Source organism: Aeromonas sp. 2HA2 (assembly GCF_029237345.1).
Classification (GTDB): domain Bacteria; phylum Pseudomonadota; class Gammaproteobacteria; order Enterobacterales; family Aeromonadaceae; genus Aeromonas; species Aeromonas salmonicida.
In genome coordinates, this window is the sequence record NZ_JAACGB010000011.1 from 56,240 (window position 1) to 113,910 (window position 57,671).

The following is a 57,671-nucleotide window of genomic DNA, read 5'->3' on the forward strand; positions in this document are numbered from 1 at the left end:
CAATTTCCTCGGTATTCAGCGTCTTGCGCTTCAAGCGGTTGCTCATGGAGAAACCGCAGTAGGAGCAGTCGTTGGCACAGAGGTTCGACAGATAGAGGGGCACATAGAAGCCGATGGTGTTGCCAAAACGCTGGCGGGTGAGGCGCTCGGCCTCAGCCGCCATCTGCGGCAAAAACGCCTCGGCGGCTGGCGAGATAAGCGCCATAAAGTCCTGCAAACTGCGGCGCGGATTGGTCAACGCCCGCTCCACATCCCGGGTGGTCTTGGCGCGGATCTGCATGCCGATATCATCCCACTCCAGCTCGCGCCAGCGATCGGCAAAACCAACCCCCCTCCCGGCCTCCCCCTTGGGAGGGGGAGGAGCGCAGGGCTCGCCCCATTCAAGCGCCGGGTCAGCCTCTTCCCTCACCCCCAGCCCCTCTCCCAATCGGAGCCGGGCGCATACAGACGCCACATCTTGCCCCATGCCCTGAGTCATAGCGCCTCCAGAAAGTCGGTGAGCGGGCTGGAGGCGCTGGCTTGCAGGCCGCGCGCGCCGAGGCCCGCCTCATAGGCGCTGCGACCAGCCTCACAGGCCAGCGCGAAGGCGCGGCCCATGGCGACCGGATCCCGACTCACGGCGATGGCGGTGTTCACCAGCACGGCGTCGGCGCCCAGCTCAAAGGCGGCGGCGGCGTGACTCGGCGCACCTATCCCCGCATCCACCACTACGGGCACCCGCGCCTGTTCGATGATGATGGCGAGGAAATCCCGGGTCACCAGCCCCTGATTGGAGCCGATGGGGGCTCCGAGCGGCATGACGGCGGCGCAGCCCACCTCTTCCAGCCGCTTGCAGAGCACGGGATCGGCCCCGCAGTAAGGCAGCACCACGAAACCCTCTTTCACCAGCTGTTCGGCGGCCTTGAGGGTCTCTATGGGATCGGGCAGCAAGTACTTGGGATCGGGGTGGATCTCCAGCTTCAACCAGTTTGTACCGAGCGCCTCCCGGGCCAGATGGGCGGCAAACACCGCCTCGGCGGCCGTCTTGGCGCCCGAGGTGTTGGGCAGCAGCTTGACCCCGAGTGCCAGCAGCGGAGTGAGGATATCGTCGTGGCGCTTGCCGGGTTCGAGGCGCTTGATGGCCATGGTCACCAGCCGGGAGCCGCTTGCTTCGATGGCGGCCGCCATCAGATCCGGGCGGGCAAACTTGCCGGTGCCGGTAAAGAGGCGGGACGAAAATTCATGGTCGGCTATGGTCAGCATCTCAGCCTCCGGCGATGGCAGTGAAAAGGTGGAGTTCATCCCCGTCATTGAGTCGGGTATCTGGCCAACGGCTGCGGGGCAGCACGGCGCCGTTGAGGGCCACCGCCACCCCCTGCGGGGCAACCTCGCGGGCCGCCAGCAGCTCGGCCACGCAGATCTGGCTATCCGGGCTGGTCGTCAGCACCAGCTCGCTGTCGTTCAATCTGATCTTCATTGCGCATCCTCCATGGGATTGGCAAAGGTAGAGGCGCCGCACACGGAACAGGCGGGATCGGGGGACAACCCCAGGGTCTGCCACTCGTGGGTCAGGGCATCGAAACGGCGCAGGGTGCCCGCCACCGGACTGGGCTTGCCCAGCAGCAGACGCAAGGCTTCCAGCGCCTGCAAGGCGCCCATCACCCCCACCAATGGGCCTGCAACGCCGCTGCTCTGGCAGCTCTCCGTGATGCGGGTATCCAGCGGATAGAGGCAGGCGTAGCAGGCGTGCTCGGGGGCGGTTCGCACCATCAGCTGACCCTGCCAGCCGACGGCGGCGGCCGAGATCCAGGGCTTGTGCTGAGCCACACAGACGGCGTTGATGGCGTGGCGACTGGCCAGGTTGTCGCAGCAGTCGACAACCAGATCCACCTCGGCCACGAAGGCGGGCAGGCTCTGCTCATCGAGCCGCTGATTGATGGCGATAAGCTCCACATGGGGGTTGTGGGCCGCCAGCCGCTCCCGGGCCAGCTCGGCCTTGGAGTGATTGACCGCATCAGCATCGAACAGGATCTGGCGCGGCAGGTTGCTGGAATCCACCACGTCGCCGTCGGCGAGCCACAAGGTGCCCACCCCGGCTCCGGCCAGATAGAGCGCCAGCGGCGAGCCGAGCCCGCCGAGGCCGACGATCAGCACGGATGCCTCTTTCAGCCTCGCCTGCCCCGCCTCGCCGATTTCGCTCAGCATCAGTTGCCTGCCGTAGCGCAGGTATTCCGCATCAGAGAGCATGATCGGCCTCCTGCTGCGTGATGGCCTGATGAATAAGCGCCGAGCAGGGCTCATCCCCCGATCCCACGGCCGCCAGCAGCCGCTCGGTCGCCCCCTGCCAGTCATCGCTTGCCGTGATCGCCGACACCAGGGCAATGCTGCCCACCCCGCTTGCCAGCACCGCCGCAATGCGATCCTCGCCGATGCCGCCGATGGCGACCGTCGGCCAGTCGCACATGAGTACACGATAGCGTTGCAGTCGCACCAGCCCCTGCGGGCGGGACGGCATCTGCTTGGTGTTGGTGGGGAATATATGACCCAGGGCTATATAGGACGGAGCCAGTTCGCGGGCCCGCATCAGCTCGAAGTAGCCGTGGGTGGAGATGCCGAGGCGCAGGCCGGCGGCCTGGATGGCGGCGAGATCCGCCGTCTCCATGTCCTCCTGTCCCAGATGCACGCCATAGGCACCGGCGACTATGGCCTGCTGCCAGTAGTCGTTGATAAAGAGCCGCGCACCAAAGCGGCGACCCAGCGCTACCGCCTCGGCAATGGCTGGTGCCACCTGGGCGGCGGGCAGGTTCTTGATGCGCAGCTGGAGGGTCTTGACCCCGGCTCCCAGCAGACGCCTGAGCCACTTGACCGAATCCACCACAGGATAGAGGCCGAGCCGATGTTCGGTTTGGGCGAAGGGGCCATCCGGCAGGCGAGCCTCGCTGGCGGGATAGAGACCAAAGCGGCGATCGAGATTCGACCCCGCCAATACGGCGCGGGGGAAGTGGGCAAGATCCGCTGGCCAGCCGAGATGAGCGATGGGGCCTGGACCGGCCCCCACCCCTTGCGCCCCAGCCAACCCCTGTTGCAGGTAGGCACGCGCCAGCGTGATGGCGTCATCGACCGGGTGATCCTGCGCCACCACGGCGGCGATGGCGCTGGCATAACAGCAGCCGGTGCCGTGGCCGTGGCGGGTGTCGATACGCGGCGCTCCCAGCCAGAACTCGCGCTGCTCGTCCTGGTAGTAATCGAGGCAGAGCTCTTCGCTCCACCCCAGATGCCCGCCCTTGACCAGCACGGCGCGGGCGCCCAGTTCACGCAATCGCGCCGCCCCCGCCCGCACCAGCTCAGGGCTGCTGGCGGGAATGCCAGTCAGCGCCTCCAGCTCGGGGCCGTTGGGGGTGATAAGCGACAGCCTTGGCAGCAGATGTTCACGCACCGCCGCCAGCATGTTGGCTTCTGCCATGGGGGTGCCAGTGCTGGCGATGGCGACCGGGTCGTAGACCACAAAGGGCGCAGTCAGGGTGTCGAGCCGCCGGGCCAATACCTCCACATGGAGCCGGGTCGGCAGCAGGCCTATCTTGATGGCCGCCGGGGGCAAGTCGACGCCGAGGGCGTCGATCTGGGCGGTGAAAGTCTGCATCAGCACGGGATCGACCATCTTCACCGCCACCGAGTTCTGGGCCGTGATGGCGGTGATGACAGAGCAACCGTGCACGCCGAGATCGTGCAAGGTATGCAGATCGGCCTGAATGCCGGCACCGCCCCCGGAATCTGAACCGGCTATTGTCCAGACGATGGGTCGGCTGTTCATGCCTCCTCCCGCGCCGGTTTGAGGGCCGCCGCCTGATGGTAGAGTTCGCTCCCCTTCTCCTTGAAGGTTTCTGCCATCTGCGCCATGCCGCTCTCAACCTCGGCCACTACCCGCTCCTGCTGGCCATCCATGCCCACCAGTTTCACCTCGACCGCCTCCAGACTGGCCGCGTAGTCGCGCACGTCCTGGGTGATCTTCATGGAGCAGAACTTGGGGCCGCACATGGAGCAGAAGTGCGCCACCTTGCCGGACTCCTGGGGCAGGGTCTCGTCGTGGTAGGCGCGGGCGGTTTCGGGATCCAGCGCCAGATTGAACTGATCCTCCCAGCGGAACTCGAAGCGCGCCTTGGACATGGCGTTGTCGCGGATCTGGGCACCCGGGTGACCCTTGGCCAAGTCAGCGGCATGGGCGGCGATCTTGTAGGTGATGAGGCCCTGCTTCACGTCCTCCTTGTTGGGCAGCCCCAGGTGCTCCTTGGGGGTGACGTAGCAGAGCATGGCGCAGCCGTACCAGCCGATCATGGCGGCGCCTATGCCGGAGGTGAAGTGATCGTAACCGGGAGCTATGTCGGTGGTGAGCGGGCCCAGGGTATAGAAAGGCGCCTCGTGACAATGCTCCAGCTGCTCCGTCATGTTGCGCTCTATCATGTGCATGGGCACATGGCCCGGCCCCTCTATCATCACCTGGACGTCGTACTCCCAGGCGATCTTGGTGAGCTCGCCCAGGGTGCGCAGCTCGGCAAACTGGGCCTCGTCGTTGGCGTCATAGACAGAGCCGGGACGCAGACCGTCTCCAAGCGACAGGGCCACGTCATAGGCGGCGCACAGCTCGCAGATCTCGCGAAAATACTGGTAGAGGAAGTTCTCCTTGTGGTGCGACAGGCACCACTTGGCCATGATGCTGCCGCCGCGGGAGACGATACCGGTGAGGCGCTTGGCGGTCATGGGCACGTAGCGCAGCAAGACGCCGGCGTGAATGGTGAAGTAATCCACCCCCTGCTCGGCCTGTTCGAGCAGGGTATCGCGAAACAGCTCCCAGGTGAGGTCTTCGGCGATACCGTTGGTTTTTTCCAGCGCCTGATAGATGGGCACAGTGCCGATGGGGACAGGGCTGTTGCGCAGGATCCACTCGCGGGTCTCGTGGATGTTGCGACCGGTGGAGAGATCCATGACGGTGTCGGCGCCCCAGCGGGTGGACCACACCAGCTTCTCCACCTCCTCTTCGATGCTGGAGCTGACCGCCGAGTTGCCTATGTTGGCGTTGATCTTCACCAGGAAGTTGCGGCCTATGATCATGGGCTCGGTTTCCGGGTGGTTGATGTTGTTGGGAATGATGGCGCGGCCAGCGGCCACCTCATCGCGCACGAATTCGGGGGTGATGTTCTCGGGCAGGCGGGCACCGAAACCCTGACCCGGATGCTGGCGCAGCAGCAGTTCGGAGCGCACCCGCTCGCGGCCCATGTTCTCGCGGATGGCGATAAATTCCATCTCGGGGGTGACCAGCCCCTGACGGGCATAGTGCAGCTGGGTTACACGGCGGCCCGACTTGGCGCGACGTGGCTTGGGCAAGTTATCGAAGCGCAGGTGATCCAGCCCCTCATCGGCGAGACGCTCCTGGGTGAAGGCGGAGCTGAGATCATCGAGCTCTTCGGTGTCACCGCGCTCCCGCACCCAGCTTTCCCGCAGGCGCGGCAGACCGAGACGCACATCGATGACCGCATGCTCATCACCGTAGGCACCCGAGGTGTCGTAGACGGGGACAGGCTCGTTGGCTTCGAACTGCGGGTTATCCTTGTTGCCCCCCACCAGGGTGTCGGCCAGGGCAATTTCACGCAGCCCAACCCGGATATCGGGGCGAGAACCTTCGATAAAGATGCGGCTGGAGTTGGGATGGGCCATCCCCTTGAGATTGTCGATAAAACGCTGGGCACTGGCACGCTGCTCGCGGCGGCCGACGGGGACTAACTTGGCATTTTCCGGCACGGAAGTTTTTGAGGTAGACATAGCAAAACTCACATTAACTGATTGAAGTTATGGGTGTTTGCTTGTCTGGAGTTCGAGGAGAAGTGATGAACCTGTGGGTGAGGTTTGCATTCAAGAGGGAGCAAAACTGAAGCCTTGGCTTCCTCCTGCGCATCTTCTGTACTCCCCCTGATGGACAAGGCGACAGAACAGAATGGCAGGCTCCCTCTTGTGCGCACAGGCTTGCCGGTCGGATCACTCCTCTCGGCGAGCGGGGAAGCTTGTTCCTCCCCGGCGCGGCAACCCACTGGTTACCCTTGTTTCCCTTCGCAGGTGCTAGCCTGATCAGGTTCCACGGATCCCGAATTAACGGTCTCAGCCTTGCGTCGTTCGACGGTTGGCACTCCGACAAGATGGCGCCAGTATAAGTGGGGAAATGGAAAGCACAAGCCTTTAACAAGACCGACCAGTGCAAACAACAACCGGGCCATGGGCCCGGTTCTCTTACTGCAACACACTGCCATTATTGGTTGGCAGCAGGGGTCACGCTGAGGCTGACATTGTTGAAGCCAAGCCCGGAGAGCTCTTGTGCATCGAGCGGGATCTCCAGTCTCAGACCCTGACCGGCACCCAGGTTGCGCGCACGGCTCGAGTGGCTGGCGGCAGCGACCGGCACGGGAGCGCCGATTTCGATGTTGCCGGCAAACTGGCTCTCGGCACTGAAATCACCTGTGATCCCGGCCCGAACCGGGCGCAGCACCCTGGCCAGGTTATTCTGCATGGTAGGCAGACCGTTCTGCTGTATGGTCCAGTTCCAATCCCACCACTTCACTTCACCCGGGATATAACGCTTGTCCCACTGGTAGCGGATACTGCTGGCCTTGTCCTTGTATGGCCCTATGACGAAGGTGTGGTTCCAGTTCGGGCGGTTGTCCGGATGGGTATACCAGGCGTTGCCGCCCCAGCGCAGGAAACCGCTCAGGGTCAGGTCATAGCTGACATCGGCCTTGAACTCGTAGGGGTAGGAGATATCGGCTTTGTAGAGCTCTATCTTCACCGGGATCTTGGAGTGGGCCGGCACTGTCGGGCGCACGGACTGGGACAAAGAGGTGGTGGTCGAGCCCCCGTTCTGGGAGGCCCAGGACTGGTTGGCAGCAATCTCGATGGAGAGCTCGGTTTCCCCCACCAGCGGCCACTTGAACTTGTTCTTGGTGGTCACCTTCTCGCTCAGGCCATAGGTGTTGGTCTTGGACCAGTTGGTGGCGGTGTCGTAGCGCAGGGTGACGTCATAACCGGATTGAGGGGTGTCGCTGTCGTTGATAGCCCACCCCACCACCGTCTTGACCAGTTGGCGGTCGGACTGGGTCACATCGCCATGCTTGAAACTGTCAGGATCCAGGTTGTAGGCAAAATTGCTCACCTTGATGGAGGTCTTGTCACCACAGCGATAACCGTCGCAGCCACCGTCATTGTTGCCACGGATCACCCAGCCATCGCCATCACGGGTCACATCCATGTCTTCGCCGACATATTGACTGTGATTTCCCCCTACCCAGGCATAACCGAGATAATGGGCCAGATAACTGGTTGGTTTGATGAAATTCGCACTGTCATGTACCAGCCGCCATTGCACATCTACTTCATCACCATCTGGAATATCCAGGGCAGACAGAGTCGGTATTTCCCCGGTTGCAGGATTGGTCGGATAACACCAGGTATTGGAGGCTGAGCCTGGTTTTATTTCACCATTATATCCCGGCCCCATAATGACCCAGCCGTTGGCGAGTCCGCTTATTTGCCATTGTCCCATCATGCCGACAATATTGCTTTTGACGCTCTGCGCCTCTTCTCGATTGACGGGACGATACTTGTCACCACAGACCTCTTGCCCCAATGAAAACAGGCGAAGCTGGTCTGGATAGACGGGCTCTGCCGCTTGCGCCTGTGCCATCAGCAGGCCGGATATGATTAATGACAAGCCAGTTATTTTTAGTTTTTTCATAGCAACCCCAATATATTAAACACTGACATGCATTCACCCGATTTATATATCAACGGGCAGCATGTGAGTATGACAGTACCAGTCGCATTAATTTCATTATGCGATCAAGCCCACACTTTAATATATAAACAAAATTAACCAGAAGATTAATTCAGCACTATTTTATATTGAGCAATATAATATCAGAGTATGCACTCTATTATTTTATTCGTCACTTAATCATATTTAAGAACATCTTAAAAAAGAGAACTCTAATTTAGCAATTTATATATTCCCCAATTAAGTGAGCAAGGCCTCGCCATTATTTCGGCTCATCCTCCGGATTCGGGATCAGTATCTCGGTCACGCGGCCCGTCTCGTCACGGGTCAGCACCAGGGTACGCCCCGGTTGCAGATCGGCGGGGCTGCCGTTGAGCCAGCGGGTACCGGCATCAAATGTCATTGTGCCCAGCCCCTGCAATTGCAGCGCATGGCCCGTCACGGCGAGCAAGGTTCCCTCCGCCCGGCGCCACTGGGCAGCCGGTTCTGACTCAGGCGCGTGTTCATGAAGGCGAATATGTTCGGCGACGCCGTTGCGACTCAGGATGGCGAGCTTCATGCCGGGTTTGAGGTCGGAAAACTGACGCACCCCGGCCAGTGCGGCGCTGCCAAGCTCCAGCTCGGCCCCTTGAAATTGCAGCCGAATGCCATCGTTGTGTTCCAGCTCCACCTGCCAGAGCTCGCCATCGACGGCAAGGGTGCAGAACGGCAGAGCCAGCAGCAGGAGGGAGGTGCGTGTCATGACAGAAGGCCCATGGTCAAACCCTGATGAGGTTTAACTATGGGCCTGGGCGGGCAATTTTTCCGGTCGCCAGATGCACCTGCTGCTCAATCATCCTGGCGGCAACGGCTCAACCGCATGCCGTCGAACTTGCACTCCAGCTCCAGCCAGCGCCCTTCGAAGGGAGCCAGGCTGTTATCCGAGGTGACATAGCCCCAGATCCGTCCTTGCGCCACCGGTCCCTCCAGCTCCATCTCGTCCTCTTCGTCCAGCGCCTCCACCTCGCGGATCACCCTCAGCCCCTCCTCAACCACCCCTTCCAGATCGACCCAGCGGCCACCGAGATCGTCCTCGCTCAGCCCATCCTTGAAGCGGGTCCCTTCGTCGAGCACGAAGGGGATGCCGTTGACCATCAGCTGGCCCAGTTGCCAGGTGGTGCGGCCGGTCAACTTGAACTCGGCCGACTGCGCAGTGCCAAGTGGCAACAATATAAACAGCAGCAGAGCGCACAGAGACTTCTTCATCAGGGATCCTCGGGGTTACACTGCCACACAGGATGCCTCGTCCAGTGTGAGATGACCGTGAAATATCGGTCAAAACCAGGAGATCAAAACATGAAAATACTGGTGGTGGAAGACAATCCCCAGGTAGCGGAAACCATCATGGATTACCTGGAGCTGGCCGGGCACAGACTGGACTGCGCCTATCACGGTCAGGCTGCCCTGCAACTGCTGGCCGAGCAGCGCTTCGACGTCATCATCATGGATGTCATGATGCCGCGTCTGGATGGCCTCTCCACGGTTGAGCGGCTGCGGGCCGATGGCATAGCAACCCCTGTGCTGTTTCTCACCGCCCGCGACAGTCTGGATGACAAGCTGGCGGGCTTTCGGGCCGGTGGCGATGACTATCTGGTCAAACCGTTCGCCATGGAGGAGCTGGAAGTGCGGCTGCAGGCGCTGGCCCTGCGTGGCCCCCGCAGCGACATGGGGGCCCTCAGCGTGGGCGAGCTGACCCTGGATCCCGCCAGTGGCCGCGCCACCCGTGCCGGAGTCGAGCTCAAGCTCGGCAAGATCCCGTTCCAGATCCTCACCCTGCTGGTGCGCCGCGCCCCCCATCTGGTGAGCCGGCAAGAAGTGCTGGAGACAGTCTGGGGGGACGAGGAGCCTGACTCCGACGCCCTGCGCAGCCACATCTATGCCCTGCGCAACGCCCTCGACAAACCCTTCCCTACCCCCATGCTGGAAACCCTCCACGGTCAGGGCTACCGACTGGTGACATCATGACCACACCCGGAGGCCATGACAGACCAGAGACGGGTGATCCCATGACCAAACCCGGAGGCCTTGACCAGGCACAGCCGGGTACCCAGGTCAGCCTGCCCAGTTTGCGCCATCGCCTGATCCTGACCCTGAGCGGGGCGGGCATGCTGCTGCTGATCATCATCAGCCTGTTGATGGTGGTAGCCGAAGACAAGATGGAAGAGTTGAGCCTGCGTCACTGGCTGGAAGCCGAGGTCACCCGCTACAACGATGACTGGCTGCAGCTCGGCATGGCGGCCCCCGCCCCCAGTCCGCGCCAGTTCTCCAGTTACTGGACCGAAGCGGGCCGACTGCCAGCCTGGCTCAAGCCCTATCAGAGCCCGGGCTTCTTCGAGCACCAGCTTGGCGAGGAGGACAAGCACTTCCTGGTGCGGCCCCATCCGTCCGGCCAGGGACTGCTCTATCTGGTGTTCAACGACGACGCCGACGACTATCTGGATCCTTACGAAGATCAGCTGCATCTGGCTACCCGGCTGATAGGCTTGACCCTGCTGATCGCGTGCATCGGTTTCGGTATCTGGCTGGTGCGTCACATCACGGGGCCACTGCAGCGGTTGCAGCAAAGGGTCGCCCACCTCACCCCGGATCAGGCGGATTTCGTGCCCGATGCTCCCTGGCAGGAGTTGCGGGAGATCGAGCTGGCACTGCTGACCGGCAAACACGAGGTGGCCGCCGTGTTCGCCCGCGAGCAGGAGTTCAGCCGTTTTGCCAGCCATGAGCTGCGCACCCCCAACATGGTGATCCAGGGGTCGGCAGCGCTGCTCGGCAAGGTAACGGACTTGCCCGCCCCCGCCGCCCGCGCCACCACCCGTATTCGCGCCGCTGCAGACGAAATGGCACTGCTCACAGAGACCTTCCTGCTGCTGGGTCGCAAGGAGGCGGTGGAGCGTTCGTTGCAACGGGTAGAACCACTGATCCGGCAGGAGCTGGTGCGCCTCGCCCCGCTGTTGCAGCGAGAGACGCTCGATATCAGGCTCACCCTGGACGAGGCAAGCGAGGTCAATGCCCCCCTCTCCTTGCTCGCCATTGCCCTCGGCAACCTGCTGAAAAATGCCTTGAGCTATGCCGAGGGGCATATCGAGATCGAGCTGTGCGGGCCCGTGCTCACCATCAGCAACCCGACTGCGGCCGCGCCGGATCAGATCCTCGGCTACGGCTGTGGCCTCACCATCATACAGCGCATCTGCGAGAAGCTCGGCTGGCAGATAGAGACCCGGCTGGAGGCTGGCATCTTCAGCGCCAGGCTGGAAATGCGGGAATAACCGACTCGCAAACAACACAAGGCGCCCGAGGGCGCCTTGTGTTTATACCGCGATGCAAGCCGTCAGCGGCTTATTCGGCGGGCTTGTTCTTGCGGCTCGCCTTGAGCTCCAGGAACTCGATGATCTTGCCAGCCACATCCTTGCCGGAGGCGGCTTCCACTCCTTGCAAACCGGGGGAGGAGTTCACCTCCAGCACCAGAGGACCGCGGGCAGAGCGCAGAATATCCACACCGGCCACATCCAGCCCCATGATCTTGGCCGCCTGCACTGCGGTTGCCCGCTCTTCGGGGCTTATCTTGATCGCCTCGGCGGTGCCGCCACGGTGCAGATTGGAGCGAAACTCCCCCGGCTGGGCCTGACGGCGCATGGCCGCAACCACCTTGCCATTGACCACCAGACAGCGAATGTCGGCGCCGTTGGCCTCACGGATGTACTCCTGCACCAATATGTTGTTATTGGTCTGGATAAAGGCCTCGATCACGCTCTCGGCCGCCTTGTGGGTCTCGCACAACACAACGCCAATTCCCTGGGTGCCTTCCAGCAGCTTCACTACCAGAGGGGCGCCCCCCACCATGGTGATGAGATCCGGCACATCATGGGTGCTGTGGGCATAGCCGGTGATGGGCAGACCTATGCCGTGGCGCGACAACAACTGCATGGCCCGCAGCTTGTCGCGGGAACGGGAGATGGCCACAGAGCTGTTGAGGGCCATGGTGTTCATCATCTCGAACTGGCGCAGCACGGCGGTGCCGTAAAAGGTGATGCTGGCGCCGATACGCGGGATCACGGCGTCGTAACTCTCCAGCTCTCGTCCTTCGTAATGAATGGAGGGGCTGTGGGAGGCGATATTCATGTAGCAGCGCAGGGTGTCGAGCACCTCTACCTGATGACCGCGGGCCTGCGCCACCTCGACCAGACGGCGGGTGGAATAGTTTCTGGGCTCACGGGATAAAATGGCGATCTTCATGACAATTCCGCTAGAAGGCAGTGCCTGGGCAGGATGGGGCGGGAGAGTATAAGGTGCCACAGCGCCAAGACAACGCCAATTGTTTCTCCTGACAACAAGACAAACCACGCAGAACTGCACGCTGCAATCCCGTTGTCACCGATATGTCAAACGGCGGCCCTAAGCTGGTCTGTCCACCAGCCCAAGGATGCCGCCGTTTCTCGTCAAAGATCAACCAATGTCACTCGGGAGATCGGGATTCAGTTCAGGTTCGGCCCCAGCCAGCGTTCTGCTTCCGCCAGGGTCATCCCCTTGCGGGCGGCGTAATCTTCCACCTGATCCTGCTGGATCTGCGCCACTGCGAAATATTTGCTGTCGGGGTGGGAGAAGTACCAGCCCGACACGGCCGCCCCCGGCCACATGGCGTAGGATTCCGTCAGCTTCATGCCGATGGCCTGCTCCACGCCCAGCAGCTCCCAGATGCTCCCTTTTTCAGTGTGCTCGGGACAGGCGGGGTAACCGGGCGCCGGGCGTATGCCGCGGTAGTTCTCGCGGATCAGATCCTCATTGCTGAGGGCCTCGTCGGCTGCATAGCCCCAGTGCACCTTGCGCACCTGTTCGTGCAGATACTCGGCGAAGGCCTCGGCGAGACGGTCGCACACCGCCTGGATGAGGATGGCATTGTAGTCGTCATGATCCGCCTTGTAGGCAGTGGCGATGGCCTCTTCCCCGATACCGCCAGTCACCGCGAAGGCACCGATCCAGTCCGGCTTGCCGCTCTCTTTCGGTGCTACATAGTCCGCCAGACAGTAGTTGGGGAAGCCCTGCTTCTCGCTCTGCTGGCGCAGGTGGTGCAGCACCTTGATGACCTCGGTGCGCGACTCGTCGGTATAGACCTCTATGCTGTCGCCGATCGTGTTGGCCGGAAACAGACCTATGATGCCGGCGCAGCGCACGCTCTCGTCCTGCTCGAGTTTGTCGAGCATGGCATTGGCATCGGCAAACAGCTTGGTCGCCTCCTCACCTATGATCTCGTCTTCGAGAATGCGCGGATACTTGCCCGCCAGCTCCCAGCTGAGGAAAAACGGCGTCCAGTCTATGTAGGGGCGCAGCACCGAGACGGGCACGTTCTCAAACGTCTGCACGCCCGGCTCACGGGGGGCCGGCGGTTGATAGTTCACCCAGTCCAGCTGCTGCCGGTTGGCGCGAGCATGGGCCAGGCTGACCGGCTTGGATCTCGGCTGCTTGCGGGCATGCTGATCCCGGGCGACTTCATACTCCTTGTCGATGCGGGCGACAAACGCAGGCTTGAGCTCAGGGTTCAGCAGGCTCTGGGCCACCCCGACGGCGCGCGACGCGTTCGACACATAGACCACGGGTTCGCTGTAGTTCTGCTCTATCTTGACCGCTGTGTGGGCCTTGGAGGTGGTGGCACCGCCGATCAAGAGCGGCAGCTTGAAGCCCTGACGCTCCATCTCTTTGGCCACGTGCACCATCTCGTCGAGAGACGGTGTGATCAAGCCCGACAGCCCTATGATATCGGCTCCCACTTCACGGGCAGTCTTGAGAATGGTCTCGCAGGAGACCATAACACCGAGGTCCACTATCTCGTAGTTGTTGCACTGCAACACCACCCCGACGATGTTCTTGCCGATGTCGTGCACGTCACCCTTGACGGTGGCGAGCACTATCTTGCCGTTGCTGTAGCCGCCCTGTTTCTCGGCTTCGATGTAGGGTTGCAGATAGGCCACAGCCCGCTTCATCACCCGGGCGGATTTGACTACCTGGGGCAGGAACATCTTGCCCGCGCCAAACAGATCGCCGACCACGTTCATACCGTCCATCAGGGGCCCTTCGATCACGTGCAGCGGCTTCTCGGCGCCGGCCCGCGCCTCTTCAGTATCCTCCTCGATAAAGTCGGTGATCCCCTTGACCAGAGCGTGTTCCAGCCGCTTGCCCACCGGCCAGCTGCGCCACTCCTGATCCCGCGGATCCTCCGCCTGGGCTCCGGCACCACGATACTTCTCGGCGATGGCCAGCAGATCCTCGGTGGCGCTGTCACTCAAGTTGAGCACCACGGCCTCGACCTTGGCCTTCAGCTCTGCCGGTATGTCTTCATAGATGGCGAGCTGACCGGCGTTGACTATACCCATGTCCATGCCGTTCTGGATGGCGTGGTAGAGGAAGACAGCGTGGATGGCTTCGCGCACCGGTTCATTGCCGCGAAACGAGAAAGAGACGTTGGAGACACCGCCGGAGATCATGGCATGGGGCAAATGGGTCTTGATGTCCTTCACCGCCTCGATGAAGTCCACCGCATAGTTGTTGTGCTCGTCGATGCCGGTCGCCACCGCGAAGATATTGGGATCGAAGATGATGTCTTCCGGCGGGAAACCCACCTGATCCACCAGGATCCGGTAGGCGCGCTGGCAGATCTCGAACTTGCGGGTGCGAGTGTCAGCCTGGCCCACCTCATCGAACGCCATGACGATGACGGCGGCGCCATAGCGACGCAGCAGTTTGGCCTGCTGGATGAATTTCTCCTCCCCCTCCTTCATGGAGATGGAGTTGACCACCGGCTTGCCCTGCACACACTTGAGGCCGGCTTCCAGCACCTCCCACTTGGAGGAGTCGATCATCACCGGCACTCGGGCGATATCAGGCTCACCGGCGATGAGGTTCAGGAAGCGCACCATGGCCGCTTCGGCGTCCAGCATCCCCTCGTCCATGTTGATGTCGATGATCTGGGCGCCGCTCTCCACCTGCTGCTTGGCCACATCGAGGGCTTCGTCGTAGAGCCCCTCCTTGATGAGACGCTTGAACTTGGCGGAACCTGTGACGTTGGTACGCTCACCCACGTTCACAAACATGGAGTCCGCCGTGATGATGAGGGGCTCGAGACCCGACAGGCGGCATGCGACCGGCAGCGTGGGCAAGGTACGCGGCTTGATGCCGGCGACAGCGTCACTCATGGCGCGAATATGGGTCGGAGTAGTGCCGCAGCAGCCGCCCACCATGTTGAGAAAACCGCTTTGGGCCCACTCGCGGATATGCTCCGCCATCTCACCCGCATCGAGATCGTACTCGCCGAACGCATTGGGCAGACCGGCATTGGGATGGGCGCTCACAAAGGTCTCGCTGATGCGCGACAACTCCTCCACGTACTGACGCAACTCGTCGGGCCCCAGCGCACAGTTGAGACCGAACGAGATGGGTTTGACATGGCGCAGGGAGTGATAGAAGGCTTCGGTAGTCTGACCGGAGAGAGTACGCCCCGAGGCATCGGTGATGGTGCCGGAGATCATCACGGGCAGCGCATAGCCCAGCGCCTCGAAAACCCCTTCCACCGCGAAGGCAGCCGCCTTGGCGTTGAGGGTATCGAAGATGGTCTCGATCAGAATGAGGTCAGCGCCCCCCTCGATCAGGGCATGGGTCGATTCCGTATACGCAGCCACCAGCTGGTCATAGGTGACGTTGCGCTTGCCGGGATCGTTCACGTCCGGCGAGATGGAGCAGGTGCGGTTGGTGGGGCCCAGCACACCGGCGACAAAGCGGGGCTTGTGGGGCTCTTTCGCCGTCCACTCGTCAGCCACGGCACGGGCCAGCCTGGCCGCCTCGCGGTTGATCTCGGCCGAAAGATCTTCCATCTCGTAATCGGCCATGGCGATGCGAGTGGCGTTGAAGGTGTTGGTTTCGAGGATGTCGGCCCCGGCGGCACAATACTGATCGTGGATCTCGCGAATGATTCCGGGCCTGGTCAGCACCAGCAGGTCGTTGTTGCCCTTGATGTCGGTATGCCAGTCGGCAAACCGCTCACCGCGATAATCCGCCTCGCCCAGTTTGTAGCCCTGGATCATGGTGCCCATGGCCCCGTCGATGATCAGGATCCGTTCCTTGAGACAGGATTCCAGTTTCTTTGTTGGGTCCGACTTTATGCTCGGCTTTTCGTTCAACACCGCTCGCTCCTCTTACATCCATGCAACTGCGTGAAGGTCATCCTAGCAGCAAACAAATCAAATGGAAATCTAGCCGTCTATCTGTCCACAGCGGAGTCCACAATAACCGACGGATACTCATAAATAGGTAATGAGTAACATGTGACCCCAGAGTACCCTATGCCGGTCCTCAGCGAAGGATACGTGCTTGCTGTTTACTAACGAGAAAAATAACCATGAGCGTCTACTACACACTCTGCTTTTTGGCAGCGTTGGCGATCCTGATCGCCTTTGCCAACCAGTATGTCGTGAAGATCCAGACCACCATCGCCATCACTGCCGGATCCATGCTGATCTCCGCCCTGATGGTGCTGTTTGGCAAACTGGGTTGGTTCAACCTTGAGCCCCTGGCCATCGAAACCATGAAGAGCATCGACTTCCAGAATTTCCTGCTGAAGGGGATCCTGGGCTTCCTGCTGTTCGCTGGCGGCATTGGCATCAACCTCAAGGCCTTGCGCAGCCAGAAGTGGGAAATCACCATACTGGCGATCTTCTCCACCCTGCTCTCCACCTTCCTGATCGGTTACGGCTTCTGGTTCATCGCCAAGCTGCTGGGCTGGGAAGTACCGCTGGTATATTGCCTGCTGTTCGGGGCCCTGATCACCCCCACCGACCCCATTGCCGTGCTGGCCATCGTCAAGAAGATGCAGGCGCCCCCCCAGATCGCCATCCAGATCGAAGGGGAATCCCTGTTCAACGACGGTACCGGTCTGGTGATCTTCGCCACCGTCTTTGCCGTCGCCTTTGGTGGCGTTGAACCGACCTTCGGCAGCGTCGCCGGTCTGTTCCTGCACGAGGCCCTCGGCGGCATCTTGTTCGGCGCCGTGCTGGGGCTGCTCGCCCACGTGATGATCAGTGCCACCGACGATGGTTCCCTGGAGCTGCTGCTGACCCTCTGCATCCCGACGGCCGGCTTTGCCCTTGCCAACATGATGGGAGTCTCCGGTGCCCTGGCCATGGTGGTGACTGGCATCATGATCGGCAACTGGACCCGTCACTCCGGCTTCTCCGAGCAGAGCAGCCACTATCTGGATCACTTCTGGGAGTTGATGGACCAGTTCCTCAACGCGCTCTTGTTCCTGCTGATCGGCCTGGCGCTGGTGCTGCTGGATCTCGCCTGGCGTGACTGGATCCTGCTGGTTATCGCGGTACCGCTCTGCCTGGCCGCGCGCTTCATCAGCGTCTCTGTCCCCTTCATGGCCTTCCGCCGTTTTCGCACCTACAACCGCTTCACCATCCGCATCCTTACCTGGGGCGGCTTGCGTGGCGGTCTGGCCATGGCCATGGCGCTGGCACTGCCTTCCGGTGTCATGATGATACCCGGGCACAACGTCGATCTGCGTCAGGTCATACTGGTGATGACCTACTCTGTGGTGATGTTCTCCATCGTGGTGCAGGGCATGACCATTACCCCCATGATAACCGCCGCCAAGAAGGCCAGCGGCGACTACTGAGTCACCGTCTGACAGTGATTGACCTGCTGAAAAAGGGCTCCCGACGGGAGCCCTTTTTATCTCGGAGAACACGACAAAAACGGATCTGGCACAAAATCACCAAATAATTGTTTGCTTTTTATTCATATCGAGGAGAGAATGCGCGCCGGCTAGTTAATCAGCCCTGTTTATGTTTACCCTGCAATGCTTCACTCACGATGAATCCTGTCAGTATCCGCATAACCTCCCTCTGATTTACTCGCCTCGAGAACCGTCAGGCTGTCTGCCTGCGTTGCCCGGCTCTCACGGCGCAGACCCGCTCTGCCCACCCAATTTGATTTATGCATCAGCATATTCCTTGATAGTGCAGACGCCCCTGACAGGGCTGGGTATTCCTGCGCGCTTGTTGACCACAAAGTCAACCGCGTCCATTAACCTGACATTTGCCAACACAAGGAGCAAACACTTAATTTATATAGAGAAATACCATGATGAAAACCATACATACACACAAACCCCTGCGTCGTAGCAAACCCATCAACCTGCCTGTGCAAGAGCAGGATTCCGATGCGTTCCTGATCCAGTTCAGCACCCGCTTCAGCGGCGGTTTCGCCATCTCCTGTGATGGTATCGCTGGCGAGTTCTCCATCGAAGACCTCAACTGATCCTGCCTGCCCTCCGGCAGCGCCCGATGCAGACAGGCCGCAACTCACGGCGGCCTCTTTGCTTCAACTCCTATTTATTCTCCTGAACCAGCGCCGTCAGCATCGCCTTCCATCACTGACTGAAAGCTGCATCCCCGTTTCATACCTCAGGCCAGGTTCGTTTCGGCTCCGGCAGCCTCCAGCAGCAGACACGCGTCGGCATCCTCGCTCAACTTGACCAGCCGGCTTTGTACCAGCCCCAGCTTGGCCAGCAGTGACAGTGATCGTTCGTTGCCCGGTGTGACTATGGCGATGACACGCACAATCCCCAACCTTTCCCGGCCGTCCTGCAGCGCCGCCTTTGCCGCTTCTATGCCATAACCCTGACCACGATAGGAGGGCAGGAAGGCATAGCCAATGTCTTCACAGGGCAGGGTGTCTCGCCTGATCAAACCACAGATGCCGATCTTGGCTTCATCGCCTCTGCGCGCCACCAGATAGAGGCCGTGGCCATGGCGAGCATAACTGACCGCGGGCCCTTGCTGGATGTAGTGTTCGGCATCCGCCAGGGTACGCACACCGCGATCGCCAATGTAACGGTGGAAATCGCTGTCGTTAAGCAGCTCAAGAATAAAGGGAGCATCAGCGATGGTCAGTTCGCGCAGCAGCAGGCGCTCGGAGAGGATCATGACAAGGGCTCTTTCAGAAAATACAGGCCTTCAAGACTGCCTCTGCACCGCAGGGTTGGCAAGGCAAACCCCATGAAAAAGGGCCGCATTGCGGCCCGGTGACAATATGAACGGGCTCAGGCCGCCAGCAAACCCGCATAGCCATTGCCGTGTTCCCGCATCGCCACCAGCACGGCGGCGCAGTCAGACCATGGCAGACCAAGTCGGTCTGCTACCTGAGTTGGCCACTCGGGCGGCGCTACCTCCCCCACATCCGATTGGGCCGCCAGGGCGATGGCCAGATGGATCAGGCCAGCTTCGACAGAAAACTCCTTGGCCAACATGGGGTTGTAGTGGTATTCCACCGCATGGCAGATACTGAGGGGAAATTGCCAGCGCCTGGCCATCTCGGCCCCGGTCTGGGCATAGTTGAAACCAACCACCAGCTCCTCTGCCTTGGCGCGCCCCTTGCTGGGTTCAAGATCCTGAATGTGGTTAACCATGTTTTCCGGCAGACCCACATGCATGATGAGGCGCCCCATGTCGAACAGCAGGGCACAGGTGAACACCTCCTCCCCTTTCATGCCCTTTATCCTGGCCAGCAACCTGGCCAGCTCGGCCACATCGAACACGTTGCCCCAGAAGTGCCTGAGATCGATGCCGGGCACCGAATGAACAGATCCCGTCAGGCCGCAGGCAAGCACCATATTGCGTACCACATCGACTCCGAGCCGCACCACGGCTTCGTTGACGGTGGCAACCTGACGATTGCCGCCAAACTTGGCGGAGTTGGCCAGCCGCAGCAGCTTGGCAGAGATGACGGGATCCTTGTTGATCTTCTTGGCGATCAACAGGATATCCGGCTCCTTCTCATTGAAGGTCTGTACCAGATCGCGCATGACTTCGGGTACATTGGGCAGGTTTTGGGGATGGGATAACAGAGAGTCTATGGTGGGCATATTGATATCCGTCCATGCAATTTTATGATGGTTTTCGTTTGCTGACAGCAAACCCACAGATAAGTATGAGTAACAAAAACTGGCGCCACAGAAATGTTTTTATCGCAATATTTCAAAGTGTTAATGCCAGCTTCGTTATACTGGCATCTTTTATGGCATGACGAGGAAGTACACCATGAGCGAATCCACCGAGTTCTTTGACGAGCAAACCCTGCTGGAGATGGTCGACAACCAGCTGATCGACGGTAATCCGTTGCAGGTCAAGGCGACCCTGATGCGATTGGTGATGAAGGGCACCCCACGGGAAGAGGCGCTGCAATATATCGCCTGCGCCCTCGGGGCCGAGCTGATGGCAATGGAGGCTGAACAGGGCCCCTTCAACCTAGAGCGCTACGCCCAGTTTCTGGATTCCCTGCCCGAGATGCCCTGGGCGGAATAAACCGCCGTCCGCGAACAAGGGAGCTTGTCGGCAACCCATGCCACGATGCCAACTTCCGCGACACAGACTCACTAAAAAGCCGGATCCTGACAGGATCCGGCTTTTTTATAGCGGTTTACGCCGCTCAGAACTGGGAGTTGACGATCACCTCTTCCCCCAGGGCGCCAGCCAGCGGCAGTGGGCGATAGCTGGAGTTTGCCGCCCGCAGCAGCCGAATGCCGCGGGCGCCCACTTCCTGCGCCGCCTTGATATCCCCGTCCGCATCGCCGTAGAAGACCTTCATCTGCTTGTCCTTGAGCCACTGCACCTTGGTGTTCTGGCCCGGCTGATCGCCGGCGAAGATCACTGGATTGAGTCGATCGGCCGGGATCCCCATGGTCTGCTGCAGGGTCTGGCTCACAGTTTCCGTTTTGGTGGCAGAACGGCCAGTGACGAAATAGATGTGATCGCCGCGTTTGAGGTGCATGGCGATCAGCGCCTTGCCCACCTCTTTCGGCATGCTGAACGCATCCCAGCCGTTGTTCATCTTCTCCCAGAAGGCAGGGTTCTTCAGATAGCTCTCGTCGTTGGGCGAGAACTCCTGCTTGCCGCGATAGAAACCTGGGCTGGAGAAGAGCAGGGTATCGTCGATATCAAAACCGACCGCCATCGGGGGTAGACCATCCAGACTCTTGGCAATCTGCTCTACCGAGACCCAGTGAACAGGAGCCTGCTGGGCCAGGGTCACTGTCGTGACACCGGCCGGGCTGGTCACGATCTGATCGGCCAGGGCGGGCAGGCTGAAGGTGGCGGCAAACAGGGATGCTATCAGGGTAAGACGGGAAAAAGCGGGCATGGCACAACTCATGACGTGAATGAAACAGGGTGCCAATCCTGCCCCATGCTGCCGATGCAAACCGTGAAACTCGCCACAAAACAGGGCTCGGTGGATAGCTTCTGCCCTGTTTTGTCCCCTCGGAATAAACTTCCAGCAACCGGAAGATGACAAGCCTCTTTTGACCCTTTATTCCAGCCGGAAGAGCCGGAGTGGGCTATAACTGCTTAGCACCCTTTATTGACATCAAAATCAACGACTCCCTCTCACTGGAGATGCCATGGACGCGCACACTTCCTCTTCCAAGACCACCGGCTCGGCCCCTTCCCCTCATCAGGCCGGGATGGACGCCATCGATCAGGTGCTGGCCCGGCTCGAACTCTCGCCAGAAGGGCAGATCCTGGATGCCAACCCTCATTTTCTCACCATCATGGGCTATCCGCTGGATGAGCTAAAGGGCAAGCATCACGGCATGCTGCTCTCCCCGGATGAGGCTCAGTCTGCCACTTATGACACTTTCTGGGAGACGCTGCGCAGCGGCACGTCACAGGAAAGCGAGTTTCACCTGCTGGATAAACAGGGGCGGGATATCTGGATCCGGGGTGCCTGCAGCCCGGTTCTGGATGCCGAGAGGCAGCTGACCCGCATCATCGTATACGCCATGGATCTGACCGGGCAGAAGCAGCTCACTGCCAGCTTCGAGGGCCAGCTCAATGCCCTGAGCCGGGTCATGGGCAAGGTGGAGTTCTCGCTGGATGGCACCATACTGGATGCCAATCCACGCTTTCTCGACATTGTGGGCTACCGGCTGGAGGAGCTGAAGGGCCAGCACCACAGGCTGCTGGTTGATCCGGACTACGCCCAGTCGGCGGATTACCGCACCTTCTGGGAAACCCTGCGACGGGGCGAGTTTCTCGCAGGCGAATTCTGCCGGCTCGACAAGCAGGGACAGGAGGTCTGGATCCAGGGATCCTACAACCCGGTGCTGGATCTGAACGGCAAGCCCAGCAAAATCGTCAAATTTGCCACCGACATCACGGCGCAGGTGGAGCAGCACCGCCAGCTCAAGCGTGCCATGGTGGAAGCGGAAGAAGCCGCCAGAGTGCGCGAGGAGCTGCACAAGTCGCTGCAGGAGATGTCGACCCCTGTCACCCCTATCTGGGACGGGATCCTGCTGCTGCCATTGGTGGGGATCATCGACTCAATGCGCACCGCCGACGTGATGAACAAGTCACTCACCAAGATCGCCGAAACCCGGGCCCGGGTCTTCGTGCTGGATATTGCCGGTGTCGCCACCGTGGATACCGGCGTCGCCAACCAGCTGATCAAGATCACCAAGGCAACCCAGTTCATGGGCTGTGAGGCCATCATCTCGGGAGTCTCCCCCGCCATTGCCCGCACCATGGTGGAGCTGGGGGTGTCGGTTGGTGACGTCCGCACCACGGCAACCCTGAGAGATGCCTTCGAAATAGCGCTCAAACGGGTCGGTTCCACCCTCTAGGATGCGGCCATGACCATGCAGCTCAACAACGATCTTGGCATCGCCGATGTGGCCGACTGCATAGTGGTCAGCATGCGTCCCGATCTCGGTGACGATGGCATGCAGATGCTGATGCAGGCCCTCTCCCAGCGACTGGTACACGGGCGTCACCATGCAGTGTTGCTCGACTTCTCCGGCGTCATGCTGCTGGATCACCATGAATTCAGACAGGTACGCAAGCTGGCCGAGGTGTGCCGCCTGTTAGGCGCCATCTGCCTGCTGGTGGGGCTCAATGCCGGGATCGCCGCGTTTCTGGCGCTGGCCGAAGCGCAGCCCGGGCCGCTGCGCTGCTTCATCGACATGGACGACGCCTTCGCCCACGTCCGCCATCTCAAGGGCGAGGAGTAAACCGCCATGATGCAAGAGCATGCGACTCAGGAGGCCAACTATCCGCTGCGCCATGATATCGATCTGCACCTGACGGTGATGGCAGTGCGTCGACTCCCCTTTATCGCCAGCCTGTCTGACGTGGATCGTGCCATGCTCTCCACCGTGGTTTCCGAGCTTGGCAGCAATATCCTGAAATACGCCGGGCAGGGGGAGATCACCCTGACCCTCCATCACCCCAAGGGACGAGCCTGCATCGACATCATCGCCCGTGACAAAGGGCCCGGCATACCGGATGTGCACCAAGCCCTGCAGGATCACTACAGCACCTCGGGCACCCTGGGGCTGGGGCTGCCCGGCGTGCGGCGCATGATGTCAGAGCTCACCATCAGCACACCGCCGGAAGGGGGCACCCTGGTGCAGGCTCGAAAGTGGCTGGGCTCGGCACCCTCGACGATACGCCTCACAATGCCAACCCAGCCATGGGGTCAGTCTGGTTTGAAACTGGCATGGGCCAGCGAAAACAGGCCCTGCTATCCGGAAAAGGTCTCAGGCGATCTGGTCTTTATCCGTCCCTCCCCCGACGGCGTCTTGCTGGTACTGATCGATGTCAGCGGCCACGGCACCTCGGCCAACAAGCTGGCACTGACACTGGAAGAGGCGCTGCAAAACACCCCTGAGCAGGAGCCTGCACCTCTGTTGCAGCTGTTGCACCAACACTGCATCGGTACCCGGGGAGCGGCAGCTGGCATAGCCCTGGTCAACAGTGAACGGGGGGAACTGAGCTACGCCGGTATCGGCAACACCCGCATCTGTCTGCGCGGCCATGACCTCTGGCGCGGCATCTCCCGCGATGGTGTGCTGGGGGAGCGCTTCCCCACCCCCTTGCTGCAACGCCAGCCCATGGAGCCGGGGGATGTGCTGATGCTCTATTCGGATGGCATCAGCGAGTCGCTCAACCTGCGGGACGGCGCACTTGATCTGGGGACGGATCCCGCCATTCTGGCCCGTCAAGTCATGGACCACAGCGGTCGCAGCACGGACGATGCGAGTTGCATCGTGTTGCGGGTACAACCGGAGAAGGAGCGCTAGATGCGGCAGCGGATCGGTGATATCAGGCTCTCTGGCCCGGCGGCAGCCCTCACCGCCAGACGCAAGGTGATCCAGGTGCTCACCTGCATCGACAAGAACCCCACCTTCGTGGCGCCGCTGGCGGGTACCACCTCGGAGCTGGTGCGCCAGCTGACGGCGACCACCGACTCGCTGCAACTCCAGCTGTGGCTGGAGAGCCATACGCAGGAGCTGTGGGTCTCACTCTCGGCGGACGAGCCACTGCAGCACAGTCCGTCCGGCGCTGCCCATGGCAACATCCGGCTGGTTCCTCACTCTGACACTGACATCGCCCTGGTGTGCCACCTGCCGCACTGGCCCGATGACGCTCTGCTGTTGCAGATGCAGCAGCAGTTCGCCGAACCGACCCGGGATGAGCTGTTCGCCGTGATGCAGACCAAGAATCAGGAGCTGGAGCAGGCCTATGAGCTGGCAGAAAGTGCGACCCGGGCCAAGAGCGATTTTCTCGCCAACATGAGCCACGAGATCCGCACCCCCATGAACGCCATCCTGGGCATGGCCCACCTCGCCCTGCAAACCCGGCTCGATCCGCAGCAAGCCGACTATGTGGGCAAGATCCAGCGCTCGGCCCAGCACCTGCTCGGCATCATCAACGATATCCTCGACTTCTCCAAGATAGAGGCGGGCAAGCTGGATCTGGAGCAGATCGAGTTCGATCTCGACCATGTGCTGGAAAATCTGGCGACCCTGGTGGGCGAGAAGGCCGAAACCAAGGGCATAGAGCTGCTGTTCGAGGTCGACCACCAGCTCGACACCCTGCTCTATGGCGATCCCCTCCGCCTCGGCCAGATCCTGATCAACTATGCCAACAATGCGGTCAAATTCACCGAGCAGGGGGAGATACTGGTCAAGGTCACTTGCCTGGAAAAACTGCCGAAGGAGGTGCTGCTGCATTGCTCGGTGCAGGACACGGGGATCGGCATGAGCCAGGAGCAGCAGCAGCGGCTGTTCCAGTCTTTCCAGCAGGCGGACAGCTCCACCACCCGCAAATATGGCGGCACCGGCCTCGGGCTCGCCATCTCCCGCGAACTGGCGGCATTGATGGGGGGTGAGGTCGGCGTGCAGAGCGAACCGGGCAAGGGAAGCACCTTCTGGTTTACCGCCCGACTCGGCCGTGGCAGATACAGATCACGCTATCTGCCGAGTCTGGACCTGCGTGGTCGCCGCATGCTGGTGGCCGACGACAGTGCCAGCGCCCGCACCATACTGGCTGCCCTGCTGCGCAGCATGAGCTTCGTGGTGGACACCGCCGAATCGGGTCAGCAGGCCTTGCAGATGATCGCCAGCGCCGAGCAGGAAGGTAACGCTTATGAGGTGGTGCTGCTGGATTGGCACATGCCGGGGCTGGACGGCATAGAGACGGGTCGCCGCCTCATCGCCCGCGGTCTTGGCAAGCGGCTCTATCGGGTCATGGTGACGGGTTATGGGCGGGAAGAGGTCTTTCGCGAAGCCCAGTCCGCCGGCTTTGACCGGGTGCTGGTCAAGCCGGTGTGTGCCTCAGTACTGTTCGATACCATCATAGGACTGTTTGGCCATCAAACCACGGCGATAACCTTGAAGACCCCCCAGCCCACCCACAACTATCGCTTCGACGGACTCCGCATACTGCTGGCAGAAGACAACGAACTGAACCAGCAGGTGGCGATGGAGCTGCTGCGAGCGGTGGGAGCCGACGTCAGCATCGCCGGCAATGGCGCTATTGCCCTGCAAATGGCGGCGCAACAGCCATACGACCTGATCCTGATGGACATGCAGATGCCGGTGATGGACGGACTGGCCGCCACCCGTCAGCTGCGCGAACAGGAAGGCGCGGGGCAGCACATCCCCATCCTGGCGATGACGGCCAATGTCATGGCCGGTGACAGAGAGCGCTGCCTGGCTGCGGGCATGGATGACCACATCGCCAAGCCCATCGACCCCGACAAGCTCTATGCCGCCCTGCAGCGCTGGGTGCCCGCCTTCAGTCGTGAAACCGATGCAACACGCAAGACCTCACCCTCGCCACAGGACCTGCCCTTGCTGCCGCAGCTAAAGGCGCTCGGGCTCAATGCCGAGGCGGCCCTGCAACGGCTGATGCACAACTGGGAGTGGTATCAGGACCTGCTGCAACGGTTCGCCCAACAAGGAACCCAACCCATGCAGAGTCTGATCACCGCCCTGCAGACAGACGACCGGGAGGAAGCCCATCGGCAAGCCCATACCCTCAAAGGGATTGCCGCCACTCTGGGTGCCGATCCACTGCGAGATATCTCGGCCAGGCTGGAGAGTGCGCTCTCCCGCGGAGACGACACCACCAGCCTGTTACCGCTGGCCGAACAGGGGCTGCAGATGCAACAGCAACTGAGCGATGGCGTGCTGGCCCTGCTGCCCACCCAGCCCTCCCCCGACCTGCCGGAGCAAGAGCCAACAGACATAGCGCCCCTGCTGGCGCAGCTGACCCAACTGCTGGTGGAAGATGATGCAGAGGCACTGACCCTGTTTCAGCAACATCAGAAACAGCTGACTGGACAGCTGGGAGAAACAGCATCGACGATGGCAGACGCCATGACCCGCTTCCGTTTTACGGATGCACTGGCACACCTGCAACAAGTCCGGGCCCTCAGGCCCGATCTGTTCAACCAAGAGTGAGGGCACCACTATGCTCAACTTGCTGGATCCCGACACCAAACCCACACTGCTGGTGGTCGATGACACTCCTGAAAACCTCTCCCTGCTCAGCGCCCTGCTGGGCCCGCACTATCGGATCAAGGTGGCCATCAGTGGCCAGCGGGCGCTGGAGATACTGTCATCAGGCACCCGGGTGGATCTGATCCTGCTCGATGTGGTGATGCCCCAGATGGATGGCTATCAGGTGATGCAGGCACTGCAGGAGATGCCGCAGGCGCGGCATATTCCGGTGATTTTCCTGACCGCCAAGGTAGAGGAGAGCGCAGAAGCGCACGGACTGGCACTCGGCGCCGTGGACTATATCCACAAACCGATCTCTCCCGCCATCGTACTGGCTCGCGTCAGAAACCACCTTGAGCTGAAAGCTGCACGGGATCTGCTGCATGACCAAAACGCCTATCTGGAACAGGAGGTGGAACGGCGCACCCGTGAAAACGAGCTGATCCAGAACATCACCATCCACTCCCTCGCCTCTCTGGCCGAGACCCGGGACAACGAGACCGGCAACCACATACTGCGCACCCAGCACTATGTGAAGCTATTGGCGGAAACCCTGTGCGATCACCCTCGCTTTCGTGCAGAGCTGACCCCAAAGACCATAGATCTGCTGTTCAAGTCTGCCCCCCTGCACGATATCGGCAAGGTCGGCGTACCGGACCGGATCCTGCTCAAACCCGGCAAGCTGGATGCGGATGAGTTCACCCAGATGAAGCACCACTCCATCCTTGGCAAGGAGGCCATAGTCCACGCCGAGGAAGCGCTGGGAGTGGAGGTCGAGTTTCTGCGGCTGGCCAAGGAGATCGCCTGCTACCACCACGAGAAATGGGATGGCACCGGCTACCCCTATGGTCTGATGGGGGATGAAATCCCCCTGTCGGCCCGACTGATGGCACTGGCAGATGTGTACGATGCCCTCATCAGCAAGCGGTGTTACAAGGCGGCCATGTCCCATACGGAGGTGGTCCCCATCATATTGGCGGGGCGCAGCAGTCACTTCGATCCCGACATCACGGATGCCTTCGCCCGCATCCACCTGCAGTTTCACGAAATTGCACTGCGCTACAACGATGACAAGGAGACCAACCTCGACTAGGCGGCGGAGTCAGCAGGCAACAAGTCAGTGAAGATGAAGCCGTCCCGCTCTACCGTCTCTCCCACGTACATCGTCACCGGGCGCAGAAACATGGGACCATCATAGGCCAGGGTGTGAAACTCGCCGTTCTCGCCGCACGGATCCACCCCCTGCGGCAAGGCCGCCAGCAGGGCCGGATCGAAATCGTGACCACCCAGGCTGGCATCCAGCTTTTTCGGGTCCAGGGAGCTGATCCTGGCCCTCAGCCCCGCCGCCATCATCTGCCGAGCCAGCTCGTCCGTCTTGCTGCCCCACAGCGGGAACAGGGGCTCTATGCCCGTTCCCACCAGCTGTTTCTCCCGATAGGCGCGCACATCCTCTAGGAAGAGGTCGCCAAACGCCATGTGGCGGATCCCCTGCGCCACCACGCTCGCGATGAAATCGGTCATGATGCGGGCGTAATCCTCATTGGTGCAGGGCCAGGGCAGATCGAGGGTAGTCAGCGGCAACCCCACACACTCGGCCTGCTGCATCAGCAACTGCTTGCGTACCCCGTGCATGGCCACCCGCTCGAAAGCCTGATTGAGGGTGGTAAACAGCCCCACTACCTCGATGGCCGGATCCTGCTGCAATCTGTGCAGTGCCCAGGCGCTGTCCTTGCCACTGCTCCAGGAGAGCAGCACCTTTGTCTTCGTCATGATTTCTCCCACTGTTTCTTCGTCATGATGTTGCCGGTCTTGCTGCACCAAAAAGCTGCAAGACTGTATTGCGAATTGTGCGATTTACATAGCGGGATGCAAAAGCATACCCTCGGTAATGAGCGTCTCCCCTGAAAGGATGGGGAACAATAACTAAAAAAGCGATGGGAAACATAAGGATATGACGACAGTCACGCAAGCTTACGACCACAGCCGCCCCCTCAACCGACAGGATTACAAGACACTGAGCCTGGCAGCCCTCGGCGGAGCCCTCGAATTCTACGACTTCATCATCTTCGTCTTCTTCGCCGTGGTGATCGGCGAGCTGTTCTTCCCGGCCGATATTCCCGAGTGGCTGCGCCAGTTCCAGACCTTCGGCATCTTCGCCGCCGGCTATCTGGCTCGCCCCCTTGGCGGCATCATCATGGCCCATTTTGGCGATCTCATCGGCCGCAAGCGGATGTTTACCCTGAGCATACTGCTGATGGCGCTGCCCACCCTGATGATCGGCCTCTTGCCCACCTATGCGGTACTGGGCATAGGCGCACCACTGGCCCTGCTGGGTTTGCGCATACTGCAAGGAGCCGCCATCGGTGGTGAAGTACCGGGCGCCTGGGTGTTCGTGGCGGAGCATGTGCCCGCCCGCCGGGTCGGGCTCGCCTGTGGCACCCTCACCGCCGGGCTGACTGCCGGCATACTGCTCGGCTCCCTCATCGCCACCGCGGTCAACAAGAACCTGACCCCGGCCGAGGTGAGTGAATGGGGCTGGCGGGTTCCCTTCCTGCTGGGGGGCATCTTTGGCATAGTCGCCATGTATCTGCGCCGCTGGCTGCACGAAACCCCTGTCTTTGCCGAAATGCAGGCCAACAAGGCGCTGGCGGAGGAGCTGCCGCTCAAGACGGTGCTGCGCAGCCACAAGGGCAGCGTGGTGATCTCCATGCTGCTGACCTGGCTGCTCTCCGCCGGTATCGTGGTGGTGATACTGATGACCCCCAGCTATCTGCAGAAGGTACATGGCATCAGCCCGGCCGATGCCCTGACTGCCAACTCTCTGGCCATCCTGGCCCTGACCCTGGGCTGCATCGTCTATGGCAGGCTGATCGATGCCCTCGGCAGCGGCCCCACCTTCATGCTGGGCTCATTGCTGCTGGCAGGTTCCAGCTACGCCTTCTATCACGGTCTGGTCGCGGGCACAGAGCAGCTGGTGCCGCTCTACATGCTGGCGGGCTTCGCGGTCGGAATTGTCGGGGCCGTGCCCTACGTCATGGTCAACGCCTTCCCGGCGGTAGTGCGCTTCTCGGGATTGTCGTTCTCCTACAACGTGGCCTACGCCATCTTCGGCGGCCTCACCCCCATGCTGGTGACCCTGTGGATGAAGAACGACGTGCTGGCTCCCTCCCACTATGTGGTGAGCCTGTCGGCACTGGGCTTTGCCATCGGTCTGCTGCTGTGGCTGCAACAGCGCAACCAGCGGCAGACGGCGCCACAAGCCGCCTGACCAACGAAAAAGCCCCGGACATCTTCGGGGCTTTTTTATTGTCCTTGTGTTCAGTACGGCCGACATAGGATAGCCTCCCCCCTTAGGGCCAGGCGAATACCTGGCTCCAGACTGTCACCCAATTCCGTTATCCGAGGCTCAAGATGTTCTTTCAAGTCGTATTTCTCGCCTTGCTGGCGCTGCTGCCCATGGTCAACCCGCCAACCACGGCCACCCTGCTATTGGGGCTGAGCAAGGGCATGTCGCGGGAGCATGTGCGCCGCCAGGTCAACCTGGCGGCTATCTATCTGTTTTTCACCCTCTGCATCACCTTCTTTATCGGCTCCTCCATTCTGGATCTGTTCGGGATATCCATTCCGGGCTTGCGGCTGGCAGGGGGTCTCATCATCGGCTTTATCGGCTTTCGCATGCTGTTCCCAGCCCCCAGTCAGACCAACGGGGTCGATATCAACCAGAGCATCGCCTTCGTACCACTGACCATGCCCAGCATGTGCGGGCCGGGTACCATGGCGCTGGTGATCAGCGGGGCAGCCCAGATTGCCGAGCTGCCCGACGAGTACAACCGCCTCACCATCTACGGCGCCATGGTCACAGCGTTTGCCCTGATGAGTCTGATCAGCTGGGGCGTATTGAAGCTGGCGGATCCGGTCTGCAAGATCCTCGGCGCCACCGGCATCGATGCCATGACCCGGATCATGGGTTTTCTGCTGGTGTGCATGGGCATGCAATTCTGTATCAACGGCATCAAGGAAGTGGCACAGGATCCTGTCTTCCACGGCGCACACTCGATACACACCACGCCTTCCTTGCCATCCCTGCCAGACACTTCTGATCAACGACAGGAGCCGCGCCACCCCTGACTGAAAACGGTGTCAAAAAGCCTCAAAAATCGTCACTGATCTTGCGCTTGATCATGTTACTGACACACAAATGAGTTAGTGTGTTTTTCATACAGATTCGGTTCAGAGATCAGTTGTTAGGTTTGCAGGCAGGCGCCCACTTACTTCAGGAGATGTGCAAATGATGGAAAAGATGCTGACCGAAATTGGAAGCTACAGCCTGTTTCATGAATATCTGAATGTAGTTGGTGTAGCCAGCCCAGCCCTGGCCCGGATCAAAACCCGATGGGAGTACAAAAAAAGCGATCGTCTGGTGGCCCAAATCAGGGTCGACCAACAAGGCAATGCCCGCTTCTACATCGATGCCAGAGCCATATCGGTCAACTGACACTGTCACCCGTATCCAGCAGCCCCGGCCAGTCGCCGGGGCTTTTTGTTGTCTGGCTTGCACTACCCAAAACAATGACCCCGGCACATGGCCGGGGTCATTGACAACATAGTGGGTTAAACCCCTTACTGGGTGCCGCCCACTGTGAGTTGATCCAGCTTGAGTGTGGGCTGGCCGACACCGACCGGCACGCTCTGCCCCTCTTTGCCGCAGACGCCGACACCACGATCCAGTGCCAGATCACTGCCCACCATGGAAACCAGACTCATGGCTTCCGGACCATTGCCTATCAGGGTCGCGCCCTTGATGGGGGTGGTGATCTTGCCATCCTCGATGAGGTAGGCCTCGGAGGCGGAGAAGACAAACTTGCCGGAAGTGATATCCACCTGACCACCGCCGAAGTTGGGAGCATAGATACCCTTCTTCACCGAAGCGATGATCTCCGCCGGATCGTACTGACCCGCCAGCATATAGGTGTTGGTCATGCGTGGCATCGGCATGGCGGCGTAGGATTCGCGACGGCCGTTACCTGTGAGCGGAACCCCCATCAGGCGGGCGTTCTGTTTGTCCTGCAAGTAACCCTTGAGGATACCGTTCTCGATCAAGACGTTGTAGCCGCCCGGCGTCCCTTCGTCATCGATGGAGACGGAGCCGCGCCGACCCGGCAGTGTGCCGTCATCGACTATGGTGCAGTGCTTGGAGGCCACCTGTTCGCCGATACGGCCGGCAAATGCAGACGAGCCCTTGCGGTTGAAGTCCCCCTCCAGGCCGTGGCCCACGGCCTCGTGCAGCAGCACGCCGGGCCAGCCGGCACCGAGTACCACCGGCATGGTGCCAGCGGGAGCATCAATGGCCTCCAGGTTGACCAGCGCCTGACGCACGGCCTCGCGCACATAGCCAAAGGCGCGGCTCTCCAGCCCGTCCAGCTCCAGGAAATAGTCATAACCACAACGACCACCACCACCGGCGCTGCCACGCTCGCGGCGCTCGCCTTTCTCGGCGATGACGGTCACCGACAGCCGAACCAGGGGGCGTATGTCAGCAGCGAGCGTACCGTCGGTGGCTGCCACCAGTATCTCTTCATAGACACCGCTGATGGAGGCCATCACCTGATTGATAACGGGATCAAGACTGCGGGCAAACTTGTCCATCTGCTCCAGCAAGGCAATCTTCTGGTGCTTGTCGAGGGTCTGCAGGGGATCCATGGCCGGATAGAGCAGGTTGGCCTCTGTACGAGCCCAGGCCTTCACCTTGCCCTGAGCACCGGCAGCGGCAATGCCGCGGGCAGCCGTGACCGACTGTTGCAGCGCCAGCAGGCTCAGCTCGTCGGAGTAGGCAAAGCCGGTTTTCTCGCCACTGACGGCGCGTACCCCGACCCCTTGGTCGATGTTGTAGCTGCCATCCTTGACGATACCGTCCTCCAGCATCCAGGACTCGTGCCAGCTGCGCTGGAAATAGAGATCGCCGAACTCCACCTGGTGGCTCATCAGGCTGCCGAGCAGCTGCTGCAGCCGCCCTTCGTCGAGGTCGTTCGGGGCCAACAGGGAGGCACTAACCTGGCTCAATAGACTCAATCTTTCTCTCCACTCCCGATCCGGGATTTCACAATAAGATCCCATGCCATAGGCGGCATGGGTCAGCACGCGGGGCGTGCCTTGTTCATTCGTTGTCAGAGACCTGACCCGCCGACAACAGGCGGGCGTGCTGCAGCACTGGCATGGTTCGCTTCAATTCGTCGCCCAGCTCGGGATCCATGGCAGCCAACACGGTCGCGCGGCCCGACGGCTGGCATGCCAGCACCCTGCCCCAAGGGTCGATCACCATGCTGTGGCCCCAGGTATGGCGCCCGGTTTCATGGGTGCCCCCCTGATTGGCAGCCACCACATAGCACTGATTTTCGATGGCGCGGGCCCGCAGCAGCGGCTCCCAGTGCGCCTCGCCGGTCACGGCAGTAAAGGCGGCAGGCACCAGCAACACCCTGGCACCGGCGCGTGCCAGCTGGCGATAGAGTTCAGGAAAGCGCAAATCATAACAGATAGAGAGGCCGAGGGGACCAAAGGGGGAGTCTATCAGCACGCAGTCCTGACCAGGACTGAACGTCTCCGACTCCCGATAGCGTCCCTGATTGTCGGCCACGTCCACATCGAACAGGTGGATCTTGTGGTAATGACCCCTGAGCTCCCCTGCCGGGTCAAACACCAGCGAGCTGGTATGGATATGGTCTGAACCTGCGATAGTAGTGGGCATGGCACCAGCCACCAGCCAGATGCCGTACTCTTTGGCCCAGGCAGCCAGTTGCTGCTGGATAGGCCCCTCACCGATCCGTTCAGCGCCATCGAGATAGCCCTGCCGCTCGCCAAACAGGGCAAAGTTTTCCGGCAGCAGTACCAGCAAGGGACGCTCGGCTGGCAGCGCCGCCAGCTCGGCGGCGATCTGCTCCCGGTTATCCTGCCAGTGACGGCCTGATACCAGCTGCATTGCGGCTAACCACATGACGCGCTCCTTGTCCTTGGTGCAAGCCGTCAGAGGCTGACAGCGTCTTTGGCTTGCAGTGTGTAGTCCAGCACTATGATACGGTCCAGCACGGGACGAAAAATGGCCTTGAGGGCCTCGTGATCCGGATGGGGCAGGTAACGCTGACGGGCCGCCTCGTCCGCAAAGGTCATCAAGACGCTGTGGGTAAAGCCTTCGGCGCGCCCCTCGGGGCTGTCATTCTGCCCCCACTCGACCGCCACCACGCCATTGACCCTGGCGGGTATGCCGAGAAAAGCCGCCCTGACAGCGGCAATATCGTCAGCCTGGGTGCCCGCTTTGAAGGCAATCAGCAGAATATGTCGGATCATGGCTCTCTCCTTGAGCGTAAGCAGGTCGAAATAAGGGATGGCGCCAGCATCAGGGCTGACGCGGGCTACCCGGTTGTGAATTCAGCAGGAAGGGGGTGACTTCGGCGGCAGGCAACTTGGGCGCCACCGTATCCACCGCCTGTTTCTGCTGCTGGTTGAGCTTGATGCGGGCTCTATCTCGCCCGGCCTCGATCAGCTTGGGATTGTCCAGCGGCCCTTCAACCCGAAAATCGATGCGGGTCACCACATCCACCACTGGCTCCAGCAGTTTGGAAAGTGCCAGCACATAAAGACCCGTGATCGGCGTCAGCGAGAAGGCCGCCACCACCGGCAGAGTGCCGCCCAGATTGGGGGAGAAGCTCAACTCGTAGTCAAGCCGCCAGCGCACCAGATCGGCGATGCCTTCACCACGCAGGTTGCCCGCGGCCCCCTTCATGTAGAAGTCCTTGTTATCCATCACCCCCTGCTTGATCTTGGCCGAGGCGGACATGGACTCGAAGTAGAAGCCCTTGTCGAACACATCGCGAAAATCGAGCCGCAACTTGCGCAGCAGGGAGTCGAGGCTGAGCAGGGAGAGCAGTCGCGCCCCCTTGTCATTGACCTCCCGCAGTGTGCCCCCTTCCAGTTGATAGTTGGCGCTGCCAGCCAGGGTCGGCAGGCTCAGTCGGTAGGGCACATCATTCCAGCTCAGATCCAGTGCCATCTTGCCAGGCGCATCGCCAATGGGTGAGGTATAGCCGATCCGTTTTAGAAGCAATTCACTGTTTTTACTGGTGATCTTGGCTCTGGCATGGGTTTGCATCCGGCCTGCCTCAGCAAGCCAATCCACTGTACCTGTCAGCTGGCTGCCCGCCAGCCGCATATCCAGCCCCTTGAGGGTCAGCTTGTTGGCCCCGGGGAGCAGCTCTCCCTTCACCTCGCCGAGCGGCAGTTCGCCGAAGCGGCAATCCACGCAGCTGAAGGTGAGCCAGGGAATGGCATCCATGATGGCTTTGTCCTGCCGCGCATCAGACTCTGGGCTCAGATCCGAACTCTTACCGGACCAATGGATGCGGGCAAATTTGGCATCGATGGGCTGACGGTCAGTCACCGGCAGGCGGATCACCCCCATGACGTCCGGGCTGTCGATCATCACCTCTGTGGCGTCCTTGACCGGGCCTACGGTGAAGTGCACAGCCCTGAGATTGGCACTGCCGATATCGGCGCGGGCCAGCTGGCCATCCACCCACCACTCCTGCGGCAGGAAAGGAGGGCCAACCACGGCACTGCCGCTCGGCTCACTGCTCGCAGGCACCCACTGTTTGAGTCTGGCCAGCCAGCCAGCCACATCGGCCTGTTGCTGGTTGATGGCGAGCAGCATGGGCTTGTCACGCAGCACCCGTGCCCCCGGCTGGCCTATGTTCACCCTGACCCGGCTGAAGTAAGGAACCCCGTCCCCATAAACCAGTCGGCTCTGCAAATCCACATCGGCCCCCAGCACGGTGCGAATGTCGGCACTGCCGTCACGCCCGCGCACTGTCACCTTGAGCGGCAATCGGCTGTTGGCTGTCTTGGTCAGGGGGAGCGGCAGATCCAGCGCCATGCCTTGCAGGTTGGAGTCCATCGCCAGCTGGAAGCTGAACGGTTTGTCATTGGGCAGGGTCAGCCCCAGGGTACCAGCCCAGTTGCTGCGCCCCTTGAGGATATCGAGGGCGGGGATCTTGCGCTGCTCGCGGCGGCTGTCCCACTGCCCCTTGAACTTGAGATCCACCTGATAGCGGTTCGGCAGCTGCTTGCCCTGATAATCCAGGGTCAGCGGCTGGTTCCACAGGCTGGCCTTGAGGTTGCTGAACCGGGTCTGCTCATTGTCATATTCGAGGCGCCCCTGTACCTGCTCCAGCGGCAGATCCAGGCTGGCGACCCGCACCTTGTTGTTGTTGAACAGGGCATCGCCGCTCGCCTTGACCTCGCTTTCACCATCGAGGGGAATATCCAGCTTGACCGACCCCTTGAGCGGGCCGCGGATCTCTATCTCACGCAGCGCCTGACCCACGGAATCCCCCAGCGGAGAGTCCTGCAAGTAGTCGCTGATGGCCTTGCCCTCACCTTCTACCTTGGCATCCACATAGAGATGGGCGCCGGGATAGAGATCCGGGATCCAGGCATGGACCGAATCGGAGCTGGCCTTGCCAAGGTGGGTGGAACGGCTGTTCATGTCGAGACTGGCGTTCTGGAACAGCAGATCGATCTGCAGGTCGGTGAGGGGTTGCCAACCGGGGAAGAACTGGAAAGTCGCCTGCTCGAGCGGAACCGCCACCTGGAAGATGCCCTCGCCCTTGCTGTAGGGGAAATCCTTGAACTCGCCGTACCAGAGCAGGTCGGCGCCCTTGGCCTGACCCCCCTTGATGGCGCCGCTCAGGTAATCCACCAGGCTCTTGTCCATCACCTGCAACGGGTAGTAGCGATCCGCATTGCCCGCATTCTTGACGTCGATGCGGCCTGTCAGCGCGAGGAAGGTATGTTCGAACAGATCCATCCTGAAGCGGCTGTCGAGGCGCAAATCCGGGTTGTCCAGCGCCACATCCTGACCATAGAGCACCCAGCCCTGCGGGACTTGCCACCAGTCGAGCCGTGCCGAGAAGCTGTCCACCGGGATCGGCTCCTTGAAGTGGCGGGCCGGATCCACCTTGTCATTGGCAAGGGCCAGTCGGGCACTGCCCCCCGTTGGGGTCAGCCAGAATTCGCCATTGAGATCCTGCACGCCGGGCACATCCTGCCAGGCGCTGACCTTGATGTGGGATAGCCAGCCGCTGAGAGAGAGCCCCCGCCAGCCGGCATCGGCCTGCAAAATGAGATCCTGCAGCTGACCCTTGGGCTGGGTGCGCTTGAGGGTTTCGGTCAGTTCGGGGTAGAGACCCGATACCAGCTGGCTCAGGTTGGCGACCTGATCGAGATCGATGGCAGGCACATAACCCTGGATGCGGGAGCCGATCCGCTCGAGCTGCAAGCGGCTGCGCAACCAGGGTTTGCCATCGAGCTTGAAGGTCATGTCATGGCTGGCGAGCTGCCACTCCTCACCATCCCGGCGCAGCTGGATCTTGCCACCCTGCAGGCCGAGACGGTGCATGACATCCTGCTTCTCATCCTTCCAGATCAGGTAGTTGTCGCCAAACGCCAGCAGGGACTCTCCCAGCTGGCCATCGGCAAATTCACTCCAGAGCTGGAAATCGAGCTGGCCAGCGACCTTGGGCTCACCGGCGTGGATCCGCGCCAGCATGGGGCTGACGTCGAACTGGCTGGCGCCGAGATAGAGCTGTCCCCGCAAGCGATCGAACCGATCCTCTGGGGTATCCACATCCAGGATGAGATCTATGGTGCTCTCGCCCACCCCGTTGATGAGATAGGCTTTGCCGACCCCCTGATGGCGTTTGCCACGGTTCTGCCAGCGCAGTTGGGCGATATCGAGTGCCCGCACCTCCCCCAGCGCCGTCGTCAGGCTGAGGCGGGTATCGTGAATATCGAACGTGGATAGCTGGGTGAGAAAAAAGCGCAGCAACGCCTGCTGCTGATCGACACCGCCACCGGTATCGGGCTCGGCGGACCGGGCCAGATCCAGCGCTATGTCACCATCGCTCAGTATGAGCTGGCCGAACACAGGCCTGAGTTCATTGAGGGAGCGCCAGAAGTCGAGGTGAGCCCACACCTTGCCAAGACGCAGGGCGAAGCGACCCGAATCCGGCGCTATCACCAGCTGTTGCAGCTCGAGCGCCGGGCCACGCTGGGTCCAGTCCAGGCCTATGTGTTCAACACTGGCCTCCAGCTGATTGCCGGCCAGCAGGGCATCGAGCAGTGCCTGTCTGTGCTGATTGAGCAAGGGGCCACCAACGCGCACCAGACTGACCAGAATGGCCAGCAGCACGAAGAAGACCCCAAGGGCCAACCAGCCCCGACTCAACCAGCGATAGACCAATTACATCATCACCACGTCGAACTGCTCCTGACCACAGAGGGGCTCACTCACCACCCTGACCTGCTTGCCGATGAACACCTCCAGCTCGGCGAGACTGTGGGACTCCTCGCCGCGCAGATAGTCGATCACGGCCGGTGCGGCGTAAACGGTGAACTGATCCGCATCATAGGCGCGGTTGACCCGGATGATCTCCCGCAGGATCTCGAAACAGACCGACTCCACCGTCTTGACCCGACCGCGCCCCTTGCACTCGGGGCATTCGGAGCAGAGCACGTGCTCCAGGCTTTCGCGGGTGCGCTTGCGGGTCATCTCCACCAGACCAAGTTGGGAGAAACCGTTGACGTTGGTCTTGGCGCGATCCTTGGCCAGCGCCTGTTCCAGACTGTGCAGCACACGGCGACGATGATCTTCCGACTGCATGTCGATGAAATCGATGATGATGATGCCGCCGAGGTTGCGCAGGCGCAGGTGGCGGGCGATGGCCGCCGTCGCCTCGACGTTGGTATTGAAGATGGTCTCTTCCAGATTGCGATGACCCACGAAGGCGCCCGTGTTGATGTCCACCGTGGTCATGGCTTCGGTCTGGTCGATGATGAGGTAGCCGCCGGACTTGAGCTCTACCTTGCGTTCCAGCGCGCGCTGGATCTCGTTCTCCACATCGTAGAGATCGAAAATCGGCGACTCGCCCGGGTAATACTCCAGCTTGCCGGCCAGCTCGGGCACGTACTCCTCGGTGAAGCGCTTGAGCTGATCGAAGCTCTGGCGTGAATCGACCCGGATCTTGTCCAGTTCGGCACCGACAAAGTCGCGCACCACCCGAAATGCCAGGCTGGGATCCTCGTAGAGGATCTTGCAGGGAGGATACTTGTGCTTGCGCTCCAGGATCTTGCGCCACAGGCGTTTCAGGAAGGCGGCATCCTGCTCCAGCTCCTGCTCACCCACCCCTTCGGCGGCGGTACGGATGATGTAGCCACCCAGATCGTCCACATAACCGGCCACGGTACGCTTGAGGCGCTCGCGCTCCGCTTCGGACTCGATACGCTGGGAGACACCGACGTGAGCGCTGCCTGGCATGAACACCAGATAGCGGGATGGCAGGGTAATGTCGGTGGTGAGGCGGGCCCCCTTGGTACCCAGCGGATCTTTCACCACCTGCACCATGATGTCCTGGCCCTGGCGCACCAGCTCGGCTATGTTGCCAGCCTGGAACTGCTCCTTCTCCTTCACCGCCACACACTCGGTGTGCGGCACTATGTCGGAAGCGTGCAGGAACGCCGCCTTGTCCATACCGATATCGACGAAAGCCGCCTGCATGCCGGGCAGAACCCGACTGATCTTGCCTTTGTAGATATTGCCCACTATGCCACGCTTGGCCTGACGCTCTACGTGCACTTCCTGCAGCAGACCGTTTTCGACCAGGGCGACACGGGTTTCGGAGGGGGTGACGTTCACCAGCAGTTCTACCGACATAAGTTACCTTGCCTGTTCCAGTTTTGAATTCTATAAAGCCAATCCGGTACAACGCGCGCAAGGGAGAACGCAGCAGAGCACAGCTGACGAAAAATTATCGGATCTGTTCCAGATGATGCTTGATCAACAGATCCGTTTCCAGCAGGGGCAGACCGACAACGGCGCTGTAGCTCCCCTCAATCCGGCTGACAAACTTGCCGGCAATCCCCTGGATCGCATAGGCACCGGCCTTGTCGCAGGGCTCACCCGTGCGCCAGTAGGCTTCGATCTCGGCCTCATCCAGCTTGCGAAACGCCACATTGGTGGTGACCAGTCGCACATCGCAGCGATCCGGAGTGGCCAGCGCCACCGCCGTCATCACCTGATGCACCTTGCCGGAGAGCGCTTCCAGCATGTCTTTGGCGTCGAGCAGGTCGGAGGGCTTCTCGAGCACCCGATCACCCAGCACCACTATGGTGTCGGCACCCAGCACAGGCAGCATGGTCGGGGCGGCTGCCACCCCGGCCATCGCCTTGTCGCGGGCGAGGCGACAGACATAATCCTGTGCCTTTTCACCCTCTTCACGCCGCTCTGGCACGTCCAGTCTGAGTACCTCGAAACGGTAGCCCAGCTGGGCAAGCAGTTCATGGCGGCGGGGCGAGCCCGAGGCAAGATAGAGTTGCAGTTCGTTGTGCTTGTTCATATTCGCTTAATAAGATGAGGTAGAGTTGCAGTTCGCTGTGCTTATTCATATTCGCTTAATGAGCTGAGGTAAAGTTGTAGTTCGTTGTTTTTGCTCATATTCACTTGATATTGAAGCGACGGCGCACCTTGCGCAAGACCAGAAAAACCCAGGGCCATATTAGCATCGTGCTCAGGGTCGACCAAAAGTAGGCGAAATTGAGGCTGGCACGGCTGAACAGGTGCTCGGCCCAGAAGATGGTCACCTTGCCCACCAGCGAGAGACAGCCGATGATCAGCGCCTGTTGCCAGAGGGAGAAGTTGCGGATCTTCTGAAACTGGAAGGCCGCTAGATAGGTGGTGATGGCCATGGCCATGGCCCGCACGCCGAGCGTGCTGCCCAGCAGCACATCCAGCAGCAGGCCCGCCACCCAGGCTGAGCCGACGTTGGTGCGGTGCGGCAAGGCCAGCGCCCAGTAGATGAGCACCATGGCGAGCCAGTCCGGACGGAAGGGTTCAAATTGAAAGGGAAGCGGCAGGATCGACAGGCACAGAGCCAGCAGGATCGAGATCCAGATCCAGATCCTGCCGCTGGCGGGTTCTAGCATCAGGGTGTTGCTCCCGCTGCCGAGGTTGCCGGCGCGGCTGGCGCCACGTCATCATCATGCACATCCGGTTTCTTGTCGGTCCACAGCAAGAGCAGGTAGCGCAATCTGTCCAGCGCCACCAGCGGCTTGGCTTCGACCTGGGCGAAGGGTTTGCCCTCCACATAGTCGGAGCGGGTCACGGTCGCTACCGGATAACCTTCCGGGAAGCGGCCGCCGAGCCCGGAGGTGACCAGCAGATCGCCGACCTGCACATCTGTGTTGCGCGGCAGGTTGCGCAGCTCCAGCTTGTCCAGCTCGCCGCTGCCGGAGGCAATGGCGCGCAGGTCATTGCGCAGCACACGCACCGGAATGCCGTGACTGGAGTCGGTCACAAGCAGGACGCGACTGGTGGTGGACCCCACGTGCAGCACCTGACCTATGACCCCCTGATCGTTGATCACCGGCTGGCCGTTATAGACACCGTCCAGCGCCCCCTTGTTGATCAGCACCTGATGGCTGAAGGGGTCGGAATCCACAGACAGCAGCTCGGCCACCATCTTGCGGGACTCCTTGTGCACCGGCGAACCGAGCAGCTCACGCAGACGCTGGTTCTCGTGCTCCAGATGATCCATCTTGAGCAGGCGCGAGCGCAGGGTGAACAGCTGCTGTTCCTGCTGCTTGGTCTGCTCGATAAGGCCTGCCCGGGTCTGCACCTGGGTCGACATGGTATCGAGCATGATACCTGGCGCATTGGCTATGTATTGCAACGGGCTGACAAGGGAACTGAGGTAGACGCGGACGTGGGTAAACACACCGAAGCGGGAGTCCGCTACGATGGCAGCAATGGAGATGATGACGGCGAGAAACAACCGTAACTGAAGCGAAGGGCCTCTACCAAAAATGGGTTTCATGGGTCGTCAAAAAAGAGCCGGCGCGCTGGCCGGCTTTGGGTCTTATTCGTAGTGGAACAGGTCGCCACCGTGCATATCGATCAGCTCCAGCGCCTTGCCGCCACCACGGGCCACACAGGTGAGGGGATCTTCGGCAACCACGACTGGTATGCCGGTCTCTTCCATCAGCAGACGGTCGATATCCTTCAGCAGTGCGCCACCACCGGTCAGCACCATGCCGCGCTCGGAGATGTCGGACGCCAGTTCCGGCGGAGACTGCTCCAGCGCCACCATAACGGCGGAGACGATACCGGACAGCGGCTCTTGCAGCGCTTCCAGGATCTCGTTGGAGTTGAGGGTGAAGCTGCGCGGCACACCTTCGGCCAGGTTGCGACCACGGACTTCGATCTCGCGCACCTCTTCGCCCGGATAGGCGGAGCCGATTTCGTGCTTGATGCGCTCGGCGGTCGCTTCCCCGATCAGGCTGCCGTAGTTGCGACGGACGTAGCTGATGATGGCTTCGTCAAATTTGTCGCCACCGATACGGACAGACTGGGAGTAAACCACGCCGTTCAGGGAGATGATGGCCACTTCAGTGGTGCCGCCACCGATATCGACCACCATGGAACCGGTCGCTTCGGAGACCGGCAAGCCGGCACCGATGGCAGCAGCCATGGGTTCGTCGATCAGGTAAACCTCACGGGCGCCAGCGCCCAGTGCGGATTCCTTGATGGCGCGGCGTTCTACCTGGGTAGAGCCACACGGCACGCACACCAGCACACGGGGGCTGGGGCGGAAATAGTTATTGTCGTGAACCTGCTTGATAAAGTGCTGCAGCATCTTCTCGGTCACGTAGAAGTCGGCGATGACGCCGTCTTTCATCGGACGGATAGCGGAGATGTTGCCTGGGGTACGACCCAGCATCTGCTTGGCGGCATGACCGACGGCAGCGACCGATTTGGCGTTCCCGCGCTCTTGGCGAATGGCGACAACTGAGGGTTCGTTAAGGACGATCCCTTGATCTTTTACGTAGATCAGGGTGTTGGCAGTTCCCAAGTCGATCGACAGATCGTTGGAAAAGACGCCTCTGAGCTTTTTGAACATGGCTACGGGAAATCCTAAGAATTTGGAGGTGCAGAAAACCGGCTAACTTTACCAATGCCTACCCCAATGGGCAAGCGCTCAAACTGTCGCCAATCAATCAGTCGCGACAAAAATGCGAGTCATCACTCACTCGCACAGGCCGACAAACGCTAATAAACAAGAAAATAGGGGGGAAGATCCCGAAGATCCGCCGCACCGCCTCCGCTACTGCATCACTTCCCGCCGATAAATAATTCTGTCATTACCTCTGCTGGAGCCAAAAATGGCCTCACCCTGCAGGCTAACGGGGTCAGATAACCAGAGCGGTTGAGCCGGCTGTTTTGACAAGTCGACCTTGTAGGGAATGCGTACCGAGATATCCGGCTTGGCAAAGTGGAACAGGATCTCGCCATCTTTGGCTGTAGCCGACATAACTCCTGGGGACGGATCCCCCAGCCCCAGCCTGATCTTGCGATTTGCTCCCAAATTCAGGTCTCGGATGGCCGCATCAAAGGTGTGACTCGGATTGATGAAGCTGATCCCATCACCGGCGAGGGAGAGCAGAGTGCATTGATCTTCCTCGTTGAGCAGCCAGTCGCCCGATTCGTAATATTGCAATTGCAGTGGAATGGCCAGCGGCGCTGCTGCGAGCCCCGCCCCAGTGCCGGCCAGCAGGCGGCCAAAATAGGCTTTCATGGATGTCGCATCGATAAGGCGAGCATTGCAGTTACTTCCACTGCAATCGCCAGCCACCCCCTCATTGAAATTGGGGCTGGCAATCAGGGTGCGTTCGCCATCGTTATCCTGCATATAGAGGCCAAACAGCAGTGCCTTGAAGGGGCCATCCGGCTGGGTATCGGAGAGGCGAACAAACTCGCTGCTGCCGCTGAACGCCGCCTGCCCATCTAGCCAGGGCAGAGGTTGCAGGCTGCGCAAGCGGCTGGATAGAGAAGTACCATTCTTGCTATTGGCGGTGGTGATATAAGCATTGCCCTTGGCAAAGTCGCCGGTGTAATTACGGGTCTGTCCCCCCGCCACATTGCGGGCAATGATATCCAGCGTCACCCCGAATGGCTGGCCCATGTAGGAGAAGACGCTACAGGCAGGCACTATGTCGCCACTGACAAGCTCAAAATCAGCGGGGATAAAACGGCCCACCGGCTGGCTCTGGGCTGAGGGAATGGTATAGCCAAAGTAACCCTGTACTTGTGGTGTAACCACTTGCGGAGTCACCGTCATCCTGAATACCCCCACCTCGCTTACCGTCTGGTTGACGCTGTTGAGACTGTTGGTCGCAGCCACATGGTTATAGGTGGTGGTACCCACTGTCGCATTGGTACCTGGGCTTGGCGCCACCAGGGTGCTGCCCAAGCCAATACCGCTCAGCACAAAATTGGGGGTTGTCTGATTCCCCGCGCAAATATCCCCATCATTGGCCGATTCCCAGGCCATCGCCTTGATATCTACCTGGAACGTCTCACCCGCTTTCTTGAAGACCGGGCAGCTGGCATTCCCTGCCGCACAGACCCCTTGCGGGGGCGTAATGCACAAGCCGACAGGACGTGCCACGAACTGGTCTGAGCCGAGCATCACCAGCTCCGCCTCGCTGCCCGTGCCATCATAACGGGCATCAAGTTGTACCTTGCCTGCATCCGGATACTTGACCGTTATGGTCGACTGCCCCTGAGCATCGAACGCGAGAGAGACCGGCGTCGCAGCTCCCTGACTGGTACCGAGCACACTATTGTTAACGCTCATATTGCTGTTGTAAGGATTGCTGGCCGGAGAGATATAGCTGCCCCAGAACGTGATGCTCTTGCTCTGGCTGGCAAACCCGGGCACGCACTGTTTGGTCACCTCACTCTTCTTGACCGCCTTGATGGTCACCGTCTGCGGCTGGTTGGAATAGGTATCCGGCACGTCGAAGATAAAACCGCTATCGGCAAAGCTCAGGGTGCAGGCGGCCACGCTGGGGGTTCCATTACCCGACTTGCACAAGGTAGTACTGAATGGTTTGGTGGTCGGGGTCGAGCCTGATACTCCGATAGTGACCGCCGAGGCGGTGTTATTGCGAAGCTGGACCGTGGTGGAGCCGCCACTGAAGGTCACCGTATTGCCGCCGACCCAACCATTGCTGCTGGACGTCGGCGTCAGACTCAGGGTCGCCGTAACAGGGTCGGTAATAAGGGCGCTGCAAGCCGCATCGGCACAGGCCTTGATAGTGACCGTCTCCGGATTGCACGTCAGCGCCTGACCGGAGTGATCGAGTTGGAAATGATCGATCTGTACGCCGACCGGGCTGGATCGCAGGGCACAGATCTGTACGTTGTCGATTTCGTGAAAGTTGGTCACCGAGCCGGTGGATCCGGTCAGGGAGAGCAGGAAATTGGCCGGTACCGCAGACTGACCGGTCTGACTCGCCATGTTGATGGGTCCAACCAGAGAGGCGTAGCCAGCTCCGGTGTCTCGCTCCACGGTGGCCAACGAGCTGCCAGTGGTCCGGGAGTCGACAGTAATTCGATAACGGTGGGGGCGATTGCTATTCGTACCACTGTCAACGCCCGGGTTCAGGTTGCTTGTAGTGCCAGCCAGATAACGGTAGCCCGAGGTACCCGAGCCTGAGCCACGGATGGAAACTGCCTGAGGGCGGGATCCCAGATTGTATGACCCCCCTTCATTGGCATAGTTGCCGTACTCGTCGAGCCCCACCCCGAGCCAACCGCCGGCGAAGCCGCTGATCCCGGTCTTGAAGCCGTAGCCCAGCGGGCCGCCAAAGGCCCCCGGCTGCGGCGTCAGGGTGGCATCCGAGAGCACCACCGCCATCCCATCTGCCCCGCTAGAGCCTGAGGTTTTGTAGGCGAATTGATCGAATTCGACCGTCACCAGATTGCCGGCCCCTGGAAATAGGCGCTGGAAGGTGGCCGAGGTGGCCTGATTGGTGACGTTCTGGGTGAGGCGCAGGCGGCCGTTTTGTACCGATGGCAGGGTGCTGTTGTTGCGCTGGGCAACCACCCAGCTGTCCGGGTTGATCTGGCCGCTGTCGAAACCGTCGGTAAAGCAGGTCAACGGCGGCGGCACCGAGTAGTCATTGATGCTGGACTGGGTATCCATGCTCAGATAACGGGCCGTCACCCGCCCATAAACGGTGGCATTGTTGTTCATGGTCAAACGACCATCAGTGTAGAGGTAGCCATAAAATCGGGAATTGTTGTCTATGGTCATGTCGCCATAGTTGACCCAGACAAGGCTGCCCTGATTGGTCGCATTGATGTTAACCGTGTTGAGCAGCTTCAGGTCCTGATTGACAAAAATACGGGTCGTGCCGTTGCCGGACAGGCGGATGGTGGCATTATCGAGGATCAACGAATCGATAAAGTAATCCCCATCCCCCAGCACCAGAGTACCGTTGTTGCGAACGCTCAGCGATTTGATCTGGTAGGTGCTGCGGCTCGGAAAGGTCACGGTGCAATTCTCGACCGTGGCAGACCCGTAGTCTGAGAAGAGTGCGGTTTGCTGGCCCTGCTGGCAAAGAAGCGGCATCACAGACTTGATGGTCGGGAACTTGTTGTTCCCCGTTGCCATTGGGAGGCCGCGGATATCGCTGCCGGTGACGGCGCAGACCTTGTAACCGCCAGCCCCGTTATCGCAACGGGGCGTATTGTTCTGATCGGGTAGGATGGAACAGAAGTTGAGCGGTAGACCGCCGGTGCCATTGATCTTGGGATTGTTAAGCTGGATGAGCTGGTTGCCGCTGATCTGGTGGCAGGTGTTGTTGTTGTCACCATGATGACCCTGTGCCACGGCAGGGAAGAAGGTGCTGGTGTCGATGGGGTCAAATGCCCAGACCGGGCTAGTGAAGAGGGCCAGCGCCCATAGCCATTTCATCATAAACCTCCATCATAGGCTTCGGCCGTCACTGTCCTGCTCACGGCAAAATCGGGGTTGGCACTGCCGAGGTCGGTCGAACCACAGGAGCCGACACTGAGCAGACGGTAGCCATTGGTCACCTCTCCGTTATAGGTCACGGGCTGTTGCACGCAACTGATCCTTGCCTCGCAGCCAGCCAGTCCAGAATTGCCATTAAACACAGGTGATGAGAGTACCCACTCGCAGCGATCAAGCGGTGATGGCGATGTCGGTCTATTGGGGAACAGTTGATACAAGGCTATTTCCAGTCCGCTCTGTGCCGCCAGCAAGGCGCGCACACTGCGCACCTCCACTGCATTTTTCTCGCTGCTGTCTACCAGAAAGCGGCCCATGGCAGCCGCCAGCAGCGCCATCACCACAATGACAAACAGGGCGATCATCAGGGCACTGCCACGCATGCGTCCAAGCGCGTGTGTATCAGGGCACATTGAGCACCTCTATCTTGTGGTTGAAGGTAACTGACTCCCCTTTGCGCTCGAACACAAAGCGCATGCCAAACTCCCCTTCTGTATTGAAGGCCGAAGTCTCCCGATAGAAGCTGCCAGTGCGTAGCGACTCTGCCATCAAGGTTCCCAAAGGCATGGTACTGCTAGCGCCACTGAGCACACTGGTGGCCCGGTACAAGGCACCACCTTGGGCACAATAGCGCACCTGCTCGCGGGCAAAGTAGACCCGGCGGCCTGGCGAGATCCCGGCCAGACTCTCGGTGCTGGAATAACGAATGGTTTGCGCCCCGGATACGGGAGCCAGCACATCCACAACCTTGGCCACACAGCGTCCGTAATCGCAGCCAGCGATCAGCGAACCGGCATTTTTGTCCGGCACGGGGAAGACAATCATCAAGTCACCTTCGGTGACTGCATTGGCATCCTGGTTCAGTGGATTGGCAGCCGAGGCGGGGGTTGCCATCACCAGCTCCTGGGTGGCGCTGCTACCTGATATCGCACGATTCAGGGCAACATAACGGCTGGAGGTGCTGATGGGCCAGAAACTCAGGCAAGGGCCCGCGTCGACCCAGACCCCATCTGTCGTCTCGATGCGCTCTGATCCGGGCACCGCATCGCGAACTTCGCGGTTGAGTCGCTCCATGGCGAAGCGGGCATCGCTCATCAACTGCTCGCGACTACTGGCATCGCCATAGATCTGGCTGCCAATGCCGATAAACTGGCTGGTAAAGGTTGCCATTATGCCCAGCAGCAGGATCACCATCACCAGCTCGACCAGGGTAAAACCGCGGGCACGCCCAAGTCTGGCGCAGGTTCGATTCGCCTGCCGGCGTAATCGGACATCGGAAGCATGATTGGACACTCGGACACGATCGCAAAGCCGACCCATCAGTAGTTCCCCCGATAGAAGGAGAAGTCGAGCAGACTCTCGTCAGGCAGCTTTACTTGCAGATCAATGCGTTTGCCCACAGAGCAGGGGGCCGTGCAGCTTTTGAAAGTGCCATCGCTGAAATCGACCCCGCTCACCGCAATTTTCACTTGGTAGTTGCGATACTCCTCGCCGCTGATCCCCGCCGCAGTCTGGGTAAACCGATTGGCATCCACCCAGTTGCCCGCGGTATCGAAGTCATCCACATCGTTGTAGGCATAAGGTGCTGGCTCGCCATCGGGGCCATAGGCACTGGGTTGCCAACCGGTAATGGCCGGAGCGGGAGGCCGCTGGGTGCATGCCACACCGACAGGGCAGCTGCAGTCCCCATAAAACTGGCCATTGAAGATCTCACCACAGCGATAGCGGCCACCGTTATGATCCGACTGCTCATCGAACGACTTTTGCAACATCTCGCCGGCCAGACGCTGGGCCAGCTGGGCGGCACGCACCTGCTGCACCGGATCCACCGCCTGGGGCGCCTGATTGATCAAGAGCCCCAGAATGCCGGTCAGCGCCACCGCCAGCAGCACTATGCCGACAATCAGCTCTATCAGGGTAAAGCCGCGATCAAGGGATCTCATGGATATACCCCTCGGGCTCTATCTTGATGCGGCCCGTTTCGCGGCCATCCGTTACCTGCAGGGTACAGCCATTGGTTGTGGAGCAATCCCCTTGTGGGCGGCCCATATGATCAAAATGCAGCACAAAGCGGGTATTGCCGTTCAGGGTGACAGCGATATCGGCAGAGGGGGTAACCAGGCGGCCACGAGTGCGCAAATTGTCGCTCCAGCCACTGACCAGATCATCGCTGGATGGACAGGTGGCAGCAAAAGTGCGGTGGGCAAAACGGGGGGAGACAACAATCAGTTGAGTACAGCGATTGGTGGCTTCATGCATATTGACGGTCTGCACCAGCCGCAGCCGGGCCAGCAGTTCGTCGCGTACGGTTTGAGTTTCAAAGCCGCCTTTGCCCAGCCACTTGGGCACGGCAAAGGCGGCCAGAATCCCGAGCAGCAGGATCACAATAACCAGTTCAATCAGGGTAAAGCCCTTGGCTGCAGGCATTGGGATTCTCACAAGAGGAAAGAGAAAGCGAGGCCGAAGCCTCGCTGAATTGTCGATCTTATTAGCTACAGTTGGCACCGCTTAGAGATACCGAGAAAGTGCCACCTGCCACTGACGGGGCGGTGTAAATAACCTGGCAGCTGTTGGCTTGGCTAGAAGTGTAAACACCATCGTCATTTTTCTGCTCCCAGCTACCATCCACCGTTACTGCATTGCCGATACCAGCTTTATTTGCAGTCGGATAACCAAAGGCAGTGGACACGGTACTAGTGCCTGCGGAAACTGACGCGGTTGGATCTTTCTCTTTGCCATCCAGAGCTGACCGGCTATAAACCAGCTGAGCACCACTTTGCAAAGCCGCCGCAACGCCCTGTGCAGCAGCCTGATTTGCATCATCCTGCAAATTCAGGAACTTGGGTGCAGCGGTCACTGCCAGAATGCCCAGAATGATGATCACTATGACCAGCTCGATCAGGGTAAAACCCGCCTGTTTTTTCATTTTACTATCCTCTGTCAATTGATATTGGTGGTCACCTGACCGGAAGCCGGACGGTAACTGAAACTCATGAATGCATCAGTACTACCTTGCGGATCCTGATACTTGCCATCACTACCCTTACTCAAACTATTGACCAGATAGTAGCGGCAGACCGAGTCCAGGCCGTTATTGGTCACACTGACATAGTATTTCAGGTCATTGCCGCTACCGCTCACCTCGCTGAAGCTGGCGGTAGCCTTGGGTGGGTTCTGTAATAATCCCTCCCAAATCTTGAGACAGCGCTGGGCTGTCAGGTTGGCCGGGTCCACATCTATGCCGCCCCCTGCCGATGTATCCATGGGATAGCCTGGCGAGAGATCGCCATTGCTGACCTGCGTCTCGGTCGGAGTCGTCAGATAGAAACGAGAGCCGTCATACAACACAGTGTTCTGACCGTCCTCCTTGGGACGTCCTTCTGCCTCCCACTGGGCCCGTACCAGCGAAACCGCAGTGGCGAAACCGCCAGAGACCCCCTCCACGCTGGCCTTCTTGGCTTCATCGGTCACATCGAGGAAGCGAGGCAGGGCGGTCACCGCCAGTATTCCCAGGATAACGATGACGATCACCAGCTCGATCAACGAGAAACCGGCTGCCCTACTCGTCATCATCGACGCGGGATGTGTTGGTGCCATTCGATTTGTTGCCATGGTCCCTCCGTAATAACCCGCATTATTTCATGCAGATATAAAAAAATCATTTAACTGAGCCACACTATCGGCCTCATTCAAGGCTTTAGTGTCACTCTGCCATCATAAAATTGATAAATCAGCCAATTATCTTCCCACCCGAACTCGCATCCCGTGCCATCTCGGCTCGCCATGGCCTGCAACGGCGGCAGGGCCTGGCTCTGTGTGCCAATGATCAACGACCAGAGCTGGCGGCAATTTTCCGAAGGGGCCAGCAGCGCATCAACACCCAGTGGCCAGCCCCTGGCATCGAATTGCCAGGCCACCCCATCTGCATGCAGGACGGCGGGACGGCGCTGATCCAGCCAGAGACCGTGCAACCTTTGTACCCGCTCGGCAAACTGCTCCCCCAGCAGGGTCAGGCTAAGGGCCAGCGCCTCGGCCCTGTGGCTACGATAGCTCTGGGCCAGGGTCGCCACCATGATCAGCAGCAAGATCAGCACGGCCATCCGTCGATACCCTCCCAGCCAGCGATCATCCTGTTGTGACTGTCTGTTCAACTGCACCTCTCCCGTACCCTGTTGATCATCCACTCCGCATCAGGCCCTTACGTTGAAATAAAGAGCCTGCTTATTTTCCGCGTACGGCGCTCATCATGACCCACCATAGGGAGGGTAAAGATGCCGCTTATTTTCCGCGTACGGCACTCATCATGTCCCACCATCGGGAGGGTAAAGATGCCGCTTATTTGCCGCGCACCGCGCTCATCATTTCCCCCCACCAGGAGGAGGAAAGATCATTATTTACCCCTTACAGCACGCATCATGTCCCACTATCGGGAGGGTAAAGATACCTGCTTATTTGCCGCGTACGGCACTCATCATTCCCCCATCAGGAGGAGTAAAGATCATCACTTGCCGCGTACGGCGCTCATCATGTCCCACATGGGCGTAAAGATACCCAGTGCCAGCACCAATACCATGACGGCCACGATCCCGATCAGGATGGGCTCGATACGGGCGGTCAGGCTCTTGAGGTCATAATCCACCTCTCGCTCGTAATACTCAGCCGCCTCGTGCAACAGATCATCCACCTGACCCGTCTCTTCCCCCACCGCTATCATCTGCATCACCAGGGGCGTAAACAGACCGCTGCTGCCGGCAGTGCGCAGCAGGCTCTCGCCCCGCTCTATACCGGCCCGCATGTCGCGGATCTGAGCCGCCATATAAGCGTTGTCCACCGCATCGGCCACCAGGGTCAGCGCAGTATTGAGCGGCACACCTGCCTTGAGCATCATGGAAAAGCTGCGCGCAAAACGGGCCAGCAGGGAGCGCTCTATGATGGTACCGACAATGGGCAATTTGAGTTGCCATCTGTGCCAGGTCAGCTTGCCCTTGACAGTGGCAACCCAGCGCCGCCAGCCAAACACCATGGCCAGCAGAATGCCGAGCAGCAACCACCAGTAGTTGACAAAAAAGTGGGAGGTAGCGAGCAGGATCCGGGTGGCCAGTGGCAGCTCGACCCCGAACTTGGCAAACATGCCGGCGAAGACCGGGATCACCATGATATTGAGGATCACCATGGCGATGCCGATGGCAATCATCACGAAGCTGGGATAGCGCATGGCGGTCTTGATCCGCTTGCGGGTCTCCAGCTCCAGCTCGAAATAGTTAGCCAGTTGCAGGAAGGCCTCTTCCAGCTGACCCGTGTTCTCGCCCACGTGAATGATGGCGACGAACAGGCTGCTGAACACCCTGGGGTGCGCCTGCATGGAGCTGGACAGGGGCCGACCGTTGCCGAGATCCTCTCCCAGCGCATGCAGCGCCCGCTTGAGCGGCTTGCTGTGGGCTGTCTCTTCCAGGCCAGCGATGGCACGCAGTATGGGAATCCCTGCCCGGGTCAGGGCATACATCTGGCGGCTGAATACCACCAGCTCGTCCAGCTTGACGCCACCTTCCAGCAGCAAAGACCAGTCGATGGCCGCGGATTTCGCCTTGCCGGGTTTGAGTTCGGTGGGCATCACGCCACGGCGCATCAGCTGCTCGGCGGCAGCCATCTCGTTGGCAGCATCGACCACGCCATTGACGGCATTGCCCTGACTGTCGCGACCCTTGTAGGCGAAGGTATTCATGCCGCGCCCCGCACAAGCCGAGTGGCAGGGCGCTGCCGTCCGGGTTGATCATTGCCGATGAAGTTGGTCATCACTTACCCCAGGTCCTCGGCCAACCGCAGCACCTCGTCCACCGACGTGATCCCCTGGCGGGCATAATCGAGCGCTGTCAGGGCCAGCGGCCGGTAGTGCTCATGCTGACGCGCCGCCTTGGCAAAGCCTTCCGCATCGTTGCGGCGCAGGGCATCCATCATGGGTTGATCCAGCTCCAGCAGCTCGTAGACACCGATCCGGCCAGAGTAGCCGGTGAAGTTGCAGCTCTGGCAGCCAGGTCCCTTGTGGTAGACATGCTGACCCGGCTCCTCGCCGGAAAGCACCCTCAGCCAAGTCGCCTGTCCCTCGTCAGGCGCCTTCTCCTCGACGCAGTGCTCGCACACCCGCCGCACCAGCCGCTGGGCGATGACGGCACGCAGCGCGCTCGCCACCAGATAGCCAGGCGCGCCCATGTCGATGAGACGCAGGGCGCTGGTGACTGCATCGTTGGTGTGCAATGTGGTGAGCACCAGATGGCCCGTGATGGCGCCACGCAGGCCTATCTCCACCGTCTCGTTGTCCCGCATCTCGCCCACCAGCAAGATGTCCGGATCCTGACGCAGGGTGGAGCGCAACACATGGGAGAAGGTGAGGCCTATCTTGGGATTGACCTGCACCTGATTGACCCTGGACAAGCGGTATTCCACCGGGTCTTCCACCGTGATGATCTTGTTGCTGGCCTGATTGAGTTCCGACAGAGCGCCATACAGGGTGGTGGTCTTGCCGCTCCCGGTCGGGCCTGTCACCAGTATCATGCCGTGGGGGCGCTTGAGCTGGCGACGGAAGCGGGTCAGTATCTCCGGCGGCATGCCGGTTTCGCTCAGGGACAATATGCCGGAGGATTGATCCAGCAGCCGCATCACCACTGACTCACCGTACTGCACCGGCATGGTGGACATACGCACATCCACGTCCCGACCGCGCACCTTCATGTTGAAGCGGCCATCCTGGGGCAGTCGCTTCTCGGAGATGTCGAGCCCGGCCACCAGCTTGAGGCGCAGCACCAGCGCCTGGGCAATGCGCACTTCGTTGAGAATATTCTCGTGCAGTATGCCGTCGATCCGCTGGCGAATGCGCAGCACCTTCTCATCCGGCTCGATATGGATATCGGACGCCCCCACCTGCACCGCATCCTCGAACAGGGAGCGTAGCAGCTTGGCCACCGTCGCCTCCCCCTCGTCGCCGGCGCCCACCAGGTTGCTGGAACCCAGCTCGAAGCCGGAGTCCTGATACTCCTCGTGCAGCTGTTCGGCAAAGCTCTCTATCTCGCGGGTACGGCGGTAGAGGCGGTCGAAATACTCCAGCAGCTGACCTTCACGCGCTACCGCCAGCACCATTTCTCTTGGGCTGAGCAAGGCCGCTATGGCGTCGAGGGCACTCAGATCCGCCGGATCCGACATGGCCACAGTCACCCGGTTGTCGGTGAGATTGACCGCCAGGGCGCGATAACGGCGCGCCTGAACCTCGGGCAGAAGCGGTACCGCAGAAGCGTCTATGGTGAGGTTGTTGAGATCGAAGAAGGGCACGTCCAGCTGGCGGGCGAGGAACTGCAGCAGCTGCACCTCGCTGATGAAGCCGAGATCGATCAGTGTGGTGCCCAGCTTGCGACCGGTCTGACGCTGCTGCTGCAGGGCGAGCTGCAGTTGATCATCCGAGATGATCTGCTCTTGTACCAGCAGGTCGCCGAGGCGCATTTTCAGTCTGGGTTGTGCCATGCAAACTCCAAAAAAGTTAACTGTCCCGCCCGTCAGGGGGCAAGCTGGGCAATTCGCTGTTCAATCCAGCGGGTCGACGCCTCGCCGAGGTTGCCATGCAACTGGGCATTGCGATAGGCATCGAGCGCCCGCAGGCTGTGGCCCTGGCCATCTTCGGCCACACCGAGCCCGAGCCACCAGCGCCCCTGATCAGGCTGCTGACGCAGCAATTTCACATAGATCTCTGCCGCCTCGGCGTTGCGGCCCAGCTCCTGGGTCAACCCGGCCCAGGTGGCGTAATAATCCAGATTGCTGGCCAAGTCAGGTTGATAACCTGTCAGCCAGCCAAGTGCCTTGAGCTGATCGCCGCCGCTGATGGCAAGCCGTGCCAGCAGCAGACGAAAATCCGCCTGCGCTGGATCGAGCCGTATCCCCTCTTCCAGCAACTGGCCAGCCTCACTCAGCAGCCCCTCGCCGTAGAGCAGACCCGCCAGCTGTTCGCGGGCACCCTGATTGTGGGGGTCGTGAACCAGCACCTGATAGTAGTTGTCCTGGGCGTCGCGCAGTTGCCCCCTGGCCATGGCGGTAGTGGCCTTGCGCTCGGCCAGGGTGGCCAGTTCGGCCTCGGAGAGGTTCACCGTCTCTATCTTCAGCACCCCCGGTTTGCGCGGCGGCGGGGCGACCGCCTCTTGTTCCGCTTCCAGCTCGGCATAGAGCTCAGGTTGCAGCTCTTCATCGCTCGGCGGAGCCTCTTCATAGGCGATCTCATCCTGCTCTTGCGCCAGCCCGGGTTCGACTGCAGGCCGAGAGCGGGTCTCGGGCCCGGAACCCGGGGTGGGCAAAGCCACCACCAGATCCACTGGCTCCTGCTCTACATAGGCCGGCGTGGCGGGCACGGCGCGGGCAACGGCATCAGGCCCCGGCTCGCTGGCCTGGGCAAGACTCTGCTGCCAGTAAATCCAGGTCCGCCAGCCCAGAATGCCGAGGGCCAGGCCGCAGATCAGGGTCAGCACCAGCATCCACCAACCCTGTTGCCGCACGGGCGGCACATAGACGGCCCCCTCGCCGCCTTGCTGCCGCTGCTCCAGATCCTTGAGCATCTGATTGATCACGCTCATGGCCAGACTCCATAAGCCAGGGCACACCCCAGCAACAGTAACAGGGGCCACCAGCGCAACGGCGCAAAGCGGCTGGCATCGTCGGTATCACGAATGGCAAGCCGCACCAGACGGCTGTCTATCTGGCGAGCCCCCTGGCCATAGGCCAGCATTAGGCACTTCTGCGCCAGTATGTTGATAAGCCTGGGGATCCCGCGCGACGCCCGCCACAGCAGGCGCATGGCGCGACTGGCAAACAGCGGCGCACCGCGATAGCCGGAGATCTGCAATCTGTGCTCCAGATAGGCTCGGGTCTCGTCAAAACGCAGGGGGCGCAGGCAGTAGGAAAAGCCGATCCGCTGACGCAACTGGCGCAAATGAGGCTTTGCCAGCCGGGCGTCCAGCTCGGGCTGACCGAACAGCACTATCTGGAGCAGCTTGTTCGACTCCGTCTCCAGGTTGCCAAACAGCCGGATCGCCTCCAGGGTCTCGTCCGGCAGGGCCTGCGCTTCGTCGATCAGCACCACCACTCGACTGCCCTGCTGATGCAGGCTGATAAGGTGGCGATGAATACGATCCGTGAGATCCAGCTCAGCCCCCTCCCGCACCGACAATCCCAGCTCCAGCGCCAGGGCTGTGCGCAGCTCGGCCGGCGTGAGGTGCGGGTTGGGCAACCAGGCCAGACGCACGGGGTGAGCCTCAGACCCCAGCTCGCTCAACAGCTTGCGGCAGAGCAGTGTCTTGCCGGTACCCACCTCGCCGGTCACCTTGATGAAGCCCTCCCCCTGTGCCAGCGCCCAGTTCAGCACCTGCAACGCCTCTTCGTGGGGCGGCAAACCATAGTAAAAACCCGTGTTGGGGGTGAGGCCGAACGGCGCCTCCAGCAAGCCGAAGTGGTTCAGGTACATGGGTTGTCACCTGCCATCCCGAGCAAGCAGCCTGCGGTGACGCAGGGCAAGAGGGCACATGGGGTAAGGCTGACCGCGCGCTGCTTCATGGCTTAGCCCTTGGGCGGATACCACTTGTCCAGCAGATCGGCGCTGCGTTTCAGCTCGTTCTGCCAGGTGTCTTTCTCCACCACGGTTGGCTTGAGCATGATCACCAGCTCCACCTTCTTGGTGCTCTCGCGGCGGTTGGTGAAGGCTTCGCCAATCCAGGGAATGTCCCCCAGCAGCGGCACCTTGCTGACGATCTCCTGCTTGTCGGTCTTCATCAGGCCGCCGATGACTATAATGTCGCCGTTGTTGGCCTGCACCACTGTATCGGACTCGCGGATCGAACTCTTGGCCAGCGGCAGAGTCATCTTGCCGCCTGTGGTGCCCAAATCGATCGTCTTGTTTTGCTCTTCGGTATCAATGACAGAGGGGTGAATGTGCAGTAGCACCCTGCCCTCTTCGTCGATCTGCGGCGTCACGTCCAGCGCTATGCCGGAGAAGAAGGGGGTCAACTCCACATTGGGCGTCCGCTCTGATCCTGTTGTAGTAGAGGTGATGGTTGTCGTCGCATTGGTGACGAAGTACTCGTCCGTCCCCACCTTGATCACCGCCTTCTGATTGTTGGTCGCCGTCACCCGCGGGCTGGAAAGGGTGTTTACATCCCCCTGGGTCTTGAGCAAGTTGACCGCCACGTTGAAGTTGCCGTCGGAGATCTTGAAACCGGCCCCGCCCCCCAGCGCGGTGAAGATCTGATTGGGGGTCGTGGGCAACTGGGTCGGCGAGAGAGAGCCGCCACCGGTAATGCCCTTGTTGCCATCCCAGCTGGCGGAGAGACCGCTCCAGTCCACCCCCTGCTCATAGCCTTCGCTTAGAGCCACCTCCATAATCCGCGCCTCCAGCACCACCTGGCGCTTGAGGTGGGTTTCGGACTGACTGAGGAATTCGCGCACCGCTTTAAGCTCTTTTGGATAGGCGCGGATGGTGACCAGACCCGCCTGCGGGCTGGTGATGACGGCACGACCATCGCCACTGCCGATCAGCATCTCCAGCGAGGTGCGCAGATCGGTCCAGTAGTCGCTGTTGGTGCCCGTTTCTATCTGGGTACCGTTCGATGTCGTCTGGGTACTGGAGTTGCTAGAAATACCTGTGCCATTTTGGTTAGAAGATATTTCAGCGCTGCTGCTGGAGTTGATGCCGCCGTTGTTTGAATTGTTGTCGTTGGCCGTCACCCCGCCGGTACTGACAGAGGTGCGGGACAGACCCCGGCGGGACATCATCAGATAGTTCACAGGTATGGTTTCGGTGCGCAGGCCAGCCGGATAGACGTGGAACACGTTACCCTTGCGCTGCACGTCGAAGCCGTACATGTCACCCACCACGGCCAGCACCTCGGGCAGGGTCACGTCCTTGAGCTCGACGGAAACCAGCCCGCCTACCCCTGGATGCACGGCCACGCTGTAACGGGAGCCCTTGAACAGGGAGCCGAAAAACTCCACCGCCTCCACATCGTGGGCGGCGATACGCAGCCGCTGCTCCGGCATGCTGATGGCCTGGGGCGGCCGGTTCATCTGCAAC

General features: G+C 60.5%; 50 protein-coding genes and 1 riboswitch (2 of these 51 running past the window's edge). Of the genes, 13 read left to right on the forward strand and 37 right to left on the reverse strand.

Annotated features, from left to right (window positions below):
- From thiH to GWQ29_RS14850, 9 genes are all read right to left on the reverse strand, one after another.
- A protein-coding gene (gene thiH / locus GWQ29_RS14810) for a 2-iminoacetate synthase ThiH (RefSeq protein WP_275919738.1) crosses the window boundary here: on the reverse strand, positions 1–478 show its beginning. 791 nt of this gene lie to the left of the window's left edge; 478 of the gene's 1,269 nt are visible here — the first part of the coding sequence; it begins with the start codon at positions 476–478; its stop codon lies beyond the left edge, outside the window.
- Complete coding sequence (locus GWQ29_RS14815; RefSeq protein ID WP_113720759.1) at positions 475–1,242, reverse strand: thiazole synthase; 768 nt, start codon at positions 1,240–1,242, stop codon at positions 475–477. Before GWQ29_RS14815 ends, thiH begins: the two co-directional genes overlap by 4 nt.
- A gap of 1 nt (position 1,243) precedes the next feature.
- Complete coding sequence (gene thiS / locus GWQ29_RS14820) at positions 1,244–1,456, reverse strand: sulfur carrier protein ThiS (protein WP_005316276.1); 213 nt, start codon at positions 1,454–1,456, stop codon at positions 1,244–1,246.
- The gene (locus tag GWQ29_RS14825) at positions 1,453–2,226 is read right to left on the reverse strand and encodes a HesA/MoeB/ThiF family protein (protein ID WP_275919739.1); all 774 of its coding nucleotides are present in this window, start codon (positions 2,224–2,226) and stop codon (positions 1,453–1,455) included. The genes thiS and GWQ29_RS14825 overlap by 4 nt, the downstream gene beginning before the upstream one ends.
- On the reverse strand, positions 2,216–3,790 hold the full coding sequence (gene thiE / locus GWQ29_RS14830) for a thiamine phosphate synthase (protein ID WP_275919740.1): 1,575 nt from the start codon (positions 3,788–3,790) through the stop codon (positions 2,216–2,218). Before thiE ends, GWQ29_RS14825 begins: the two co-directional genes overlap by 11 nt.
- A complete protein-coding gene (thiC, locus tag GWQ29_RS14835; protein WP_169047263.1) occupies positions 3,787–5,793 on the reverse strand; it encodes a phosphomethylpyrimidine synthase ThiC in 2,007 nt (668 codons plus the stop codon). Before thiC ends, thiE begins: the two co-directional genes overlap by 4 nt.
- Positions 5,794–6,055: 262 nt before the next feature.
- Positions 6,056–6,169, reverse strand: a riboswitch (TPP riboswitch).
- A 105-nt stretch (positions 6,170–6,274) separates the two neighbouring features.
- Positions 6,275–7,753 carry a beta-barrel pore-forming toxin aerolysin gene (gene aerA / locus GWQ29_RS14840; protein ID WP_169047262.1) on the reverse strand — a complete coding sequence of 493 codons (1,479 nt, stop codon included), beginning with the start codon at positions 7,751–7,753 and terminating at the stop codon, positions 6,275–6,277.
- Between the two features lie 301 nt (positions 7,754–8,054).
- Positions 8,055–8,534 carry a hypothetical protein gene (locus GWQ29_RS14845; protein ID WP_219591674.1) on the reverse strand — a complete coding sequence of 160 codons (480 nt, stop codon included), beginning with the start codon at positions 8,532–8,534 and terminating at the stop codon, positions 8,055–8,057.
- Positions 8,535–8,620: 86 nt separating this feature from the next.
- Positions 8,621–9,037: a hypothetical protein gene (locus GWQ29_RS14850; protein WP_005316291.1), complete on the reverse strand. Its 417-nt coding sequence runs from the start codon at positions 9,035–9,037 to the stop codon at positions 8,621–8,623.
- A gap of 90 nt (positions 9,038–9,127) precedes the next feature.
- Between GWQ29_RS14850 and GWQ29_RS14855 the strand changes: the two genes are divergently transcribed.
- Complete coding sequence (locus tag GWQ29_RS14855; protein WP_005316294.1) at positions 9,128–9,796, forward strand: response regulator transcription factor; 669 nt, start codon at positions 9,128–9,130, stop codon at positions 9,794–9,796.
- A 41-nt stretch (positions 9,797–9,837) separates the two neighbouring features.
- The gene (locus GWQ29_RS14860; protein ID WP_275919741.1) at positions 9,838–11,094 is read left to right on the forward strand and encodes a HAMP domain-containing sensor histidine kinase; all 1,257 of its coding nucleotides are present in this window, start codon (positions 9,838–9,840) and stop codon (positions 11,092–11,094) included.
- A 70-nt stretch (positions 11,095–11,164) separates the two neighbouring features.
- Here the strand turns inward: GWQ29_RS14860 and rimK are convergent, their stop codons facing one another.
- Together rimK and metH are read right to left on the reverse strand one after the other, a co-directional pair.
- A complete protein-coding gene (gene rimK / locus GWQ29_RS14865) occupies positions 11,165–12,061 on the reverse strand; it encodes a 30S ribosomal protein S6--L-glutamate ligase (protein WP_005316298.1) in 897 nt (298 codons plus the stop codon).
- A 239-nt stretch (positions 12,062–12,300) separates the two neighbouring features.
- Complete coding sequence (gene metH / locus GWQ29_RS14870) at positions 12,301–15,996, reverse strand: methionine synthase (protein ID WP_275919742.1); 3,696 nt, start codon at positions 15,994–15,996, stop codon at positions 12,301–12,303.
- Positions 15,997–16,211: 215 nt separating this feature from the next.
- On the opposite strand from metH, the gene GWQ29_RS14875 reads away from it, so the two are divergent.
- Positions 16,212–17,489: a sodium:proton antiporter gene (locus GWQ29_RS14875; RefSeq protein ID WP_275907883.1), complete on the forward strand. Its 1,278-nt coding sequence runs from the start codon at positions 16,212–16,214 to the stop codon at positions 17,487–17,489.
- Between the two features lie 467 nt (positions 17,490–17,956).
- Complete coding sequence (locus tag GWQ29_RS14880) at positions 17,957–18,133, forward strand: hypothetical protein (protein WP_021139540.1); 177 nt, start codon at positions 17,957–17,959, stop codon at positions 18,131–18,133.
- Positions 18,134–18,279: 146 nt separating this feature from the next.
- Here GWQ29_RS14880 and GWQ29_RS14885 read toward each other — a convergent pair whose 3' ends face one another.
- Complete coding sequence (locus GWQ29_RS14885; RefSeq protein WP_275907884.1) at positions 18,280–18,801, reverse strand: GNAT family N-acetyltransferase; 522 nt, start codon at positions 18,799–18,801, stop codon at positions 18,280–18,282.
- Positions 18,802–18,917: 116 nt separating this feature from the next.
- Positions 18,918–19,739 carry an HDOD domain-containing protein gene (locus tag GWQ29_RS14890; protein ID WP_275919743.1) on the reverse strand — a complete coding sequence of 274 codons (822 nt, stop codon included), beginning with the start codon at positions 19,737–19,739 and terminating at the stop codon, positions 18,918–18,920.
- A gap of 175 nt (positions 19,740–19,914) precedes the next feature.
- Here GWQ29_RS14890 and GWQ29_RS14895 point away from each other — a divergent pair, with 175 nt between their 5' ends.
- Positions 19,915–20,178: a hypothetical protein gene (locus GWQ29_RS14895; protein ID WP_265462724.1), complete on the forward strand. Its 264-nt coding sequence runs from the start codon at positions 19,915–19,917 to the stop codon at positions 20,176–20,178.
- A 124-nt stretch (positions 20,179–20,302) separates the two neighbouring features.
- Here the strand turns inward: GWQ29_RS14895 and aphA are convergent, their stop codons facing one another.
- Positions 20,303–21,013, reverse strand: coding sequence for an acid phosphatase AphA (gene aphA / locus GWQ29_RS14900; protein ID WP_159165200.1), 711 nt, complete (start codon positions 21,011–21,013; stop codon positions 20,303–20,305).
- A gap of 259 nt (positions 21,014–21,272) precedes the next feature.
- Between aphA and GWQ29_RS14905 the strand changes: the two genes are divergently transcribed.
- Genes GWQ29_RS14905 through GWQ29_RS14925 form a run of 5 tightly spaced genes read left to right on the forward strand, consistent with a single transcriptional unit; the run spans position 21,273 to position 27,750 of the window.
- Positions 21,273–22,493: a PAS domain-containing protein gene (locus tag GWQ29_RS14905; protein ID WP_275919744.1), complete on the forward strand. Its 1,221-nt coding sequence runs from the start codon at positions 21,273–21,275 to the stop codon at positions 22,491–22,493.
- A gap of 15 nt (positions 22,494–22,508) precedes the next feature.
- Complete coding sequence (locus GWQ29_RS14910) at positions 22,509–22,880, forward strand: anti-anti-sigma factor (protein ID WP_088814402.1); 372 nt, start codon at positions 22,509–22,511, stop codon at positions 22,878–22,880.
- A gap of 6 nt (positions 22,881–22,886) precedes the next feature.
- Entirely contained in the window at positions 22,887–23,951 is a 1,065-nt protein-coding gene (locus GWQ29_RS14915; protein WP_275919745.1) for an ATP-binding SpoIIE family protein phosphatase, read from the forward strand.
- Positions 23,952–26,618 carry a response regulator gene (locus GWQ29_RS14920; RefSeq protein ID WP_275919746.1) on the forward strand — a complete coding sequence of 889 codons (2,667 nt, stop codon included), beginning with the start codon at positions 23,952–23,954 and terminating at the stop codon, positions 26,616–26,618.
- Positions 26,557–27,750, forward strand: coding sequence for a two-component system response regulator (locus tag GWQ29_RS14925; protein WP_099991474.1), 1,194 nt, complete (start codon positions 26,557–26,559; stop codon positions 27,748–27,750). The genes GWQ29_RS14920 and GWQ29_RS14925 overlap by 62 nt, the downstream gene beginning before the upstream one ends.
- Here GWQ29_RS14925 and GWQ29_RS14930 read toward each other — a convergent pair.
- Positions 27,747–28,427, reverse strand: coding sequence for an adenine nucleotide alpha hydrolase (locus GWQ29_RS14930; RefSeq protein WP_275919747.1), 681 nt, complete (start codon positions 28,425–28,427; stop codon positions 27,747–27,749). The genes GWQ29_RS14925 and GWQ29_RS14930 overlap by 4 nt on opposite strands.
- 181 nt (positions 28,428–28,608) lie before the next feature.
- On the opposite strand from GWQ29_RS14930, the gene GWQ29_RS14935 reads away from it, so the two are divergent.
- The 3 genes from GWQ29_RS14935 (at position 28,609) to GWQ29_RS14945 (ending at position 31,152) form a co-directional block, all read left to right on the forward strand.
- Positions 28,609–29,925 carry an MFS transporter gene (locus GWQ29_RS14935; RefSeq protein ID WP_275919748.1) on the forward strand — a complete coding sequence of 439 codons (1,317 nt, stop codon included), beginning with the start codon at positions 28,609–28,611 and terminating at the stop codon, positions 29,923–29,925.
- Between the two features lie 143 nt (positions 29,926–30,068).
- Positions 30,069–30,785, forward strand: a complete 717-nt coding sequence (locus tag GWQ29_RS14940; protein ID WP_058394779.1) for a MarC family NAAT transporter — start codon at positions 30,069–30,071, stop codon at positions 30,783–30,785.
- 163 nt (positions 30,786–30,948) lie between these two features.
- On the forward strand, positions 30,949–31,152 hold the full coding sequence (locus tag GWQ29_RS14945) for a hypothetical protein (protein WP_170321042.1): 204 nt from the start codon (positions 30,949–30,951) through the stop codon (positions 31,150–31,152).
- Positions 31,153–31,277: 125 nt separating this feature from the next.
- Here GWQ29_RS14945 and tldD read toward each other — a convergent pair whose 3' ends face one another.
- From tldD to mshL, 22 genes are all read right to left on the reverse strand, one after another.
- On the reverse strand, positions 31,278–32,726 hold the full coding sequence (gene tldD, locus GWQ29_RS14950) for a metalloprotease TldD (RefSeq protein WP_058394778.1): 1,449 nt from the start codon (positions 32,724–32,726) through the stop codon (positions 31,278–31,280).
- Between the two features lie 85 nt (positions 32,727–32,811).
- Positions 32,812–33,645, reverse strand: coding sequence for a carbon-nitrogen hydrolase family protein (locus GWQ29_RS14955; RefSeq protein ID WP_275907892.1), 834 nt, complete (start codon positions 33,643–33,645; stop codon positions 32,812–32,814).
- Between the two features lie 29 nt (positions 33,646–33,674).
- Complete coding sequence (locus tag GWQ29_RS14960; protein WP_275907893.1) at positions 33,675–33,995, reverse strand: Dabb family protein; 321 nt, start codon at positions 33,993–33,995, stop codon at positions 33,675–33,677.
- Between the two features lie 49 nt (positions 33,996–34,044).
- Entirely contained in the window at positions 34,045–37,944 is a 3,900-nt protein-coding gene (locus GWQ29_RS14965; protein WP_275919749.1) for a YhdP family protein, read from the reverse strand.
- Positions 37,945–39,414 (reverse strand): ribonuclease G, encoded by a 1,470-nt coding sequence (gene rng, locus GWQ29_RS14970; RefSeq protein ID WP_005316349.1) that lies wholly within the window; start codon positions 39,412–39,414, stop codon positions 37,945–37,947.
- A gap of 94 nt (positions 39,415–39,508) precedes the next feature.
- On the reverse strand, positions 39,509–40,096 hold the full coding sequence (locus tag GWQ29_RS14975) for a Maf family protein (protein ID WP_005316352.1): 588 nt from the start codon (positions 40,094–40,096) through the stop codon (positions 39,509–39,511).
- Positions 40,097–40,196: 100 nt separating this feature from the next.
- Positions 40,197–40,682: a rod shape-determining protein MreD gene (gene mreD / locus GWQ29_RS14980; RefSeq protein WP_005316354.1), complete on the reverse strand. Its 486-nt coding sequence runs from the start codon at positions 40,680–40,682 to the stop codon at positions 40,197–40,199.
- Positions 40,682–41,572 carry a rod shape-determining protein MreC gene (gene mreC / locus GWQ29_RS14985; RefSeq protein WP_159165191.1) on the reverse strand — a complete coding sequence of 297 codons (891 nt, stop codon included), beginning with the start codon at positions 41,570–41,572 and terminating at the stop codon, positions 40,682–40,684. Before mreC ends, mreD begins: the two co-directional genes overlap by 1 nt.
- A gap of 42 nt (positions 41,573–41,614) precedes the next feature.
- Positions 41,615–42,655, reverse strand: a complete 1,041-nt coding sequence (locus GWQ29_RS14990; protein ID WP_005308111.1) for a rod shape-determining protein — start codon at positions 42,653–42,655, stop codon at positions 41,615–41,617.
- Positions 42,656–42,859: 204 nt separating this feature from the next.
- Positions 42,860–46,522 (reverse strand): DUF6701 domain-containing protein, encoded by a 3,663-nt coding sequence (locus tag GWQ29_RS14995; RefSeq protein ID WP_275919750.1) that lies wholly within the window; start codon positions 46,520–46,522, stop codon positions 42,860–42,862.
- Positions 46,519–46,941 carry an MSHA biogenesis protein MshP gene (locus GWQ29_RS15000; RefSeq protein ID WP_275919779.1) on the reverse strand — a complete coding sequence of 141 codons (423 nt, stop codon included), beginning with the start codon at positions 46,939–46,941 and terminating at the stop codon, positions 46,519–46,521. Before GWQ29_RS15000 ends, GWQ29_RS14995 begins: the two co-directional genes overlap by 4 nt.
- Positions 46,942–46,978: 37 nt before the next feature.
- Complete coding sequence (locus tag GWQ29_RS15005; protein WP_275919751.1) at positions 46,979–47,896, reverse strand: type II secretion system protein; 918 nt, start codon at positions 47,894–47,896, stop codon at positions 46,979–46,981.
- Complete coding sequence (locus GWQ29_RS15010) at positions 47,896–48,519, reverse strand: prepilin-type N-terminal cleavage/methylation domain-containing protein (RefSeq protein WP_275919752.1); 624 nt, start codon at positions 48,517–48,519, stop codon at positions 47,896–47,898. Before GWQ29_RS15010 ends, GWQ29_RS15005 begins: the two co-directional genes overlap by 1 nt.
- Positions 48,506–49,003, reverse strand: coding sequence for a type II secretion system protein (locus GWQ29_RS15015; protein ID WP_275919753.1), 498 nt, complete (start codon positions 49,001–49,003; stop codon positions 48,506–48,508). Before GWQ29_RS15015 ends, GWQ29_RS15010 begins: the two co-directional genes overlap by 14 nt.
- Before the next feature lie 61 nt (positions 49,004–49,064).
- Positions 49,065–49,502, reverse strand: coding sequence for a prepilin-type N-terminal cleavage/methylation domain-containing protein (locus GWQ29_RS15020; RefSeq protein ID WP_241280125.1), 438 nt, complete (start codon positions 49,500–49,502; stop codon positions 49,065–49,067).
- 14 nt (positions 49,503–49,516) lie between these two features.
- The gene (locus tag GWQ29_RS15025; RefSeq protein ID WP_275919754.1) at positions 49,517–50,188 is read right to left on the reverse strand and encodes a type II secretion system protein; all 672 of its coding nucleotides are present in this window, start codon (positions 50,186–50,188) and stop codon (positions 49,517–49,519) included.
- A 77-nt stretch (positions 50,189–50,265) separates the two neighbouring features.
- Positions 50,266–50,727 (reverse strand): hypothetical protein, encoded by a 462-nt coding sequence (locus GWQ29_RS15030; protein WP_275919755.1) that lies wholly within the window; start codon positions 50,725–50,727, stop codon positions 50,266–50,268.
- 350 nt (positions 50,728–51,077) lie between these two features.
- Positions 51,078–52,298, reverse strand: a complete 1,221-nt coding sequence (mshG, locus tag GWQ29_RS15035) for an MSHA fimbrial biogenesis protein MshG (protein ID WP_125608585.1) — start codon at positions 52,296–52,298, stop codon at positions 51,078–51,080.
- Between the two features lie 74 nt (positions 52,299–52,372).
- Positions 52,373–54,085 carry an MSHA fimbrial ATPase MshE gene (gene mshE, locus GWQ29_RS15040; protein ID WP_275919756.1) on the reverse strand — a complete coding sequence of 571 codons (1,713 nt, stop codon included), beginning with the start codon at positions 54,083–54,085 and terminating at the stop codon, positions 52,373–52,375.
- Between the two features lie 32 nt (positions 54,086–54,117).
- Complete coding sequence (locus GWQ29_RS15045; protein ID WP_275919757.1) at positions 54,118–55,182, reverse strand: tetratricopeptide repeat protein; 1,065 nt, start codon at positions 55,180–55,182, stop codon at positions 54,118–54,120.
- Positions 55,179–56,069 carry an AAA family ATPase gene (locus tag GWQ29_RS15050; protein WP_275919758.1) on the reverse strand — a complete coding sequence of 297 codons (891 nt, stop codon included), beginning with the start codon at positions 56,067–56,069 and terminating at the stop codon, positions 55,179–55,181. Before GWQ29_RS15050 ends, GWQ29_RS15045 begins: the two co-directional genes overlap by 4 nt.
- Before the next feature lie 92 nt (positions 56,070–56,161).
- Positions 56,162–57,671, reverse strand: the 3' portion of a protein-coding gene (gene mshL / locus GWQ29_RS15055) for a pilus (MSHA type) biogenesis protein MshL (protein WP_275919759.1). 170 nt of this gene lie beyond the right edge of the window; only the last 1,510 of its 1,680 coding nucleotides appear in the window; its start codon lies beyond the right edge, outside the window; the stop codon is at positions 56,162–56,164.

What these genes read in the sequence shown, in the direction of transcription:
- GWQ29_RS14910 (WP_088814402.1), top strand. Translation starts at nt 22,509, where the DNA reads ATGCAGCTCAACAACGATCTTGGCATCGCCGATGTGGCCGACTGCATA.
- aerA (WP_169047262.1), bottom strand. Translation starts at nt 7,753, where the DNA reads ATGAAAAAACTAAAAATAACTGGCTTGTCATTAATCATATCCGGCCTG.
- GWQ29_RS14915 (WP_275919745.1), top strand. Translation starts at nt 22,887, where the DNA reads ATGATGCAAGAGCATGCGACTCAGGAGGCCAACTATCCGCTGCGCCAT.
- GWQ29_RS14960 (WP_275907893.1), bottom strand. Translation starts at nt 33,995, where the DNA reads ATGATCCGACATATTCTGCTGATTGCCTTCAAAGCGGGCACCCAGGCT.
- GWQ29_RS14935 (WP_275919748.1), top strand. Translation starts at nt 28,609, where the DNA reads ATGACGACAGTCACGCAAGCTTACGACCACAGCCGCCCCCTCAACCGA.
- aphA (WP_159165200.1), bottom strand. Translation starts at nt 21,013, where the DNA reads ATGCCCGCTTTTTCCCGTCTTACCCTGATAGCATCCCTGTTTGCCGCC.
- GWQ29_RS15020 (WP_241280125.1), bottom strand. Translation starts at nt 49,502, where the DNA reads ATGAAAAAACAGGCGGGTTTTACCCTGATCGAGCTGGTCATAGTGATC.
- GWQ29_RS15010 (WP_275919752.1), bottom strand. Translation starts at nt 48,519, where the DNA reads ATGAGATCCCTTGATCGCGGCTTTACCCTGATAGAGCTGATTGTCGGC.
- GWQ29_RS15050 (WP_275919758.1), bottom strand. Translation starts at nt 56,069, where the DNA reads ATGTACCTGAACCACTTCGGCTTGCTGGAGGCGCCGTTCGGCCTCACC.
- rimK (WP_005316298.1), bottom strand. Translation starts at nt 12,061, where the DNA reads ATGAAGATCGCCATTTTATCCCGTGAGCCCAGAAACTATTCCACCCGC.
- thiE (WP_275919740.1), bottom strand. Translation starts at nt 3,790, where the DNA reads ATGAACAGCCGACCCATCGTCTGGACAATAGCCGGTTCAGATTCCGGG.
- GWQ29_RS15045 (WP_275919757.1), bottom strand. Translation starts at nt 55,182, where the DNA reads ATGAGCGTGATCAATCAGATGCTCAAGGATCTGGAGCAGCGGCAGCAA.
- GWQ29_RS14815 (WP_113720759.1), bottom strand. Translation starts at nt 1,242, where the DNA reads ATGCTGACCATAGCCGACCATGAATTTTCGTCCCGCCTCTTTACCGGC.
- GWQ29_RS14990 (WP_005308111.1), bottom strand. Translation starts at nt 42,655, where the DNA reads ATGTTCAAAAAGCTCAGAGGCGTCTTTTCCAACGATCTGTCGATCGAC.
- mshG (WP_125608585.1), bottom strand. Translation starts at nt 52,298, where the DNA reads ATGAATACCTTCGCCTACAAGGGTCGCGACAGTCAGGGCAATGCCGTC.
- GWQ29_RS14855 (WP_005316294.1), top strand. Translation starts at nt 9,128, where the DNA reads ATGAAAATACTGGTGGTGGAAGACAATCCCCAGGTAGCGGAAACCATC.
- GWQ29_RS14880 (WP_021139540.1), top strand. Translation starts at nt 17,957, where the DNA reads ATGATGAAAACCATACATACACACAAACCCCTGCGTCGTAGCAAACCC.
- GWQ29_RS14850 (WP_005316291.1), bottom strand. Translation starts at nt 9,037, where the DNA reads ATGAAGAAGTCTCTGTGCGCTCTGCTGCTGTTTATATTGTTGCCACTT.
- GWQ29_RS14825 (WP_275919739.1), bottom strand. Translation starts at nt 2,226, where the DNA reads ATGCTCTCTGATGCGGAATACCTGCGCTACGGCAGGCAACTGATGCTG.
- GWQ29_RS14945 (WP_170321042.1), top strand. Translation starts at nt 30,949, where the DNA reads ATGGAAAAGATGCTGACCGAAATTGGAAGCTACAGCCTGTTTCATGAA.
- thiC (WP_169047263.1), bottom strand. Translation starts at nt 5,793, where the DNA reads ATGTCTACCTCAAAAACTTCCGTGCCGGAAAATGCCAAGTTAGTCCCC.
- GWQ29_RS14940 (WP_058394779.1), top strand. Translation starts at nt 30,069, where the DNA reads ATGTTCTTTCAAGTCGTATTTCTCGCCTTGCTGGCGCTGCTGCCCATG.
- mreC (WP_159165191.1), bottom strand. Translation starts at nt 41,572, where the DNA reads ATGAAACCCATTTTTGGTAGAGGCCCTTCGCTTCAGTTACGGTTGTTT.
- GWQ29_RS14955 (WP_275907892.1), bottom strand. Translation starts at nt 33,645, where the DNA reads ATGTGGTTAGCCGCAATGCAGCTGGTATCAGGCCGTCACTGGCAGGAT.
- GWQ29_RS15015 (WP_275919753.1), bottom strand. Translation starts at nt 49,003, where the DNA reads ATGCCTGCAGCCAAGGGCTTTACCCTGATTGAACTGGTTATTGTGATC.
- GWQ29_RS14905 (WP_275919744.1), top strand. Translation starts at nt 21,273, where the DNA reads ATGGACGCGCACACTTCCTCTTCCAAGACCACCGGCTCGGCCCCTTCC.
- GWQ29_RS14845 (WP_219591674.1), bottom strand. Translation starts at nt 8,534, where the DNA reads ATGACACGCACCTCCCTCCTGCTGCTGGCTCTGCCGTTCTGCACCCTT.
- GWQ29_RS14920 (WP_275919746.1), top strand. Translation starts at nt 23,952, where the DNA reads ATGCGGCAGCGGATCGGTGATATCAGGCTCTCTGGCCCGGCGGCAGCC.
- GWQ29_RS14930 (WP_275919747.1), bottom strand. Translation starts at nt 28,427, where the DNA reads ATGACGAAGACAAAGGTGCTGCTCTCCTGGAGCAGTGGCAAGGACAGC.
- GWQ29_RS14995 (WP_275919750.1), bottom strand. Translation starts at nt 46,522, where the DNA reads ATGATGAAATGGCTATGGGCGCTGGCCCTCTTCACTAGCCCGGTCTGG.
- GWQ29_RS15005 (WP_275919751.1), bottom strand. Translation starts at nt 47,896, where the DNA reads ATGGGTCGGCTTTGCGATCGTGTCCGAGTGTCCAATCATGCTTCCGAT.
- thiS (WP_005316276.1), bottom strand. Translation starts at nt 1,456, where the DNA reads ATGAAGATCAGATTGAACGACAGCGAGCTGGTGCTGACGACCAGCCCG.
- rng (WP_005316349.1), bottom strand. Translation starts at nt 39,414, where the DNA reads ATGTCGGTAGAACTGCTGGTGAACGTCACCCCCTCCGAAACCCGTGTC.
- GWQ29_RS15000 (WP_275919779.1), bottom strand. Translation starts at nt 46,941, where the DNA reads ATGATCGCCCTGTTTGTCATTGTGGTGATGGCGCTGCTGGCGGCTGCC.
- GWQ29_RS14925 (WP_099991474.1), top strand. Translation starts at nt 26,557, where the DNA reads ATGCACTGGCACACCTGCAACAAGTCCGGGCCCTCAGGCCCGATCTGT.
- GWQ29_RS14860 (WP_275919741.1), top strand. Translation starts at nt 9,838, where the DNA reads ATGACCAAACCCGGAGGCCTTGACCAGGCACAGCCGGGTACCCAGGTC.
- GWQ29_RS14885 (WP_275907884.1), bottom strand. Translation starts at nt 18,801, where the DNA reads ATGATCCTCTCCGAGCGCCTGCTGCTGCGCGAACTGACCATCGCTGAT.
- mshE (WP_275919756.1), bottom strand. Translation starts at nt 54,085, where the DNA reads ATGGCACAACCCAGACTGAAAATGCGCCTCGGCGACCTGCTGGTACAA.
- GWQ29_RS14975 (WP_005316352.1), bottom strand. Translation starts at nt 40,096, where the DNA reads ATGAACAAGCACAACGAACTGCAACTCTATCTTGCCTCGGGCTCGCCC.
- GWQ29_RS14890 (WP_275919743.1), bottom strand. Translation starts at nt 19,739, where the DNA reads ATGCCCACCATAGACTCTCTGTTATCCCATCCCCAAAACCTGCCCAAT.
- GWQ29_RS14895 (WP_265462724.1), top strand. Translation starts at nt 19,915, where the DNA reads ATGAGCGAATCCACCGAGTTCTTTGACGAGCAAACCCTGCTGGAGATG.
- mreD (WP_005316354.1), bottom strand. Translation starts at nt 40,682, where the DNA reads ATGCTAGAACCCGCCAGCGGCAGGATCTGGATCTGGATCTCGATCCTG.
- GWQ29_RS15025 (WP_275919754.1), bottom strand. Translation starts at nt 50,188, where the DNA reads ATGGCAACAAATCGAATGGCACCAACACATCCCGCGTCGATGATGACG.
- GWQ29_RS14875 (WP_275907883.1), top strand. Translation starts at nt 16,212, where the DNA reads ATGAGCGTCTACTACACACTCTGCTTTTTGGCAGCGTTGGCGATCCTG.